We start from the raw sequence: 53,537 nt of genomic DNA, 5'->3' as shown, positions 1-53,537 counted from the left end.
AGACTGAACGGTTTGAGACCGAAATCCGGATCCTTGGTCCCGATGGAATAGTAACCTGGTTCCGCGAACGAGGAGTTGTCGAGCGAGACCAGTTCGGGCGTCCGCTTCGCATGATCGGGGTCGCCCACGATGTCACCGCGCAGCGCGCTAGGCCCTCATGGGAAGCGGCGTCCGCTTGCACGGCCGCGAACGCAACCCCGTCGCTCAGGGCTCTGGTGATTGATGATAATCGTGAGGCCGCTGACGCGCTTGCGCTGCTGCTTGGAACAGTCGGGGCCCGTGTCCGGCTTGCTTACAGCGGAGCGGGAGGCCTTGCCGCGCTGAATGAGTTTAAGCCGCCGCTGGTGTTTCTTGATATCGGCATGCCCTATTTGGATGTCGTTGAGCTGATCCGTCGCATTCATGTCCCTGAAGGCGACAGAATCTCTCTCGTCGCCCTCAGCGCTTCGCGCGCCGAGCGCACGGTTCGGCTTGTTAAGGATGTCGGCTTCGACGGTCTACTTATTAAGCCGGCCCGATTTGAAGCGCTTCTCGATCTGCTGGAGGAATTATCTTGCCATGTGTCGAAGCGAGGCTAAGGCGCGACGCCAAACATAGAAATCAGCGGCATTGCTGGCGTTCCTCCCCAAGCCTTGACCCAATCGGACGCCTTTAAAGCGATCGGTCCGCGCAGCTCGCGGCGCCGATCCATATCGGTCGAATTGGTTAACGGCGCGGATTTAGCTATATTGGTGGAAGCAGCCGAGGGGTGATCGCCTATGCCCTGCAAAATCCGTCATATTCTGATCATATTCGCCTCAGCGGCGGCGGGGGCGGGCCTTGCCGGATGCGCCAGCACGCAGACGCGCCCGACACTGAGCGCCTCCGCGGTTGCGCCGACGCCTCGCAGCGATCCAGCCGCGCCGGCGGGAGGCATCGACGCAGTCGCCGTCCAGGGGGGCAACCTCTACGGCGAGATGAAAGACGCCGGCTTCATCGTTCCGGCGGTCCGACCGGGCCAGGTCGATTCAGCATTCCATCGCAAGAACGTCGCCTACTCGACCAGAGAAGCTCCAGGGACGATCGTGGTCGATCCCGCCGGGCACTATCTCTATTACGTCGAGGCGGGCGGCCGGGCGACCCGCTATGGCATCGGCGTCGGACGCGACGGGTTCGCCTGGTCAGGGGAAGCGACGATCAAGAGTAAGCAGGAATGGCCTGACTGGTATCCGCCGAAAGAAATGATCGAACGCAAGCCAGACCTTAAGAAGCAGCTGGTTGAGCTCCAAAGCGGTCTTGGCATGCATGGCGGTCCCGGCAATCCGTTAGGGGCCCGCGCGATGTATCTGTGGCAAGGGGACCGAGATACGCTCTTTCGCATCCACGGCACGAATGAGCCATGGACAATCGGGAAGAGCCAATCGTCTGGCTGCATCCGGATGATCAATCAGGACGCGATGGATCTCTACCAAAAAACCGCGGCTGGAACCCGCGTCGTCGTTCTTCCCGCCAAAGTGGCGCGTCGGTGAGCCTCTCCGGCTAAGGCCACGCCAGCCAGCCGAATGCGGATGGCATTTCGCGGGGGCGCCAGGCGATCGCGCGCGCCCGCCATCCGTCAGGCTCACGCTCGCGAGAACCCGCTCATCCCGCCAAGGCCGGATAGTCCGTGTACCCCACCGGACCCTTCGTATAGAAGGTCGCCGGTTGGGGTTCATTCAACGCCGCATGCCTGCGAAGACGCTCGGGCAGGTCCGGGTTGGCGATGTAGAGCTTGCCAAACGCCGCCGCGTCGGCGTCGCCCGCGACGATCGCGGCTTCGGCGGCTTGAGCATCATAGCCCTCATTGACGATATAGGGGCCGCCGAATTCCTCCTTGAGAATGCGCCCCAGCGCGTCGGGCCCCGCATGTTCGCGGGCGCAGATGAAGGCGACGCCTCGCTTGCCGAGTTCGCGCGCGACATATCCGAAGGTCGCCGCGGGGTCGGAATCGCCCATTGAGTGGGAATCGCCGCGCGGCGCCAGATGCATGCCCACGCGGCCTGGCCCCCAGACGGCGATGGCGGCGTCGGTCGCTTCAAGCATGAGGCGCGCGCGGTTTTCGACCGGGCCGCCATAGCGGTCTGTTCGCGTGTTCGCGCTGTCCTGGAGAAACTGGTCAAGCAGATAGCCGTTGGCGCCGTGCAACTCCACGCCGTCGAAACCGGCCGTCTTGGCGTTTTCAGCGCCGCGCCGATAGGCCTCAACGATTTCCGCGATCTCGGAAAGCGGCAGGGCGCGAGGGATCGGGTAGGGCTGGTAGGGACGCAATAGGCTCACATGTCCGGCCGGCGCGATCGCGCTGGGCCCGACAGGAGAGGCGCCGTTGAGATAGATCGGATGCGACACGCGCCCGACATGCCAGAGCTGCAGCATGATTCGTCCGCCGGAATCGTGAACCGCCTCCGTGATCCGGCTCCATCCTTCGATCTGCGCGTCCGACCAAATCCCCGGCGTGTCGGGATAGCCGACGCCCATCGGGGTGATGGATGTCGCTTCGGTGAGGATGAGGCCGGCGGAAGCGCGCTGCACATAATAGTCCCTCATGAGCGCGTTGGGGACGCGCCCTTCGCTGGCGCGGCAGCGGGTGAGAGGCGCCATGATGATGCGGTTCGGCAATTCCATATCGCCGAGACGCACGGGCTGAAACAAGATCGACATTCGGATGTTTTGCCTACGGGAGGACGCAATTTGGTCGGAAAGGGTTCACTTGCCCGGCTCCGCGCGCCGATCTTTACAAATGTCAAACATCGTCCCAGCCTTATGTTTTGAACCGTTGAGACAAGCCCGAAAGTTTCTACGGGATTTTCCGATCCTGACAATGCCACGCGAGGTGTTTGATCTGGCGAACACCGAGAGACTGGAGTGAAAGATGAGCAAGACCCTTCTCAGCGACTGGACTCTCGCCGCATTCAAACAAAGGGAGGAAGAGCGTCGTAGAGAAGAAAATCTTCGTGGAAGAGAGCAGGTTGATGCGGTTCCGTTCGCGCCAGCCGAGGCGGCGCCGCGTGAGAACGAGACACTGCGCAGCGAGTGGACGATTGCTGCTTTGCAAAAGAGATTTGCCGCTTTGGAGCAAAGACTCGCCGCAATGGAGCAAAGAGAAGAAGAACGCCGGCGATCTGAACGCGTCGAGGCCGCGGCGCGCGCTCGGCGAGCGGAAGAGCAGGAACAGGTCGTTTTGGGCGCCTCGCCTGACGTCGCTCCGGATCACAGTCATGCGCATTGGAATGAGATCGAACAACCGCAATTGGTCCAGGCAGCGGTTGAACCGCAAGAGGCAGGAACGATCTTGCGCGCCCAGGAGCAAGTATTTGAGCAAAGTGCTCCCGAGGTTGTCAGAGATGCTCAAGGATACGAAAGTCGTTCCGACGTCCGTCCTGCTCGCCGTCGCGGGTCGATCGTGTACAGGTTTGTTTCTGTCGTCATCACGGCTTTGATCGCCGCAGCGATAGGTTTCGGGGTCGCCGTTTTCACCGTGCCGATCGAGAAAGCGACGCAATTCCATACCTATGTTAATCGCACGCTCGACGGCTTGCATTCATTACAGAAAAAGCACTGAGCCTGGGGTGGACGCCTCGTCGTCGCTCGGGCTCAAATGTTTCGACGATTGCGCATCGAACCCCGGCCGCCTGCGCCTGCGATCTCGCCAGAGCAGGGCTTTCGCTGCGGTAGTCCCGACTGGGATTGTCGGGCGCGGCTAGTTCGTGCAGCGTTCGGACAGAAACTTCGCGTCGATCGTGAAGCCTGAGCGACGGGAACTCGCCGTCGTTTTCGACTGCGCGCGATACCAGCTCCGGAAATCGCCGGTGAACAGTAGACTCGTGACGTCACGCGCATCCTTCTGGCCGCATTCGATCGTGACGATGATCTGATCATTCGCGTGCGTAACAGATGGCTTTGCGCAACTTTCGTCCTGGGCGCCGATGATGCTGTCGCTCTCTTCGATGCAGACGTCATTGGTCCGCAGCCCGATCTCGGGCGAGATTGTCGAAATGCGCCACAGGCCCGGCCGGCGCTTCGGCAGTTCAGCGTCGCTCGCGAATGCCTGCGATTGCGCGCCTATAAACAGCAAGAGCGCGACGACGAGTTTTGAGGAAAAAAGTTGCGCGTGTTGCATCTCCATTCCTTATCGCGAAAGCGCATGGCGATCTACGTCCTACCGGCGCCGTGGCCGATGGCCGCCGCTGTTTCCCTGCATGTCCAGGAGATTGTCCTGTTGCGTCTCTTAGACTGACGAACATAGGCTTTCAAAGCCTATATGCGACGGAGTTCGGCTGATGAGATTACCCAATCGAAGACGGATCGGTCGCTGCGTTGCGCGTGTCGCCGGAGTAATGCTTTTCGTTTTTTCGCCTGAGGCCCCAGTCTTCGCAGCCGAATTGTCGCGCGCGCAGGTCGAGCAACGGCTCGCCGAAGCGCATGGTCAGCCAATCGATCTTTCAAATCTCGATCTCTCAGGCGTCGATCTGTCCGGCCTTAACATGCATGGCGCGGACTTCTTCTCCACCAAGCTCGCGAGCGCAAAGCTTGCAAAGGCCGATCTGTCAGCGGCGAATTTCACGCGCGCCGATTTGCAGAACGCCAACTTCTCGGGCGCTCAGATGAAAGCCGCGACACTTTACGCCGCGCTTCTCGACGGCGCGAATTTTGAAGATGCCGATCTCTCGAATGCGCGCATCATTGGCGGCGGTAAGGGCGTGAACTTCCACAATGCGAAGCTGATCGGCGCGGATCTCGGCGCCGATCCCGCCAATCAGGGCATGGTTCCGGTGCGCGCCGAACTCCCCGACGCCAATTTCGACGGAGCGGACCTTACGCGCGCCAATCTCACGCATGCGGTTCTTACTGGCGCCAATTTCACCGCGGCGATCGTCACTGGCGCACGTTTCGACTACGCCGTCCTCGATGGCTCGAATCTTTCCCTCGGGCGCTGACGCCTGCGGCGTTGTTACCGAAAATTCCTGTTACGTCCGGGAATATTTCCGTGAGACGCAAAGAGGAGGTTGCGTTAAATGCGCCGTATCCGACAACAGCGCGTCTGCATCATGAGCCCCAAAGGTCCGCTATCGTATCTGGCTATGCCAGTCGCTCTGCTCGCATTCTGCCTGATCGGTCCTGCAGCCGATGCGGGCGATATCGAACGCGGCCGCTACCTCGTCGAAGCGCTGGCCGCCTGCGATAACTGCCATACGCCGCGCGGCGCAGCGGGCTACGATCTCTCCAATCGCTTTAGCGGCGGCGCGCAGACATTTGCCGACAAATCCTATGTCGTGCGCGGTTCCAACATCTCTGCAGATGGAGAGACCGGCGTCGGTGCATGGTCGAACGAAGAATTGCGCGCCGCGATCGTCGACGGCATTGGCCGGAACGGTCGCCTTGCGCCCGTTATGCCGTCGGACTCCTATAAGCCGCTAACGCCGAGCGATCTTGACGCAATCATCGCTTTTCTGCGCTCGGCGACGCCGATCCGCGCGCCGCTTCAGTCGCCACAGCAGCGAAGCGGCGAATGGGCGCCTCGTCTGATGCCCGGAGCGGCGGCGACCTTCGATGAGGCGTCTCTTGCCGACAAAAACACGCGGGGCCTCTATGTCGCGTCGCTCGCCCGCTGCATGTCTTGCCACAGCGAGGAAATCGACGGCGCGCCTGATTACCAAAATCGTCTCGGCGCGGGCGGAAAGACCTTCCGCAACGCCGCCGGCGTCGTCGTCGCCTCCAACATCACGTCGCATCCGGTGAAGGGCGTCGGCGCCTGGTCGGACGATGACTTGAAGCGCGCGATCACACACGGCGTGGCGCGTGATGGCGTTTCGCTGAGGCCGCCGATGTCGACGCTCTCCAAGGCGCATTTTTCGAAAATGTCGCCCGATGATCTCGACGCGCTCGTCGCCTGGATACGGACGATTCCGCCAAGAGAATGAGCTAGCGCGGCTTTGACGCCGCGTCACGGATCGCCTCGGCGAGTTCGCCCTCGAAAAGTATCGCCGATCCGTAATGCGTCTCGATATCGAATGGCCGTTTCTGATTCATATCGAGCGAAGCGCTATGCATGGCGATCAGACGACCGTCTTCGGTGAAGAGGCCGGAACCCGAGCCGCCATAGCCGTCATTGCAGTCATGACGCACGCGACGAGCGTGACCTTCGGTGGGTTCGTCGACGCGATAAACCTCGCATGATTCAGTGGTGGCTACGAGGCTTGTATTGGAATGTCCGGCCGGCGAGACCATCACGACCTTGAAGCGCGCGCCCGTGGCGATATCGCTCGCGTCCGGCGCGGGCTGCGGTTTTATGGTTTCAGGCGTTGGCTGAAGCAGGCGCAGCAAGGCCCAGTCGTCTGTGATGTGCAGGGCTTTCGACTCGACGGATGCGCCGATGCGCAGGCTGTCCTCATTGAAATAGTAATCGCCGCCCGCGATCCTAAAAAAGCAGTTCGTCACCGGGTGCGTTGGGGCGAGTCGCCGGTCGACGAAATTATGCGCGTTCATCACGACGAGGTCATGCGAACCGATGAGCCAGGCAGCCGCCGCGCGCTCGAGCGTTCCGAAATCGGAGTAGCACATGAGCACGCCGGCGCCGGCGAAGCGACCGGCGTCAGCCTCGGTCATCGCTTGCCGCCTGTCGGCGGCGTAAAGCGCGGCGTGGGCTGCTTGCGCGCCGACGCGCGCAAGCGTCGCGCCGACCAGCATGAGCATGATCAGGGCCGCCGGAAGAGCGGACGAACGCAGATTCGCCGGCGTGAACAGCCGATGGCGGCGCGCAGGCGAATTCATTGGCGCGAGAGGTTTTGGCATTCGATGCTTCTGAAGAGGAGGGGAGGATCGTCCCCCAACAAAAGCTGTGCGCGATTTTGCGTCAAGCGCCACGACGTCGGGAAGCATGGGGAGCAAACATGCCAATCTTTCCCGAGACACATTACCGATAAATCGTGAAGACTCGGCCTTGCGCTTAAACTTATATGCCGGCGGATCGTCTCTCGAATTTGCGCGCGAACGCGCAGCGAGAATAAGCGACCGTCAATGAACCCTGGCGGCTTGCATTTGCCGTCTATTTGCGGGGCGACGTCGCCATCGAAGACGCCGTGAAGGCGTCCGGGCGAGGTTGCAGGAGGACTCGTCGATGAGGAAATTGCTAAATTCCGTGTCCCTGTTGTCCGTGCTGATCGCGGCGCCGATCGTGACGATGTCCGCTGCGACTGCCGAGGATAAGCTCGAGGCTCTGACGAAGAGCGAAGAAAACTGGGCCATGCAGGGCAAGAACTACAGCTCCAACCACTACAGCACGTTGACCCAGGTCAACGCCGATAACGTCAAGAACCTAAAGGTCGCCTGGTCGTTCTCGACCGGTCTGCTCAGCGGTCACGAAGGTTCGCCGATCGTCGTCGACGGCAAAATGTATGTTCACACGTCTTTTCCCAATAATACCTTCGCGCTCAACCTCGACGATCCGACCCGCATTCTTTGGCAGCATAAGCCCAAGCAGAACGCCGCGGCGCGCGCCGTCGCCTGTTGCGACATCGTCAATCGTGGTCTCGCCTACTGGCCCGGCGACGGCAAGGCGCCCGCGCTGATCGTGAAGACGCTGCTCGACGGCCATGTCGTCGCGCTGAACGCCAGCACCGGCGAGGAATACTGGAAAATCGAAAACTCCGATTTCAAGGTCGGCTCTACGCTGACTGTCGCGCCGCACATCTATAAGGACATTGTGCTCATCGGCAGCTCGGGCGCGGAACTGGGCGTGCGCGGCTACATGACCGCCTATGACGTGCGCACCGGCGAGCAGAAGTGGCGCGCCTACGCGACCGGTCCGGATTCGGATGTGCTGATCGGCGACGACTTCAACAAGGCCAATCCGCACTACGGCCAGAAGGGCCTCGGCACGGCAACCTGGGAAGGCGACGCCTGGAAGATCGGCGGCGGCACCAATTGGGGCTGGTTCGCTTACGATTCGGGCACCAACCTCGTCTACTACGGCAGCGGCAATCCGGCGCCGTGGAACGAGACGATGCGTCCTGGCGACAACAAGTGGACGATGACCATTTGGGGCCGCGATCTCAACACGGGCGAGGCGAAGTTCGGCTATCAGAAGACGCCGCACGATGAATGGGACTACGCCGGCATCAACTTCATGATGCTCAGCGAGCAGAAGGACAAGGACGGCAAGCTGCGCAAGCTGCTGACCCATCCCGACCGCAACGGCATCGTCTATACGCTGGACCGTACCGACGGCACGCTGGTCTCCGCCGACAAGATCGATGACACGGTCAATGTGTTCAAGAAGGTCGATCTGAAGAGCGGCCTGCCGGTGCGCGATCCGGAATATGGCACGCGGATGGACCATCTCGCCAAGGACATCTGTCCCTCGGCGATGGGCTATCACAACCAGGGCCTCGACTCCTATGATCCCAACAAGGAGCTGTTCTTCCTCGGCGTGAACCACATCTGCATGGACTGGGAGCCCTTCATGCTTCCCTATCGCGCGGGTCAGTTCTTCGTCGGCGCGACGCTCAATATGTTTCCCGGCCCGAAGGGCGATCGTCAGAAGGCTGAAGGCCTCGGCCAGATCAAGGCCTATAACGCTATCACCGGCAAGTTCAAATGGGAGAAGATGGAGCGCTTCGCTGTTTGGGGCGGCACCGCCGCCACCGCCGGCAATGTCGTCTTCTACGGAACGCTCGACGGCTTCATCAAGGCCCGTCACAGCGACACCGGCGAACTGCTGTGGAAGTTCAAGCTTCCGTCCGGCGTCATCGGACATCCGATCGTCTATCAGCACAAGGGCGTCGAATATCTCGCCATCCTGTATGGCGTCGGCGGTTGGCCGGGAGTTGGCCTCGTGTTCGATCTCCAGGATCCGACGGCCGGTCTCGGCGCGGTCGGCGCCTTCAAGCAGCTCGCTAATTACACGCAGATGGGCGGCGGCGTGATGGTGTTCTCGCTCGACGGCAAAGGCCCCTACGACGATCTGAGCTTGGGCGAATACAAGGCGAACTAATCGCCGTTCGTTCCATCGATCTCATCCGCCTGAGGCGGTTACGAGACGCCTGTTCGGACGCGCCCCCATGTGTCCGAACAGGCGATCGAAATGATCACGGAAAGAAAGCCATGTCGCGATTCACTCGCTTGCCCGTCGGCGCATGCTGCGCGCTCTCCGTCGCTCTTGCGGCCATGAGCGCAGAAGGCGCTTCGCTCGGCGTTACTGGCGACGCCGTCTCGAACGCCGCGACCGCTTCGACGGCAGAGCCGTCCGATCCCAATACGCTTCGCATCTGCGCGGCGAAGAACCAGCCGCCGCTCTCGCTGGAAGACGGCTCGGGACTTGAGAACAAGATCGGCGTTGCGCTCGCCGACGCCATGAAACGTAAGCCGCAATTCGTCTGGTCGCAGCAGCCGGCGATCTATCTCGTGCGCGATTCTCTCGACAAGAAGCTCTGCGACGTCGTCATCGGCCTTGATACCGGTGATCCGCGCGTCGCGACGTCGAAGCCGTACTATCGCACCGGCTATGTCTTCGTCAGCCGCGCCGATCGCGACCTCGACATCAAATCCTGGTCCGACGCACGTCTGAAGAAGCTCGGCCACATCGCCGTCGCCTTCGGCTCTCCGGGCGAAACGCTGCTCAAGGATATGGGCAAGTACGAAGACAACATGGCCTATCTCTATTCGCTGGTGAATTTCAAATCGGCGCGCAATCAATACACGCAGATTGATCCCGCCCGCATGGTCGGGGAGGTGGTCAGCGGCGCCGCCGATGTGGCGGTCGCCTTTGCCCCGGACGTCGCGCGTTACGTCAAAGCGTCATCGGCGCCGCTGCGGATGTCGCTGATCGAAGACGATGCGGCGAAGAGCAATGGCGAAAAAGTGCCGCAGCGCTTCGATCAATCGGTCGCGGTGCGGCGCGACGACAAAGCCTTGCTGGCTGAAATCGATCAGGCGCTCGTCGCCGCTCGGCCAAAGATCGACGAAATCCTCAAAGCGGAAGGCGTTCCTCTTCTTCCCGTCACCCAATGATGCGCCGCGCGCAAACGAAAAGCAGGACGAAATACGTGTCGAATAGCAAAAGAAGCGTTTCCCTGTCCCTCATCGGCGCCGCAGCCTGTTTGGTTGCGCTCGGCGCCATCGCACAGACCGCAGGGATCACATTCCGCAACACGATCACGGGCGAGGTGCTGAACTTTGATGACGCGCTGCCTGAGGGAAAGGACACCGCGGGCGTCAAGGAATTCATGGCGTCGGGCAAGAATCCCTATAACGAGGATGCGAGCTGTCTGAAGCTGGGTGAACAGCTCTTTCTTTCCGCCTGCTCCGGCTGTCACGGCCACCTCGCCGAAGGAAAGATCGGCCCCGGCCTCAACGACGCCTATTGGACCTATCCGCAGAACGAGACCGACGAAGGCCTGTTCTCGACGATCTATGGCGGCGGGCAAGCGTCGATGGGGCCGCAGTACCAGAACCTCACGCTCGATGAGATGCTGAAGGTCATGGCCTGGATCCGACATCTCTTCAAGGAAGCGCCGGAGAAGGCGAGCTGGCTGACGGACGCTCAGCGCAAGTCTTTCAAACCCTACGCGGGTCACGAAACCCTGCCGGACAGCCCGCCTGGAAAGTGCCAGGAGAAGGCGAAGTAAGTTCTACGCCGCCGTCGCCGGAGGCGCAAACACCGAGGCGATAGCCTCGCAAAAAGGAGGAAACAGGGATGCGTAAGATGCATTTCGCCGCGGCGCTCACCGTCGGCATTTTATTTGGCGCCGGAAGCGCGCTCGCCTATGACGGCACCAAGTGCAAGGCGCCCGGAAATTGCTGGGAACCCAAGCCCGGCTTCCCGGACAAGGTCGAGGGGTCGAAATACGATCCCAAGCACGACCCCAAGGAAATCGCCAAACAGCAAGCGTCAGTTCAGGCTATGGAAGAACGCAACAAGAAGCGGGTCGAGAACTTCAAGAAGACCGGCAAGTGGGAATATGACGTGAGCAAGATTGCTCAATAAGTTTCATCGCGACAAAAGCGCGATGATCTAGCGGCCACGATCTGGAGCCGGCGTATTCGACAACAGCGCGTCGGTCCCATTCCCGAGATCGTGGCCGCCTCTTTTTGTTTGGCGCGCTAAGGTCAGGCCTTGAACGAAACTCTGCACGTCGTCCAGAAGCTCTCCGATTGGCGCGTGCGCGCCCTTGAGTTTGAACAGGAAATTCAAAAGGCGGTCATCGGGCAAGCGCGCGTCGTCAGGCTCGTGACGATCTGCATTTTTGCGCGCGGCCATGTGCTGATCGAGGGCGATGTCGGGGTCGGCAAGACGACGCTGCTGCGTTCGGTGTCGCGCGCGCTTGGCGGTGACTTCGCGCGCGTCGAGGGCACCGTCGACATGATGCCGAGCGACATTCTCTATCATACCTATCTGGGCGAAGACGGTCGCCCGCGCGTCGATCCATCCGAGCTTCTCCGCCATGCGGAGACGCTGCCGGTCTTCTTCTTCAATGAGATCAACCGCGCGCGCCCGCAGGTTCATTCGCTGTTGCTGCGGCTGATGGCCGAGCGCAGCGTGTCGGCGTTCAACCGCGTGCATCACTTCCCCTATCTCAATGTGTTCGCTGATCGGAACATGGTGGAGCGGGAAGAAACCTTCGAACTGCCGGCGGCTGCTCGAGACAGATTTCTCATGGAAATTCTTATGGCAGCGCCGGACGATGAGGACGCGCGCCGCAGGCTGGTTTTCGATCCAGCGTTCCATGATACGGAAACGCTGCTCGAGAGGGTGAACCCCGGAACGCTGGACTATCGCGAGACGCCTGCCATCGCGCGCGCGATCCAGACACATGTGAGATCGAGCGACGCGCTTGAACGCTACGTGCTGAACCTCTGGCAGGCGCTTGTCGAGCCAAGTTCGGCCGGCGTGTCGCTGCCGGACGTCGACCTCGACAGTCTCGTCAAGGGCGGCGCAAGTCCGCGCGGACTGGCGGCGCTTGTGCGCGCCGCGCGGGTGCGCGCCTGGCTCGAAGGGCGCGATTATCTTGTTCCGGAAGATGTGCGCGATGTCTTCATTGAAGTCATGGCGCACCGCATCTTTGTCGATCCGATCCACGCTCTGCGCGGAGACGATATCGTCAAGCGGCTGTGCCGCGCGGTTTTCGACGCGACGCCCGTTCCATGACTACGATCGTCGATATCCTATATCGACCGCGCGGCCGCTTTGCCGCCAACCACGTCGGCGCCCACACGTCAAGCGAGGTCGGCGGCTTTGGAGTCTTCCGCGATCAGGCGGATTTTATGCGCTATCCGGACGCCCGCCGCATCGACCTTCGCGCGACGCTGCGCGATCCTTTCGGCATAACCGTCGTGCGCCGCTTCGAGCAAAGGGCGGCGATCGACGTTTACGCGCTCGTGGACCTTTCCGCCTCGATGGGGTTCGCCGGAGCCGTCAATAGATTTCAGGTCGCCGTCGATCTTTGCGGCGCGCTGGCGTATTCGGCGACGCGCAACGGCGATCGCTTTGGCGCATTCGCTTTCAACGAAGCGCTGATCGGTCGCGCGACGCTGCCGGCGACCCGTTCGAGACGGGCGGCGCTCGCCGCCGTCGAAAGCATCGGCGTCGAAACGCCCAGCGGATCGAGCGCCAAAGGCGTGCTCGACGCCGCGGCGGCTCTCGGCGCCACGCGCAAGCTCGTGTTTCTCATTTCCGATTTTCGCTGGCCCGCGCAATTGATCGAGCAGGCGTTCGAGGCGCTTTCACTACATGATGTCGCGCCGCTCGTTCTGATCGACTCTGTCGAAGCCGCGCCGCCGAAATGGGGCGTGCTGGAGCTTTGCGACAGCGAGAGCGGCCGCCGGCAGCTTCTCTTGATGAGGCCAGCGCTCCAGCGGCGCTGGGTTGAAGCCGAGCAGCGCCATCGGCGAAGTCTCGCCTGCGCGTCTTCAAGACGCAGCCGCGCGCCAATTTTTATAGAAGACAGTTTCGACGCCAACGATCTCAGCATGCGGTTGACGGCGGCGTGAGGCCTGCGATGCGCATTGCATGTCTCGCCCTCGTGCTCGCTGCGACCCTTCCAGCATGTGCGCAGGAAACGACGGTGCGCATCCGCTCGGCGCGCCCGTTCGGCTATTTCGTGGGCGATCTCATCCATGCGCGCGTCGACGTCTCCGCGCCCGCGGACGCCGTGCTATCGCGCGCCTCCTTGCCTAATCCCGGTCCGCTCACCGGTTCGCTCGATCTAAGGGACGTCAAACTTAGCGAGACGTCGGAAAATGGCGCGCACCTTTGGCGTCTCGATCTCACATATCAGAATTTCTATGTCGCACTCGATGCGCGTGACATTGAGATTCCTGGGTTCGAACTTTCCATTTCGACGGCGACAGGCGCGCGGACCATCGCCGTTCCCGCATGGAGGATTGGCGTTTCTCCTTTGCGGGAGGTCGCGCCGCGGAAGCAAGAGCAGGCGTCGGATTATCTGCGTCCAGACGGTTCGTCCGCATTCGTTAACGAAGCCACACCGCTCAATCTGGCGTTCGCCTCTGGCGCCGCCGCTCTGCTTGCGCTCCTTCTTGTCGCGCGTGATCGCGCCTGGCCGCCCTTCCAGCAACGGAAGGCGCGAATCTTCTCAGCGCTCGCGCGTGAAATCTCGACGCGGCGCAGCGCAGACGACGCCACTCTAGCCGCGACGATTCAATCGGTGCATCGCGGGCTCGATCGGGCCAATGGCCCAATTCTGCTGTCAGGCGACCTTCCGGAGTTTCTTCGCAGACATCCGGAATTCAAGCCGCTGCGGTCCGACTTCGAGCAATTCTTCGAAACGTCGAAGCGGCTTTTTTTCGGGGGCGAAAGCTCTATGGACGACGACTGTGCCGCCGAGCAGCTCGCGCAATTCGTCAGCAAGCTCGCCAGGCAGGAGCGCTCAGGATGAGCGCCGTCGGCTTTGATCATCTCGAGGCGCTGTTCCTGGCGCCTCTGGCGTTGCTTCCACTGCTGCGATCCGTGCTGCGTGGCGCGACGATCCCCTCGCTCCTCGCGGCGCCCGCCGACAGTCTTTCGGCCGTCGCCGGCGGTGTCATGAAGCTTGGCGGCGTCGTCGCGATTGGCGCGAGCCTACTTGGCGCGGCCGGCCCTTATGTCGCAGGCGCCGAAATCGAGCGCTTTTCCGAGGGCGCGCAGATCGTCATGCTGATCGACCGCAGCGGTAGCATGAACGAGACCTTCGCGGGGCGAACGCCGTCCGGGGGGGAAGAGTCGAAGGCCGCGGCGGCGAGGCGCATTCTCAAGCGCTTTGTCGAAGCGCGTCGTCACGATCTCGTGGGCGTCGCGGCGTTTTCGACGGCGCCGATGCTGGTGACGCCGATTTCGGACCATATCGGCGCCACCGAAGCCGCAATCGACGCGATCGACCGCCCGGGCCTCGACTATACGAATATCGCGCGTGGGCTCGCCATGGCGCTCTCGATGTTCAAGACCAGCGAGGCTGATCTGTCGCGCGCGGTCCTGCTGATCTCCGACGGCGCCGGCGTCATCGATCCAAAGCTGCGCGACGATTTGAAGGCGGAATTCCGCAAGACGAACGTCAGCCTTTACTGGCTGTTCTTGCGCACCCAAGGCAGCCGAGGCATTTCCGATCAGCCGGCGGGCGACGAAGAGTCGCCACAGGCCGCGCCAGAACGCCATCTCGATCTCTTCTTCAAATCGCTCGGCGTTCCTTACCGCGCCTTCGAGGCTGAAGGCGTCGAGGCGACGGAGGAGGCCTTAAAACAGATCGACAGGCTCGAACGGCATCCCGTTCGATATGTCGAAAAATTGCCGCGCACGGATCTGAGCGTATGGTCGTTCGCGTTCGCGCTCGCCGCGACGCTGCTTCTCCTCGCCGCGAAGCTCGCGGAGGTCAGGCTGAGCGTCGGGGACAACGCGCGATGACGGCCTTCGCGACGAGGATCGCGATCCTGCGCAACAAGACGCGCGCGCTTTGGCGTGAAACGAAATCGTCGTTTCTGATCGCGATCTTTCTCGCGCTTATCCTCACCACGGCTGCATTGCTCGCCGAATGGCGCGGCGCCGTCGACGCCAACGACGCGATCGAGGCGCTGCGCGAGGGCCGCGACGTCGCCGTCGAGGCGAATGGCTGGCCGGAAACAATTCTCGCGCGCGTCGCCTTTCTTGCGGCGCGAAGCGAAATCGATCGCGCGCGAGCCTTGGTGGAGGCGCTCGACCGTAGTGCGAGCATCGAGGCGCGCGCGCGGGGACATTATCTCTTGGCGAACGCGCTGCTGCGCAAGGCGTTCGATCATATCGAACGCTCGGAACTCGAAGCGGCCAACCCGTTCGTCAATCTCGCCAAGCGCGAATATCGACGTGCGCTGCAGCTCGCGCCCGACTATTGGGACGCCAAGTTCAATCTCGACGTCGCGGCGCGGATTGTTCGGGATTTTCCGGATTTCGAGAGAAACAGCGGCGACGAACTGAGCGCCGATCCCAAGAAGCTCTGGACAGATATTCCCGGCAAGCCGAAAGGACTGCCGTGATGCGCCCGGATGTGCGCGATCCTCGCGCCGCTCTTCTCGCGCTCGCGACGCTGTCGCTCGCAGCCACGTTTTTCGCGCCAAAGATTATGATCCGGCGGCCGTCATTCGACTTTCTCGCCATCGTCGACATCACCGGCAGCATGAATGTTCGCGATTACGCCGCGCTCGGCCGGCCGGTCAGCCGTCTCGACGCCGTGAAAGCCGCGCTTCGCGCCATGCTCGCTGAATTGCCCTGTCCATCGCATGTCGCTCTCGGCGTTTTTACCGAACGCAAGCCATTCCTGCTGTTCGAACCGATCGACGTCTGCGCAGATTTCACGCCTCTGCAAGCTTCGATTGAGGCGCTCGACTGGCGGATGGCCTGGGAGGGCGACAGCCGAATTTCGGCAGGCTTTTTTCGCGCGATCGCGATGGCGAAGGAATTGAATAGCGACCTGCTGTTTTTTAGCGATGGCCAGGAGGCCCCGCCGCTCCCGGCGCGCGGCGCGCCGACGTTCGAAGGGCGTGCGGGCGAGGTGCGCGGTCTTGTCGTCGGCGTTGGCGGCTATGAGCTTTCGCCCATCCCGAAATTTGACGACAGGGGCCGAGAGGTCGGATTCCTCGGGGTCGACGACGTTCCGCATGAGAGCCGCTTCGGCCTGCCGCCTGAAGGCGCGGAGCGACGCGAGGGCTACAACGCCCGCAACGCGCCCTTCGGCGCGGCGGCGGCGGTCGGCGTCGAGCATCTGTCTTCCTTAAAGGAGGACTATCTTCGCTCGCTCGCCGAAAAGACCGGGCTTTCCTACGCCCATCTCGAAGACGGCACGCGGCTGTGGAAGGACTATGCCGCGGTCGCGTCCGTCCGACCGCGTCAAGCAGCGCTCGACCTGCGCCCGTTCTTTGGCGCGGCAGCTGCGGTTCTCACGTCCTTGGCCGCCGCCGCAACTTTTGTCGCGCAGGCTTTCGTTCAGATGCGCCGCGCCGCGCCGTTCTACCGCTTTCCACAACCAAGGAGATCCAAATGAGGAAGCTGCTGGGGCTCTTCGCCCTTCTGATTTGCGCGCCTGCGCTCGCGCATGGACCGACGCCGATTAAGGTCGACGAGTCGATCGTCATCGCCGCCGATCCTAAGGCGGTATGGGCCGTGGCCGGTAAGTTCGACGGGCTCGCGAACTGGCATCCTGACGTTCAGAGCGTAGCCGCCAAGGGCGGAGACGCCGCCGGCGCGGAGCGTGACATAACCCTCAAGAAGGGCGGCGTTCTGAAGGAAGGACTCGACGAATATGACGCCTCGGCGTTCAAACTGTCCTGGCGCATGTCTGATCCAAATCTCGATGCGCTGCCCGTAAGTTCCTACACCGTCACCTTCACGATCGAACCTGCGTCGGCGAGAGGGAGTTTGGTGAAATGGTATGGCCGTCTCTATCGCGGCGACACGAGCAATGAGCCGCCGGAAAACCTCAACGATGACGCCGCGCGCACGGCGATGGCGAGTTACTTGCGCAACGGTCTTCAGGGCCTGAAGAAGAAAGTGGAAGGGAAATAGGTCCGCGATGCGCTTTTGCGAAGCGGTCATTCTTGCAGGCGTCTGCGCGCTCTTCGCCTCATGCGGCGAAGAGAGGCGCGCCGCCAAGCAGGATGATCTGATCGAGTCCGAGGCCGGCAACGGCGCTGACGTCTGGTTGCGCGCTGCCGATCACACGGAACCGGCGCTCTGGCTGGCCCAACGCGAAGCCGGCGGCGCTGTCGGCGTGCGCGAACCAGCGATAGAGCGCATACGCGCGGCTCTGCTCTCGGCGCGGGCGCATTTCCTAGAGTCCGATCGGATGCTCGCCAACCGCACCGCTCAGGTCGGGCAGATGCTTGCTGCGGACGGTCATGCGGAGGATTTCGCGCAATTGATCAGCTCGCTTGTCGCGATCGCCGCGACCGCCGGCCAAAAGCAGACCTATGGCGAGGTCTGCCAGCACTATTACAATCTGCGCCACAGCGGGGTTGAACGGGAGGACGCGCTGCGGATGCTCGCCGCCCGTTATCGAACGCAGAAGCAATTCAGATAGCGGCGCCTAGAGCGCTTCCCGATCACATGAAATCATGTGATCGATAAGGAAGGCGCTCATAATCGAAATGTCGGAGCAGGTTCTCATCGAAAAAGTCTGTCAACTTTTTCGGAACCTGCTCTAAACAAGTTTCATCGCAACCTTGTTTTCAACCGCGATACGCAGAAGATCCGCTTTCGAACGCGCGCCGAGCTTGCGTTTCAGCAGAATGCAATTGTTCGCGACGGTCTTGTAGGAGACCTTAAGAATATGCGCGATTTCGGTCATATCCTTGCCGTCGGCGAGATTGCGCAGGATCTCGATTTCCCGGCCGTTGAGCGCGTCGAGCGGGTTGCTTGCGCGGCTCTGGTCGGCGAAGGCGAGCTTGAGCGCGAGAGTGTTTGACAGATAGCGCTCGCCCGCCGCGACGGCGCGGATCGCCTTGATAAAGACGCGTGGGTCCTCATTCTTCGCGACATAGCCGCGCGCACCGCCCTCGATCGCCCGCGCGGCAAATACCGGATCGTCGTTCATGGTGAAAATGATGATTTGAGCGTTCGCGTCCCGCTTCAAGATGCGGCGCAGCAGTTCGAAGCCGGACACGCCGGGTAGATTAATGTCGAGCACCACGACGTCGGGCGCTGCGGACGCGTAGGAGTCAAGCGCCTCGTCAGCGTCATGCGCCTCGAGCACTTCGATGTCTTTTTGTCCCGAGAGCATGCCGCGGCAGCCCTCGATCACCATAGGGTGGTCGTCGACGATGAGAATGCGCATCCTTTTTCGCTTGTTTGAGAGCCCGAACCTATGTTGTGAAAACCGCTAGTCTTGTCAATCGACAGTAAATGGACGTCAACGGTTAAGCATGGAGACGAGGGCGTTCAGCATGCGCGGGGTTTCGCTTAAAGCCAGACTGGGCGGATTGATCGGCGTCGTGCTCATCGCGACGTTGCTGATCAATCTTGCAATCCAGCTTCTTCACGCCGGGCCGCGCGTGCGCGCGGAAGCGGGAAGCAATCTCAGATTGATGCGGGAAGTTGTCCTCGCAACGATTGCAAATCTTCCCGAAAACGAAGATCCGCTGCCCGCATTGCGGCGTCTCTACGGATCGCTCGGGAACCTTCGCCATGCGGATGTTGCGATCCTCGCCCCCAATGAGACGGCGCCCAGCGATTGGTTGGAGAAGATCCGCCACTCCGGTCAGGACGTGCCGGAATGGTTTGTGAAGCTGGTTGGCGCCTCGCCGCGCGTCCTGACAATTCCCGTGACGATCGGGGGGCGCGCCTACAGCAATATTGTGGTGATTTCGAACCCCTTCGACGAACTCGAAGAGATCTGGTCCGACATGCTATGGCTTGCGGCGATCAGCCTCGCGGTAACGATCATCTTCCTGACGCTCGTGCTGCTGTTCCTGCGCTACTCGCTTGCGCCTTTCGATGCGCTGAAGTTCGGCCTGGCGCAATTGGAGACAGGCAAGAGCGGGGTGCGCCTATCGGTCAGCGGCGCGACGGAATTCCGATCGATCGCCGCCGCCTTGAATTCGCTCGGCGCGACGCTTGATCGCGTCAAGCAGGAGAATCGCGGACTCGTCGATAGGCTTATTCAGGTGCAGGAAGGCGAGCGCAAGGATATCGCGCGCGATCTGCATGATGAAGCCGGTCCTTGTCTGTTTTCGATACGCGCAACGTCTGCCGCGCTACAGGAGCTTCTCTCGCATCCCGTTCCCGATTTGGGCCGACTGAGACAGATGAGCGTAACGATCGACAAGGCGAGCGAGTCGCTTCAATCGCTGTTCAGAGGCCTGCTTGGACGGCTGCGGCCAAAAGGCCTCGCGGAACTTGGTCTGGAACCGGCGCTGAAGGCGCTCTTCGCCTCATGGGCGCTTACCCATCCCGAGGTCGATTTACGGCTCGTCGCGCGCCACGATCTCTCGTCGCTCGACGAGGAGACGGCGCTGGCGGCCTACCGTGTGGTGCAGGAGGGCGTAACCAATATCTTCCGCCACGCGGGCGCGGATAAGGGCGAGGTCACTCTGGAATTCGGCTTTGACGCGTCAGCGGACTCCTCTGAGCTCAACCCGGAAGCGCCGCCCCAACTGAAAATCACGATTGAGGACAATGGCGTCGGCATTTCGGAGCGCTTTGCTCCAGGCATGGGTCTGCTTGGCATGAACGAGCGCGTGCGCGCGCTTGGCGGCGCACAGCTGATCGAAAGGCGGGAGTCCGGCGGCACGCGGATTGCGGTGTCGCTTCCGTTGCGGGACGACGGCGAGTGATGTGAGGCAAGGAGCATATGCGCCCGACGCCCGTCCGGAGCGGGAAATTTTGGAAGCGTGGATGACGAAATTTTGAAGGTGTAACGATACGCGCCGTTCATTATTCTTTACCGGAGCCGTCGTGTCGGGCGGACTAAGTAACTTGGAGGAACAACGCCATGGCCTGGTCGCAACCGATCATTATCGAAATCTGCGTCGGTATGGAAATCACCAGCTACGAATCGGCTGAGATCTGATCAGCCTATCGCGCCGGTTCGTCTCGGGCTCGCCTACCTGAAGCATCACGGGCCGCACTCGGTCGCCCCGATAAACATGAGCTGGCGCCGTCCGCTTTGCGACGGCGCCGCTGTTTTCCATCTGCATTCCGAACGCCGGGTTTCTCTCAGCTACGCCGATATTGAGCCTGCATTTTTGGCACTCACGCACGGCTGCTGATAGCATATTGTTTTTTCAGGCCTTTGCCTTTCCAGGCGCTTGCTCTCCGAGGATTTGCTCCTAATCTGAAAGGAATCAGATCGTCAAGGAGCAGGCCATGGCGTCCAGCGGCTTCCATTTGCAGCTTCAAGGCTACGGCCTGACGACGGCGAATATTCTCTATCATCTGCCGGACTATCCGAAGATCATCCAATCCTACATCTGGCAGGAATATGATCTTCATCCCGAGTTTCCAGAGCTGCGCAAATTTCTCGATTTCTGGATGCGCAGCCTCGATGGCCCGCTGCATTCCGTCACCGTCGCGCATTCGAACCTCATCAAACCGGCTGAGTTGAAGCTCCTCGACAAGGAATTCAAGGTGCACTGAAAAACTAATATGGCCGCCGTCTTGCGCAACGAGCTGGGTCGAGACAAAATCGACGCGGGTTGGAGCGAGGGCGCCGTGAGGGACGACAGCGATACGAAATCATGGATGGGAGTCTGGGAAGCGGCCGCGCTGATCGTTATCGTGGCGACGGCCTTCCTTCTCGCGAGACAATATCGGGAAAGCCTTAATGTCGATGAGCCGCTGGAGCCTCTTTCGCTGGCTTTGGAGCGCGAAGCCGCAGAGGTGAACGCGACGCTTCCAGAAATGGTCAGCGAGGGCGTTCGTCTCGATAAGGCGACTGCGGGTCCGGGCAACGCCTTCAATTACAACTATACGATCGTTGACGATGAAGCGGCGAAAACTCTGATCGGCAATGCCAAGAAGCTCGCCGAATTGAAGACCCAGCTGCAGGAGCGCGTGTGTCTGACGATGCCGAATCACCGCTCAAGCGGCGCCATCATCAGATATTCGCTGAAGGACAATAAGGGCGAGATGATCGCCGACGTTTCAATTGATGCGGGCGACTGCTGAAAGGGCGAGGCGCGCCGGCTTTGGCGTGCGACCGCGCCGGTCTTGCCTGAAGCGAATTTGAGCGCCAGTCGCCGCGCAATGCGCCACGATTGTCGCCTTCCAAGCAAATCGCCGAGGTCCTGCCGGCTCCGAGGCGCTCAGAACTTCTTTACTTCGACGCCATGTTTTTGCAGCGCGTAGCCGATCTGACGAGGGGTTAGTCCAAGCAGCCGCGCCGCCTTCGCCTTGACCCATCCCGCGCGCTCCATGGCGTCGATCAGACGTTCGCGATCGGAAGGCCCGTCACGCTCCACGGCGGTGCAATTTTCCGCGCCGGGACAGGTCTCGGGCGAAGAGTCGGCGTGGGCGGGCTCACTCGGCGTCGGCGGCGGCGGCGCAGGCTGACGGTCGCGCGGCGGCACGAGGGTCGGCAAGATTGCGACGGGGGCATGAGGCGCCGAACGCTCCAGCGAGCCGCTCCAAAGCACCGAAGAGAGACAGCCGTCGTTGCGACAGGAGAAGTCCTTGTCGGTGATGACATTCCCTTGCGCCAAAGTCGCCGTCCGAAACACGCAGTTTTCCAGCTCTCGGATGTTGCCCGGAAAGGCGCAGGCGGTGAGCACATGCAGGGCCGACTCCGAAAAGCTCAGCCGTCCGCCTTGCTCCGCATTGAAGCGACGCAGAAATTCGTTGGCGAGAGGTTCGAGATCGCCCTTGCGGTCGCGCAGCGGCGGCACGAAGATGGGCACGACGCTGATGCGATAGTACAAATCGGCGCGAAATTCATTGCGCTTGACCGCTTCTTCGAGATTTTTGTTCGTCGCGCACACGAGTCGAACGTCGACCTTCTGCGTGCGCGTGCCGCCCACCCGTTCGAATTCGCCTTCCTGTAAAACGCGCAGCAGCTTGGCCTGAAACGCCGGCGTGATTTCGCCGATCTCGTCCAGAAACAATGTGCCGCCGTCAGCCAGTTCGAAACGGCCTTTGCGCATGTTCACTGCGCCGGTGAAAGCGCCGCGTTCATGGCCGAAGAGCTCCGACTCCAGCACGCTCTCGGGGAGCGCCGCGCAATTCAGCTTGATGAAGGGTTTTGAGCGGCGCGGCGAGAGATTGTGTATCGCCGCGGCAAACAGCTCCTTGCCGGTGCCCGATTCGCCGCGCAGAAGGACGGTGGATTTGGCCTTGGCGACGACGCGAATCTTATCGATCACCGCGCGCAGCGCCGGGCTGTTGCCGACAACGCCATTGATGCCGCTGACCTTGGCTTCAATCTGCGGAAGGCGGTCGCCTTTTTCGAGCCAGGCCTTTTCCTGCATCAAACGTTCGCGGTCGCGCGCAATGAGCTTGTGCAGTCGAAGGGTCTGGCCGACGAGATTGGCGATCATCGTCAGGAAGCGCACGTCATGGTCGAACAGCGTCACCGAACGATCGTCGTAGACGCGATCCACCGTCAGCGTGCCGACAACGGCGTCGCCCTCCTTGATAGGGACGCCGATCAGTGAGAAAGGCCGGCCGTCGGTCGGTCCCCATTCGGAAAAGTCGGAGCCTTGGAAGAGCGGTGAGGCTGCGACGTTCTCGACGACGAGCGGCATTTTCGTCGCGACGATCTGCCCCACGGCGCGTTCGGGCAGCCGGTCGAAGAAACGCTTGGCGGAATCTTCGCTCCAGCCCGACCCAACCACAACCTCGGGCCCGCCCGCCGCGTCGAGCAGCGCGACCAAGCCATGGCGCATATCAAGAAAGCTCGAAAGCAGCGCGAGCACGCCCGCAAGCGTGGTTTCCAGACGGTTTGGCGACGCCAGGAGCTTCGATATTTCGTAGATGCCGACGAGAGCGGTGTCTCTCACATCGAATTCGCGCGCCTTCGGCGCGCACGCGCCGCCTGCCAGCTGCAAACCCATACTTTTTAGCCTCACGACATGCGTGGGTGTTTTCGACAGTTTTGACGCAAACATCGTGCCATGCCGCCCTTATGCCCTTAGCATCATGAAAACAACGGCCTGCAATTGTCTCGACATCAGCGTTGGCGCGCACGCTTGATCAACTCTTGCGCCTTCTGCCGTCTCCTCCGGCGCCGCAGCCCGATTGATCGGCGACCGGCTCCATCCAAACCGCGCTCTCGCCGCAACCGACATTGATGTCGCCTTGCCGAGGCGGCGCGATGAGTTGCGATGCGCTTAGCATCACGCGCATCGTAACAAACCGGTAGCGGAATTGCAGGCGTTTCCGCGCCTTATGCGGCATTTCGCCGCCATGACGCGTTTGTCGCGCGCAGTGCTTTCTGCACTCCCGATGCGCGCGCAGCAATCTTTCGATGATTTGGCCAGGGAACGTCGGAAAGCCCATCCATATGTACGAGCTGTTTCTCAAAAGCTCAGCGGCGGGCGGCGACCCGCTTTGGTTGAATGTAGTCGAAGCTGACGCGCGGCTCCGTCGTGAAGGACATGATCGCGCTGCTGCCTAGATTTGTAACATATTGGATAGTTATTGATCGGTAATGCAGAAGGCGTGTGATATGCGCCGCGCCGCGCCGATGATATAGACGCGATCGTGCAGTCCCATTTCATCGAAGGAAACCCGGCTCAAGCGGCTGATTATTATGCCGCAGCCGTAGCGACGTCGGGCGCCGTCGAGGGAGGCCATAGCGATAACCACTTATCTTAGGAGCCGACGGCATGAAGATTTCCGCGCGTAACTGCCTTCCCGGGACGGTCAAGCACATCCAGAAGGGCGCAACCACGGCGCATGTGACGATCGACGTCAACGGATTGACGGTCACAGCTTCAATCACCAACGAATCCGTCGAGGAACTTGGACTCCGCGAAGGGTCCAAGGTCAAAGCGGTCATCAAATCGTCGGATGTGATGATCGCGGTCGACTAACGGTCGTGGGCGGCCGATGGACGCTATTGCGCCGGAACGCGCGACGGCTTTCCATCGGCGTCGACGAAGGGAAACAGCCCAGACTGGAAACATTGCGTCATGTGGGCGGCTTTGGCGATCGCCTGCTCGGCCTGCGTCTTCGGCAGCGCTTCCTTGGCGCTTTCGCTAAAGAGTTCGAGCCAGCGCGTAAAATGCTGAGGCTCGATCGGCAAATTAATATGCGCGGCGAAAGGCTGGCCCTGATAGCGCTCCGTGCCGAGCAAGGTCCTGGACCAGAAATTCGCGACGATCCCCATATGTTGGTCAAGACCGTCGATCGTCGCAAAGATCGGAGCCAACAGCGGATCTTCGGCGCCCTTCGCGTAGAACCGACGCACGCAATCGTCGATCGCGATCTCTAACTTGTCGCGTTCGGCGCCGTCCTCTATCGGCGGAATGGCGGGCTCCATGGCGACCTCCCTGCAATAAACCTCGAGTGGCGGTTGTTCCGGCGCTAATGCATGTTCAGAACAGTCCGCGGGATTGTGACGGCCTTTTTCCTGGCGCTCAGCAGCGCGTCGACCTTATCGCGCAGCAGTTCGATCCGCAGCGGCTTCGCCAGAAAGTCGTGTGCGCCCGCGGCGACGCACTCCTGGCCAAATCCGCTCGAAATCTGATCGACGATGACGATGATTTTGGTTTCGGGAACGCGCGCCAGAAACTCCTGAATGAGATCCAGGCCGTTGACGCGAATGACGCCTTCGGCAAGCATCAGCAAGTCCGGCCTTATTTGTTCCGATTTTGCGAGCGTTTCGGTCGCGCTCGCGAGTTCATGCGCCTCATATTCGTCGTGGAGCATGAACTCGATCGTCGCGCGAAAGCTTTCATTGTCATCCACGACAAAAACGCGCTTGCGTTCGATGACTTTCGCCACCTTTACGCCGATCTGCATGGCAGCCTCGCGCGGTGATTGACTCACGATGGTGAAGCAAGTCGCGTGCCGCACGCGACGCCAAGCGCTGCGACCGGTGCGATCTCCAAGGCTTCGAAACGCGATTTGCGGACCATCGCAGGCTGTCAGCGGCGATAGCGCTGACGACATTGGCGCGCAGCAAACAGGCGAATCCTTCCGCCGCAGTTCTAAAGCGCGCGGATCTGCGCCGTTTGCCGCGCATTGAATAATATATTTCGTCGAAGTAGAGCGCGTAGTTTGGAATTAAAACGCTTCCAAACTACGACCGTGTGGCAGAAAGGTAACATTTGCAAAAAATAATATGTCGTATCTGTCTGAAACTATACAGATTACAAGACTTCCATTCGGGCCTTTCATCAGTTGACCGCGATGACCGCCAAATCTAGCTTCGATCAACTTCTTCGCACGACGCGAAACTAGACAACGCATAACTCCTCCTTGTGGTTCCCGATGAGCGACGTCAAATCTCCAATCTCTCTACGAATGATGATGCAGTCGCTTCCGCGGACTCGTGCTGGAGATCTGACATCGGTGAAGGCGCTGAGCGTTGCTGCGGCGCTTGCGTCGAGCGTCAGCGCATCGGCTCTAGCGCAGTCCGCTTCGACGACGCTGCCGCCCGTTAAAGTCGATGCGCCGCAGGAGAAGCCGCGCGCGGCGGCGCCGGCGAAACCCAAGCCCATCGCCGCCGCTCAGCCGCAACTGGCGCGTCATGCGGCCGCCAATCAGGCCTCGGGGCAGCGTCGCGGCGCGCCGGGCGCTTCTAGCGCCGGCGGCCAAGGCGCGGGGAATGGAGGCCTGCCGATCTTCGCGACCGCGCCAAACGCCAATCCTTACGCTGATCCGGTTGCGCCCTATAAAGTCGACCGCCTGTCTTCGCCTAAATTCACTGAGCCGGTGCTCAACACGCCGCGAACGATCACGGTGCTGACCAAGGAAGTGCTCGATGACAAGAACGCTTTCACGCTGCGTGAAATCGGCCGCAGCACGGCGGGCGTGACGCTGGGCACGGGCGAAGGCGGCAACGCCTTCGGCGATCGCTTCTTCATTCGCGGCTTCGACGTTCGCAACGACATTTTCGTCGACGGCGTGCGCGATCCTGGCGTCAGCATTCGTGAGAACTTCTATACCGAGCAGGTCGAAATTCTGCGCGGGCCGGGGTCGACGTTTGCCGGCCGTGGCACTGCCGGTGGCGCGATCAACATCGTAACGAAACAAGCGACCGATCGCGATTTCGTCGAACTCAAAGCGATTGGCGGCTTTTCCGACCACATGAAGCGGGTGACAGCCGACGTCAACAAAGTGATCAGCCCGATCCTCGCGGTGCGCGTCAACGCTCTTTATCACGACTCGAATGTCGCCGGCCGCAGCTTTGTCACCGACTATCGCGACGGCGTCGCCGGCTCAGTGGTGTTCAAGCCGCTCGATGACCTGACGCTGACCGCTCAATACACGCATGTCTATCAGAACGGCTTGCCGGACTTCGGCGTGCCGTATAACCGGATCTGGAATAGGCCGTTCCCCGAAGGCGTTACGCCGCGCTCCAACTGGTATGGCTTCCTCGATCGCGATTTCCAAGTTGCGATGCAGAACTTCGGCACATTCACCGCGCATTATCGCTACAACGACAACCTCGTATTCGACAATCGTTTCAGGCAGAGTCGTTCTGTTCTAGATTATATCGGCTCGTTGACGCAAAGCGCCGACCTCTTTCGGGGCACGGTTAGAATCGGCGCGCAAAGCCGCTACCAGGTGGTGAACACACTCGACAACCAGACAGAGGCGACGCTTAAAGTCGAAACCGGCCCTGTCAAGCATGCGCTCGTTGCCGGTGTGGAATTCGCCCGCGAAGGCGTAACGCGCACCAATTATCAGGGCCTCGCCTCCGAGTTGAACGGGATTCCCACCGGCAATACGGTGACCTGTAACCTCTATCTCCCATGCACCTATCTGCCGTTCCTCAGCACGCCCTACCGCAATACCAATCCGACGCGGATCGCGGTCGACACCAAATCGGGCTATCTGATCGAAACCGCGAACTATCAGGATGTCGTAATCGTGAACGGCGGCGCGCGCTTTGACGATTACAACATCACGAACCGCACGGAGACGCTTTCGACTTTCGCCAAGAGCCATTCAGGTCTGTTCAATTGGAACGCCGGCGTCGTCTTCAAGCCGTTGCCGAACGTCAGCGCCTACGCGGCCTACGCCACCTCGGCGACGCCCGTCGGAGCGGAGCTTGACGGCGGCGCGGCGAATTACGGCGGCCTGACGACGGCGTCGCAGATCTTTGCTCCCCAACTCAACAAGGCGGCGGAGGTCGGTCTGAAATGGGAGCTGTTCGACAGGCATCTCCTCGCGACAGCAGCCTTCTTCAAGACGGATGTGAGCGGCGCTCGAGAAGTGAACTCCGGCGTCACCACCGGCGACGCGTCCTATTACGTCCAGGGCGTCGACTTAGAGGTTGCGGGCAATATCACGGATAAGTGGATGGTCCTTGGCGGCATCGTGGTGATGGACTCGCGGGTGACCAACTCCTACGCGCGAACAAATATCGGTCTTCAACTCGCCAATATCGCGCATGAGTCCTTCAGCCTGCTGTCGAAGTACAAATTCGGCGACCTGATCGGCCTCGCGCCAAACGCGCTCGAATTCGGCGGCCAGGCCATCTATCGTTCCAGGATCTATGGCGGCAACAATATTGTCGCCAATGGCGGCACAGCGTTCAACGCTTTTGGCTTGCCGGCGCCGACGGCCGCCAATCCCTTCCTGAACGTGCCCACCGTCCTGCCTTCGTACTGGCGCTTCGATGTTTTTGCGGAGGCGAAGATCGGCCCTAACATCACGATGAAGTTCTCGGTCAACAATCTCTTTGACCGCACGATCTATGACGCCTTCTATCAGACGGCGACGCCCTTCGCGCAGATGTCGCCCGGGCGCTCCGTCTATCTCGAAACGAGCATCTTGTTTTAAGGGAGCGCTTCGAATGCTTGCTCACATACAGGGCGCGCTTGATAGGAAGGAGGTCAATGCCCTTCGCGAGGCGATGGCGCAGGCGACGTGGGAGGATGGCGCCTCCACCGCCGGGGCGAACGTCGGCGAGGCGAAGCGCAACGAGCAACTTCCGCCCGACTCTGAAATCTCGCGCGCGCTCGGCAAGCGGCTGCTCTCGTCGCTCCTCGCCAATCCCGCTTTTGTTTCAACGGCTGTGCCGCTGCGCATCTATCCGCCATTGTTCAACCGCTACGGCGTCGGCGACCACTTCGATCCGCATGTTGACAACGCGATACGCGGCGACGCCATGACCGGCGCGCGTATCCGCGTTGACCTCGCCGCGACTGTGCTTCTTTCCGATCCCGAAGAATATGAAGGCGGCGAACTGATCGTTGAAGACATCTATGGCTCAAGGCGCTTCAAGCCGCCGGCGGGCGATCTCATTCTATATTCGGCCGGCAGTCTGCATATGGTGACGCCTGTCACTGGCGGCCTACGTCTCGCCTCATTTTTGTGGCTGCAAAGCATGATCCGCGCCGACGAGGCGCGCAGCCTCGTTTGCGATCTCGACGAATCGATACAGGAGCTCGCGCCGCGCGTGGGCGCGGACGATCCGGATCTGCGTAAGCTGGCGACCGTCTACCACAATCTCATCCGCTACTGGGGAGAAGCATAGCGCTGATGCTTATTTGCATACCCGAAGTTCTTTCCAAGCAGCAGGTGGCCTTTTTTCGCGCGGCGATGGACAGGGCGGCGTGGGAGGATGGCCGCGCGACCGCCGGTTCGCAGTCCTCTCTGGTGAAGAATAATCTTCAACTGCCGCAAGCCGGCGACGTCGCGCGCGAACTTGGCGAATATGTGCTCGAGGCGCTTGCGCAGTCGTCGATGTTCGTCTCAGCGGCGCTGCCGCACAAGATTTTTCCGCCGCTCTTCAATCGCTATGGCGTTGGGCACAATTTTGGATTGCACGTCGACAATGCGATCCGCGGCATTCCCGGGACGCCGATACGCATTCGCACGGATCTTTCTTGCACGCTGTTCCTCTCGGAGGCGGACGAGTATGACGGCGGCGAGCTTGTGATCGAGGATCGTGTCGGGCGGCAGGAAGTGAAACTTCCGGCAGGCGATCTCGTGCTTTATCCTTCGACGAGTCTTCATCTTGTCAAAGGAGTCACACGCGGCGAGCGCATCGCCTCGTTTTTTTGGATGCAGAGCATGATTCGAGACAATGTGGCGCGCGCTTTGCTCTTCGATCTTGACCAGGCCATCCAATCCCTGACGACTCGGCTCGGCGCCGGCGATCCTGCCTGCGTCAAATTGTCGGGCGTTTATCACAATCTGATTCGAACATGGGCTGAAGCATGAAACGTCCCTTGCAGTATCTCGTGATCTCAATCATCGCGCTTCTGGCTGCGCAGAGCGTCGCAGCCGCACCTGGGTCGCAAGCGCTCGACGCTGCGATTGCGGCCACCAAGCCTCATGATCTTTCGGTGTGGACGATGTTCGTCAACGCCGACATCGTCGTGAAGTTCGTAATGGTCGGCTTGCTGCTGGCGTCCGTCGCGACATGGACGATTCTCATCGCCAAAACGATCGAACTGAAACGGTCGCGCGAGCGCGTGATGACAGCGATCAGCCGCCTCTCCGAAGCGCGCGGCCTCTCCGAGGCGCGGCTGGCGCTTGGCGGCGGCGACCGTTTGACGCAGGCGCTGCTTGGCGAGGCGACGCGGGAAATGAAGCTTTCGTCCGATATTCTTGCGGCGCCGGGCGTGAAGGAGCGCATTGCAGCGTCCTTCGCGGAAATCGAGCGCGCTGAAGCGCTTTCGATCAAGCGGGGCACCGGACTGCTCGCCTCCGTTGGATCGACGGGGCCCTTCATCGGACTGTTCGGCACCGTCTGGGGCATCATGAACAGCTTCATCGGCATTTCCAAAGCACAGACCACCAATCTGGCTGTCGTCGCGCCCGGCATCGCCGAAGCGCTGCTCGCGACGGCGATCGGCCTCTTCGCCGCCATCCCGGCGGTGCTCATCTACAATCACCTTGCGCGCCAGGCGTCGGCCTATCTCGAACTGGTTTCCAATCTCTCCGGCGAATTGCTTCGCATCGTCTCGCGCGATCTCGACCGCACCGGACATGCCGCCGCCAACAAAATTCATGCGGCGGAGTAGATCATGGCCGTTCATCTCAAAAGCGATCTTGAGGAAACGCACGAAATTAACGTCACGCCGTTTATCGACGTGATGCTCGTGCTGCTCATCATCTTCATGGTGGCGGCTCCCCTCGCCACCGTCGATCTTCCGGTCGATCTCCCGGCATCCAACGCCGCGCCGCATGAAAAACCCGACAAGCCCATTTACGTGACGATCCAGGGCGACATGGCGCTCGCCCTGGGCGAGACGCCCGTCAAACGCAACGAACTCGTTTCGGCGCTCGACGCGCTCCTGGGCGACAAGTCGAAACGCATCTATTTGCGGGCCGACTCCAGCGTGCCCTATGGCGAGATGATGGCGATCTTGGAGCGTCTGCGCGCCGGCGGCTATTTGCGCGTCGCGCTCGTCGCGCTCGACGCCGGCGGCAAGGAGCAGGCAACGCCATGAGCGCCGCCGCCGCTCTCCAGAAGCCGCAATCGAACGGCAAGCTTTGGGGCGCCGCAGTCGCTCTCGCCCTGTTTCTGCATGTCGGCGGCGCCGTCGCCGCGCTGGTGACCTTGCGAGGCGATCTCGACGAGAACGCGTCCGGCGCGCCGGCGATCGAATTGTCTCTCGAGCCCGCCGCGCCGCGCGACGCCGAGGCGGCGGATCTGCCGCCCGGACCCCTCTCAGACGAAGCGGCCGCCGCTGCGCCTTCCGTCGCCGCATCAGAGGCGAAGGAGACGAATGAAGAGCGGATCACCCACACCGAATCCGAAGACGCCGAACTCACGCACAACGTCCAGCCGGAGAAGCCGATCGAGCAGGAGAAGGCACATCAGGCGCAGCCGGTCGTCTCGGCTGAGTCTGCCGCTTCTGAGGCGACTGCGCCGCCCAAGTCCGACGCCGACCGACAGTCCGACAGGCCAGTAGCGCCTGTTCAAGGGGCCGACGCCGTGGCCAACGCCGTGAAGCTCACATGGCAAAAGGCCTTGCTCTCGCATCTCAACCGACACAAGCGTTATCCGGGCGCCGCCGGTCGCCGATCCGCCGAAGCGAGCGTTTCCTTCACGCTCGACAGGCGCGGCCATGTCGTCAGCTACAGCATCAAACGTTCTGCTGGACATCCACTCTTCGACGACGCTGCGCTGGCGATGATGAAGCGGGCCGATCCGGTCCCGCCGCCGCCGCCGGTGATCGCGGACGAGGGTCTGACCTTCGAAGTGCCCGTGCAATTTCGCATCGGCAAGAAATAGCTGCGGCTCAATCGAACGGCGGCGATCAGACGATCGCCGTACGCTTTCCGAGCCGCCGGCACGACAAACTCAGCTGCGACTAAAGCTTGTGGAGATTAGTTTGGAGTTCTCCACAACGCTTATTCGCGGCTAAGCTTTTCTATTCCTTAAAAAATTTGGAGCATTGTCGGAACAGATTTTCGAATCGGCGCTTCATTCCCCGTGTGGAGAGCTGCTCATGCGGCCACATGAAAACCAAGCGAGACTGACAGAGACGACAATGAGAGGAAACCGATACACACCCGATGCGGTTGACTTGGAGCCGAGCGTGAGGCGGCTCGGTGAGCAGCTTAGACGCCAATTTTCCGATATTGCTTTGGAGCCGCTGCCGGACGACATGCTCACTCTGCTGGAAGAGCTTAGCGAGGTAAGCGCCGCCGAGTGAAGTGTGGCGAAGTTTCTCGAAGCTCAGTGCATCTTGTTCGGACGATCAGTGAAGTCCAGTTTGATCAGAAGACCTTTGAGGTCATCGGGTACCGGCTTTATGATCAAGTCGAGATATAAAAGCGAGAAGCGCTTTCCAAGCGCCTCGCTCATCGAGCGCCGGAGCAGCGCTCTCTTGCCTTGTCTACGGTCGAGTTTCGGAGAAGCTGCAGTCATGGCGAACGCGCCTCCTGCTTGAACAGCGACCGCCACGCGGAGAGTTCACCGCGCATGTCTTTGCCCGCGGTCATCTGTTCGGCTTCTCGAACCGTAAGGCGTAAAGCAACGCCGCCTCGCACCGTGCGCGACCTGCCGCGTTTCGATCGATATTCGACGGTGAACGGGCGAACGGTTTTCTTCATCGATAGACCTTCGTCTTGAGGACGCGTCTATAAAACCTCGGCGCCAAGCCAGATGTTCCGACGCGCCGAATGCTGGACGCGAATTGCTGGACACATTGCTCGCGTCGCTTTTGAAATGAAAACGCCGGCGAGGGCATCTCGCCGGCGTTTTGCAATGATGCGCTGGAGCTAGTGGCGAGACATCCAGTTGTCGACCTGCTCCTTCGCCTTGTCCTTGGCGACGCCGTAGCGCTCCTGGATCATGCCTTCGAGCTGCTCGCGGTTCCCGTTGATGCGCGCGATGTCATCATCGGTGAGCTTGCCCCATTGCTCTTTCACCGTTCCGGTGAATTTCTTCCAGTTGCCTTCGACAGTGTCCCAGTTCATGAATTCCTCCTGGTCAGGAGGCGGCCGCAATCGCGGCGGACGCCTTGGAAAGCCGAGCCCGGGCCTGGCTTCCACCACCATTAAAACCTTTCACCGGCTCAGATGTTCCTTGAGGACTGTGCTCTAGCCAAAAATTAGCAGTCTAGTCCATGTCTGGAGGGATCATTCCTCGCGCGCCAGGCTTAAGAATCCTTGCCCGTGCTACACGCGTCCCAATCTCAGATTCGCGGCCGGTTCTTTGCCAAAGTCGGTCGCTGATTACGGCAACCCGTTACGCGATGTTCTTGAGCAGCGCGTCGCGCGCCTCGACGATACGACGGTACTGTTCATCGCTGCCGCCGGCGTCGGGATGGGCGCTCTTGGCCAATTGCCGGAAGGCGGCGTTGATCTCCGCAAGATTGAGCAGGCCATCGAATGGCAGCCCTAAAATTTCGCGATGTTCATGGTCATCGTCGATATCCGCCCGAAACAATAGCGTCCGGCGCTTTTCTCGCGCCTCGAGACGCAGAGCGAGCTGATCTTCCTGCCATCGCTGGCGCGACATAACGAGACATTCGCCAAAGGCAATCCGCCCCAGCGTTTCAAGTTCGTCAAGGCTGAACGGCCCCACGACGCCATAGGGCGCCGCCAGAGACGCCTTCCTGCCGCTCTCGTCCTGCTGGATATCGCCGATGGTCGCCATATCCAGTATTCCCAACGAGCCATTCCAGACGACCCATTGCTCTTTGTCCGTCATACGGAGCGCTCATGCCTGAACCGGCCCCGCGCGTCGCTTTTTTTGTACAAAAGCGTTCACGAGAGTTGAGCGATCAGCCATGCATGTTCGAAGCCAAAGGCGCAGGCTATGCGTGAAGACCAGCGGCGGGACCCCGCTGAGAATGAGACGATCGCTTGATGTCGAATTCCGCGCCACGGCGTCTTGGCTTGAGCCTTGCTTGTTAAGCGGTAACGGGAGCAGGACTCGGTGCTTGACGCGACACAGACACGCAGCCTCACGACGGAGAAGGACCTCGAACATCCGATCGAGGCCGTTTGGCGCGCGATGACAGATTCCGAATGGCTCGCCGTTTGGTTCTTTCCAAATGACGTTGAGCCGGTTGACGGCCACAAGTTCACGATCTGGAGCCGCCCGATCGAGCGTTGGGACGGCGAGTTCAAGTGCCAGGTTCTCGCTGTGGAGCCCGGCCGTATGTTGCGTTTCAGCTGGTCGGGCGGCGACGATGAGCTGAAGGGTTTTGGCCGATACATCGACACGACAGTCACGTGGACGATCTCGCAGCTGCCGAATGGCGGCACGCATTTTGTTTTTACCCAGGACGGAATCGACGCTGCCCCCACGGCGGACGCGGTCTACGACGTCATGCTCAAAGGCTCGCAGAGCGTGTTGAACTCTCTTGCCAAAAGACTCCCCGACCTCATCGAACACGGCGCCTGAAACGCCACGCTTGCCCGAACTCATCGGAGCGGCGACCAATGGCGAGCTCAGAGCAACATGTCAGCCACATTCTCAGATTCGACGAGCGAGCCTGACGAGCCCATCAAACGCACCGTCACGGGTGACGCATGCGTGGTGGGTGGGCCACTCGACTTTTCCGGCGCATCGCTCTTCTTTTCAGAGAATTCCATGGGATCGGCGCTCTGCACGAACGCGCCAATAGGCTCGTCGCAATCAGAGCCGGACGCAGCGGCGCTTTCCGATGCTTTATGCGGGAAGATTTCGCCCGTTTCTTTTGGCGACCGCGTGCTTTTGCTTCCCTCCGAGGGCGACGCCTGGCGTTCCGCCGTCGAAATGGCTCGCCGTTACCATCGCGTCGTCGGTCGCCCCAAGCGCCGCCGGTTCATTGTCTGCGTCGGGGATGCTGATGGAACGGAGAGCCCTCCGCCTGGCCTTGAAGACGATGATGAGATCGTCATTCTCCGAACCGACGATCACGCCGCAGTGCAGGCGGAAGTCGGCGTGACGACTGCGGGCATTCTGATCGCTCCGGTCAGGACCCGAGCCGGGTTTGAGGTCGTCCCGGGAAGCGTGCTCGCCAGACTGCGCGAGACCGCAGACGAATATGGGCTCATACTCGGTTTCGACGAAACCTTCTGTGGCCTCGGCCGTTCAGGCATGCTTTGGGCGCATGAATGGACCGGCATCACCCCGGACCTGATGATCGCTCATCACGCGCCTGCAGACGCCCCGCCGCTGGCTGCGCTCGTCGTCACGCAAAGACTGGCGCGAGGGGCGCTCGGCGGCTCAACGCTTGCTGACGGGGCCGCGCTTCTGGCCGGGCACGCGCTTATGGACGCTCTGTCGACGCCTGGCTTTCAGGAACGCGTGCAGAGCCGAAGCTGGTATCTCGAAGACCAGCTGTCGGCGTTGTTTTACCGGCGTCGCGCAGCCTTTACGGCGCTGGGGGGCCTTGGACTGATGCAGGCGCTAACGCTCGCGGCAGACGCGGAGCCCATGCGCTTGAAGCTGGCCGAGCACGGGCTCCTCACCCGCGCGATGGGGTCGGTCCTTGGTTTATTTCCTCCGCTCACAGTCGAGGAAAGCGACATCGATGCGGCGGTATCCTGCATCGATATGGTTTGCGCGCAGGAGGAACGATGAGCGCGCGAGTCGTTTGCCGCTGCCTCACTGAGGCGGACGTTCCGCCAAATCCGGCGGGAACAGAGTCGGCGCCTCTCGGCGCGGCCTCAGCGACGCGCTTTGCTCGAGCGCGCGCATTCCCTCAAATCCTGGCGGACCGTTCAACATCATGATCGAGATAAATGCGCCTGATCCAAATTTACGAGTCATCGGGCGAGACCCTGTTCCCCCCGCGCTGCGGCGATTCATCTGGGACATTCAGTCCATGGTCGAACTCGCCGAAAGCGAGCGGGAGATTTTGCTGATCGGCCGCGATCTCATGGCCCGGCTCTTCACGACGGACGATTGGCTGCCAACGGTCTTCGCCGTCCCAAATCCCGCCGGAGGCCAGCAATTCCAGATTTATTACGACGTGCTGGATCGCTTTTCCGTCGTGAGCACAATTTTGTCGGGCGGCGCCTGCGTGACAATCTCTCAGCCTTCCGTTTGGGAGATTGCGGGCGTATTGCGCGGCGCCGTCAACCGCCAGCAACTTGATGCTTCTTCGACGAACAGCGCGCAGGCCGGCGCGTCCCGTCTATTGCAAGCGCGCGCTGTGGAGGCCCGCTCGTCCGGGAGCGGGGAGGTCTTGGAGCTTTGCAACGCGCTGGATGATCGGACATCCATCATCATCCATGTCTATGGGGGCGACATCGGCCAGATCAGTCGCCGTTCCGGCTCATCACAGGGGAGCATGAACGCGCAGCCATTAGGCTACGCCAATACGGAAAGCGATCCTCCCTACGACATCTTTTCAATTCAAAGCGAGATCCGGGATTGAGGAGCCTGACTCCATAGGAAGAATGTATGTCTATGAGGGATCGAAATATTCGATCTTTTGGCCTGGATCTCTGTTCGGGCAGGGGATTTCCTTGAACAGAACTTCGGCGAAGGCCTTCAGGCCCGTATTCGTGCGCAGAGACAGGCGATTGGGGTCGGACGTCCAGCTTTGATAAGTGACGATCCCACGGGTGATGCTGATCACCGTGTATTTTTCCGAGTTGGCTTCGCCGCCCTTGGTCCGATAGCACTTCCCGGGCAGAACGCTTTCTTCCTTCATTGGCATGGATGCTCACCCTGCATCTTGGCGCTGCGTGCATGGCCAGCGAGCAAGTTCCAGACCATATAAAGGTGTGCCGGGCGCGTTCGCTGCAACGCCATCGATGTTCGAAACCGTGCGGGGCGAATTAAAAACCGGTCGCATCCTCCGGGGCGATGCGGATGGACATCCCATCCAACGTGTCATCGAACTTGATTTGACAGGCGAGACGCGAATTGAGTTTGCGATGGCTGGCTGTCGCAAGCATCCGGTTTTCTCCGGGTCCGGAGTCGGCCATTTCAATCCCCTCAGGCAGGGTGAGATAGACATGGCAGGTCGCGCAGGCGCAGCTGCCGCCGCATTGCGCGACCAGCTCTTGGACGCCGGCGCGCCGGATCAATTTCATCAGCGAGACGCCATTCTTGCCGGTGATTTCCTGTCTGGCGCCGTCTCTGGTTTCAAGAGTGAACTTGGCCATCTTTGTCCATCCGCCCGAAGTCGTCGGCAATGTTTCGCTGGCGGGGCAACGCGGAGCGCGTCACGATCCCAAATTCAGTGACGCGAAATCAGGGCAAACCGCATGGCGACTGTCTGCAAGGCCCTCTCGCGCGATGAGCGTCGTCGCAAGGCCCGCCGACTGTGCGGCGTCCAATTCCTCCCCATCGCCCGACAGCGCTAGCACCGATTCGGAAGGCAAATCGAGACGCTCACAGATCGCACGGTAGGAGGCCGGTTCAATTTTCTGACCGATGGATGTGTCGAAGAACTCCTCGAACAGGCTTGTGAGGTCGCCCGAGGCGCTGTGGCTCAGCAGGAGTTGCTGCGCCAATCTCGAATTGGACGAGTAAACAAACAGGCGACGGCCCGATGCCGCCCATGATCTCAGCGATGCTGCGACGTCGGGATAAAGCTCGCCTTTGATCGCGCCCGCCTCAAAACTCTCGCGCCAGATCAGGCCCTGGATCGTCTTCAGCGGGGTCGCCTTGCGGTTCTGCTTCATCCAGCGCAGCAACAGCGCTTCGGCTTCCTCGAGCTTCAAGTCGAATCCGCCAAGAAGACGTCCCGTTTCCTCCAGGGCGTCTTCCACATCCGGGTCCGAGGCATGTTCCGCGATGAAGGCGCCAAGCCGCGCCTGCGCGAGCGGCGTGAGCGTCCCGGTCGCGAAACCCATCGGAACGGCGGCGCCTTCGAGTTCGATCAGGACGGCGCGTACCTGTTCATTCATCGCGGGCCCGTATGGTGTAGAATTGTCGCAGTCGCGCCACGGACCGCCGATGCTTCAGCCGTTCCCAAAGTTGGCTCTGGCAAGCATCATATGTGCCGTGTCCTCCGCGCGAGGCTCCAAGGCGATTGTGTCGCTCCCTGCGCCACATCGACGAGGTGCGAACCCAGCGGGGCGGCGCGACGTGTTCGCGGCGTCGGCGATGGCGAGACAATTGTTCGGAGGCCCCACAATGGCTCCAAGCTCGGAAGAATTGAAAGCGGTCACGGGCGGCACGCTGCAACATTACAATCAGCGCGCCGAGGCGTTCTGGGAGGGAACGCGCAGCCACGACGTCACACAAAATATCGCGGCGATGCTCAGCCACATTCGCGGTGAGCCTCCTTTCACCTTGCTCGATTTCGGTTGCGGGCCAGGACGCGATTTGAAGGCGCTCGCCGAGCTTGGCCATGTCGGGATCGGGCTTGATGGAGCGCTGCGCTTCGTCGAAATGGCGCGCATTCACAGCGGTTGCGAGGTGTGGCTGCAGGATTTTCTCGCGCTCGATTTACCTGAGCGCCACTTTGACGGAGTCTTCGCTAATGCGTCGCTGTTTCATGTGCCGCGCAGCGAATTGCCACGCGTCCTGCGCGCGCTCCACGCCACTCTGAAGCCGGGGGGCATCCTGTTCAGCTCCATTCCGCATGGGGCGGATCAGGAAGGATGGAGCAATGGACGCTATGGCGTGTTTCACGCTCCCGAAAGCTGGCGCGCGTTCGGGACGGCGGCGGGCTTCGTCGAACTCGAGCGCTATTACAGGCCCAGCGGCGCGCCGCCGGGCGAACAGCCCTGGCTGGCGAGCGTATGGCGGCGCGAATAGGTGCTGGGATGCGAGAACTGCGTCACATCTCGCGCAGAGCCGCCGCGAGCGCATCGGGTTCGACGATCGGCAGCGAGCAGACCATTCCCCTGCAGACATAAGCCGTGGCGCGCTCGCCGAGCAAGGTTTTGCCGAAAGCCGGATGCGCGCGCGGCAGTTCGGCCCCGGGCGCGATGACGTTCAAAACCCGACCGGGCCGACTGACGCCGTAGATCACTCGCTTCAGCGCCGCCGTATCCGCGGCGTCTGTTTCGCCAATCACGACGATCTGCAACGCCTCTCGCAGCATTTCGATGCCGTTCAGCAAAGACGAAAAACCAAGAACGCGTTGGCGAATCGTCCCGGCAAAGTCCTTCGCGATCGACTCGGCGCGTTGCCGGTAGACGCTCTCGCCCGTCAAATAATAGAGCTGCGCCAGCACTTGCAGCATCATGCCATTGCCCGAGGGAAGGGCGGAGTCCTCGGCGATTTTCACGCGCGCGATCAGCGTGTCAGCATCGTCGGCGGCATAGAAATAGCCGCCATGTCGATCGCGATAATGATGCTCCACATGCTCGACCCAGCGCCGGCCGTATTCAAGATAGGACGGCGCGCCGGTGGCTTCGTAGAGCGCCAGCGCCGCGCGGCACATTGCGCCGTAGTCGTCGAGGACGGCCATATGACGTGCGCGTCCGCATCGCCAGGAATGGAGCAGACGACCATCGTCCGTCGTCATCGCGCCCTTGACGAAATCGAAGGCCTCGATGGCGACATCGAGCCAGTCCCCGCGTTCAAACACGCATGCCGCCTTCGCGATGGCGGCGATCGTCAATCCATTCCAGTCCGCCAGGACCTTATCGTCGCATCCTGGCCTCACGCGGCGCTCGCGCACTAAGAACAAGGCGGCGCGGTCTCGCGCCAGCGCCGACTCGGCCTCCTCGTCCAGCAGCTCGATTGATCCGAGGCGGTTGAGAACGGATTTGCCGTGTTCCCAATTGCCTTCGCGGCTGACGCCATAGGCGCGTTCGAAGACCGGCGCGCGCGCGCCCAGCGCGTCTCGTATTTCGGTTTGGCTCCAACTGTAGAACTTGCCTTCTTCGCCGTCGCTATCGGCGTCGAGACTGCTGGCGAACCCGCCGCCTGGCGCGCGCATCTCGCGCGTCATCCACTCGATCGTCTCTGTCACGCGCAGGCGATACAGTTCGAGACGTTCGTCTTGCCAGACCTCCGTCAGCAGTTCGATCAGCTGCGCGTTGTCGTAGAGCATTTTTTCGAAATGCGGCACGAGCCATCGATTGTCGGTTGAGTAGCGCGCGAAGCCGCCGCCCAAATGGTCGTAGACGCCGCCCTGCGAAATATGATCGAGCGTCAAAACCACGGCTTGTCGCAACGAGTCGCGACCCGTCCGCTTCCAGGCCCTCCAGAGAAAATCGAGGCTGGTCGCCTGCGGGAATTTTGGCGCCGCCCCGAAGCCGCCGTCGACGTGGTCGAGCCGTTGCTCCAACTGCGCGCAAATGCTCTCGACGAGATCGGGCGAGACCGGCTCTCCGGGAGTCGTTTCGGACAGGCTGGCCAGTCCTGCGCTGAGCTCGGCGACATTATGTTCGATCGCATTCGCGCGGGTGCGCCACAGCTCCGCGATGGTTTTTAAAACCTCGGCGAAGCCGGGTCTCCCGCCCTGCGCAAAGGGCGGAAAATATGTTCCGCCCCAGAAGGGCTGGCCCTCCGGCGTCAGAAACATCGTCAAAGGCCAACCACCGCGCTGACCCATCATCATCAGGGCTTGTTGGTACAGATAGTCGACGTCCGGCCGCTCTTCGCGATCCACCTTCACATTGATGAAAGATTCGTTCATCAACGCCGCGATTTCGGCGTCCTCGAATGATTCATGCGCCATCACATGGCACCAATGGCAGGCGGCGTAGCCAGACGAGAGCAATATCGGTTTGCCCGCCTGCTTGGCGAGCGCGAGCGTGTCCGCGCTCCAAGCGTGCCAGTGCACCGGGTTGTGCTGGTGCTGCAACAAATAGGGGCTGGTCTCTTGACCGAGCCGATTGCCCTCGACGCTCATGGAGCCGTCCTCCGTGCGCCGATGACATACGGCTGCCGGACGCCGAGCGCCATTCGTCGCTGGCGGAACTCGCCGCTACGCCGCAGGCGAGGAATTTCGTCGGGCGCAGAGCGCAGAGCGGCGGCTGGGAAGAGGCGCTTCCGGAGAGGGAGTGTCGCGCGCGGCGCTTGGTTCCGCCTTAATCGGCTCACGGGCGCCGCGCGTTCGTCAATGCGGGGCGACTTCGTTGCTCGGGAGCACGTCGCGGATGCGTTTGCCTTCCACCCAGACGAAAGCCCCGTCGGCGTCAGCGCAGGCGATGTCCTGTTCGGCGATCAGCTTGTCGCAGAGCATGATGCAAATGGCGTCGATCGGCGCGTCTCTGTCGTTTTCCTCGGTCATGCGGTCGATGGAGATTTCACCCATCTCCTCGTCGTCGACCAAATGGATGATAAACACTTCTTCATGGCCCGGAGAGCCGTGCGCGTTCACCCGGAAGGTTTCCCCCTTGTAGCGGAATTCGCGTATCATTCCTGGCCCTTTTTTCATTTGCTTGGTTGTGTCCGCGATTGCGCGCCTTGGCGTTCAGCGGCTCTCGCGTGCCCGGCGCGCACGCAAACTGCGTGCCATTTGTGCGTCCTCGACCTTCGTTTTGTACGAAGAGGGGCCGAAATTGCTTTTCAAGCAGGCACGAAGCGCTTGGGAGATCAATAAAGCGCCATACCAATTCCGACGGTCTTCTCGCTAATGATCTTACCGCCGTTGGCGTCGTCGCCGGCGCGAAAATCGGCGATGCGTTTTGCGAACGACGTCTACGATGTCTCTCGCTATGTGGCTCAGCGATTGCTTTGAGCCGGCCATGAACACTCCGCGCGCCGACGCTGACGTCGTGAACTTCGGCGAACTCGACCCAAAGACCAACGAACTCCTGCAACAGGGCGTCGTCGCCTATCGGACCGACCGTGAGAAGGCCGACAACCTGTTCAAGCAGGCGTTGGCGCTGACGCCGCAGGAGCTGGCGCCCTATTACTGCCTCTACAAAATCCACACCTACATGGGCAGTCTCGACTACGCCGCTGACGTCGCCGCGCAAGGCATGAAGGAGGCCACGCGTCAGGCGGGTTGGCCGAGCGATCCTACGGCTTGGCCGGCGACGGCCGAGGCGCATGACGGGCCGGCGCGCTTCGCCCTCTATACGCTGAAGGCGCTGAGCTTCATCGAATTGAAGCGCGGTCGCAGCGACACCGCAAAGGAATATCTCGATATCCTCTCCCGGGCCGATCCGCAGGGCAGCGTCGGCTGGAAAGTGATCGAGGAATTGGCGCAGGGCAGCGTGTAATCGATGCGCATGACACGGCCATGTCGCAACCTCAACAAATCGTCGCGCGAATGTCACGCTTCGGCCGTTGCCGCGCCGCCCTTGTCGCAAACCCGACATTGCGCGCTGCGCTGGGGCGACGGGGCGCTGCTTTGCGTGGTTCTTGCATAAAACAAACTATGAACCGCGTGAGACGATCGGAATCGATCCTCGCATGTGCGAACGGAAACCCTCGCTTCGGGCTGGCGGTGGCTGTTCGAGGAAGGCGGCCATGGACGACGTAGCCACTTCACGCTCTCTGCTCACGGAAGGCGTGGCGGCAAAGCCGCCGCGGGCGAGACCCCCGTCCGCCGATACGGCGCTGCTCGGCATTTATGAAATCTCAAAAATTCTGACCGCGCCGGCCCGCCTCGAGCAGACGCTGGGCAATGTCGTCGCCGTGCTCAGCTCCTTCCTCGACATGAAATTGGGGATGATCACGATCCTTGATCAGCATGGCAATCCGGAGATCGTCGCGACCTCGGGTTGGACCAGCCGCGACGGCAGCAAGCCGCTTGACACGCTGCCGGCCAAGGTGATCGATCGGCTTGTCGCGACCGCCATGCCTGTCATTGTCGAGGACGTGTCCCGCGACCCCTTGTTCGCGACGGCTGCGGAGACGATCACCCGGGCGGTCGGCGCGAAAGTCTCCTTCCTCGCCGTTGCGATCAAGAGCGATAGCCGCGTCGTCGGGACGTTGTCGATCAATCGCACGTCAGAAGATTGGATCTCCTACGCTTTCGACGCCGATCTGCGTTTATTGACGATGATCGCCAATCTGATCGGCCAAACGGTGAAGCTGCACCGCATGTTTTCGGCCGACCGGCAGCGGCTGCTGAACGAATGCAGCACGCTGGAGAAGGCGCTGGTCTCGTGCCTGCCGAAAGAGATTCGAGGAGAGCGGCCCGACGTCGCCGGCATCATCGGCGAGAGCCCGGCGATCATGGAAGTGCTCGACACCATCGCCATCGTCGCGAAGTCCAATTCGACCGTGCTGCTGCGCGGCGAGAGCGGCACAGGCAAGGAGCTTTTTGCACGCGCGGTGCATGACCTGTCGCGCCGCAGCGCCAAGCCCTTCGTCAAGCTGAACTGCGCCGCGCTGCCGGAAAGCGTTCTCGAATCGGAGCTGTTCGGTCATGAACGCGGCGCTTTCACGGGCGCCGTCGCGCAGCGTGCGGGTCGTTTCGAACTGGCCAACGGCGGCACGCTGCTGCTCGACGAAATCGGCGAAATATCTCCCGCCTTCCAGGCGAAGCTGCTGCGCGTGCTGCAGGAAGGCGAATTCGAGCGGGTTGGCGGGTCCAAGACCTTGAAAGTCAACGTCCGCTTCGTTTTCGCGACCAACAAAAATCTCGAAGAGGCCGTCGAGAAGGGCGAGTTCCGCGCCGACCTCTATTACCGCATCAGCGTCGTGCCGGTGTTCCTGCCGCCGCTGCGCGAACGGCCCGGCGACGTTTCGCTGCTGGCGCGCAATTTCATCGAGACGTTCAACAGCGAAAACGATCAAAAGCACGAGCTCTCGGCGAGCGCCATTGAGACGCTGCAACGCTGTTACTTCCCGGGCAACGTGCGCGAACTGGAAAATTGCGTGCGCCGCACGGCGACTTTGGCGCGCGACGAAACCATCGTCGATCACGATTTCGCCTGCGCCTCCGGCAAATGCCTCTCGGCCCTGCTATGGACCAGCAGCGCCAGCGGCGCCTATCCGCATGCGCATCCCGAACCGACCGGCATGCGCGCCCCCGCTCCGCCTGAGGAGATCGCGACGGGGAGCCACGGCGCAGCAGCGCCGGTTTCGACCTTCGTCAAGGAGACCTCGTCGCGGCTGGGCCCCGCCGGGGAGGAGGAGGGCGACGGCTTTGCGTCCTCCCGCAAGATGATCGACCGCGAGCGCCTCATCGAAGGCATGGAGAAGGCCGCCTGGGTCCAGGCTAAAGCTGCGCGTCTGCTCGGGCTGTCGCTGCGCCAGGTCAATTATGCGCTGAAGAAATACAACATCGAAATAAAGCGCATCTGACCGCACCCGGCGATTGTCGCATTTAGAACATTTGTTCAGTTCATGCGGCCGAGCGACCCCTGGAGGCGGACAAAGCAGACCGGCCTTGGCGCGTGAGCTTGCAGGCGCGCATGCGATTATCTGCTTTCATTCCACGGCTTGCCGCTGGCGGCGAATGGGCGTGGTTCGCGACTGGCATGCGATTTGATGGGAGCGGAGAAGCTTGCAGTGAATCCATGAGGAATCGCGACATGGCGTACAAAATTATCGCCTCACAATGCACGGTCTGCGGGGCTTGCGAATTCGAATGTCCGAATGCGGCGATCCGCCTCAAGAACGACATGTACATCATCGACCCGAAGAAATGCACTGAGTGCGAGGGGCATTTTGACAAGCCGCAATGTGCGGTCGTCTGCCCTGTCGAAAACACATGCGTGCCGGCATAGCGCTATAAGTGCGGCCGAGCGGGGCGATGCATCGCATGGACGCAGTCGACTGGCTTGGAAACTTCCTGTCCTGCCGCGATTGTCCGCATGTGGAGATTCGCGAGAAAGGCCTTTGCGATCTCGGCCAGATTTGCGTGCGCGACCGAAGGGCCCGCCGCATAGACAGGTTCTTCGCCGCGAGTCCGCAGGAATCTGCGAAATATCTCGATCATCCCTATTTTGAACTGCGCGTCGGCGCGGTGAAATATGCGAGCGTCTTTCAGTTGCGCGCGCTGATCGATGACGAGGAGCCGGACGTTAGAGCGATGGTGGCGCAACGTTTGCCGTTGCGTCTCGCTGAAAAATTGATCGGCGATCCGGACCGTAAGGTGCGCATGGCCATGGCTCAGCGCGTCGAGGGCGCTGGCCTCGTGAGGCTGCTTTTCGATGAGGACAGCGGCGTGCGTCTGATCGCCGCCCGTCGCGCGCCTCCGGAAATCCTCGCCGGCGCGACGAATGATGACGACCCGCAGGTGCGATGCGAAGCGGCGCGCCGGATTGCGCTCGACAAGCTCCCGGCCATGGCGCGCGATCCCGAACCGCGCGTGCGCATGATTATTGCAGAGCGTCTGGCGCCGGCGCAGCTGGGGCTGCTCGTCGCCGACGATGATTTACGAGTCCGCTTCCTGGTGGCGGAGCGATGTGGGACGGAATTGCTGGCGCGTCTGCGCGACGATCCTGATCCGGAAGTGAGGCGCCTCGTCCAGGCGCGCCTGGACGAAGCGCAACAGTGAACGGAGAGCGAAATGGCGGCGGTGGAAGAGACAGTTGAACAGGTTCGCCGTGTCGGCGCTGATCAATACAAATACGGCTTCATCACCGACATCGAATCCGACCTTGCCCCGAAGGGTCTTTCCGAAGAGGTGATCCGCTTCATTTCAGCGAAGAAGGACGAGCCGGAATGGATGCTCGAATGGCGGCTCGAAGCCTATCGTCGCTGGCTGACGATGACCGAGCCGAAATGGGCGCGCGTTGACTACCCGGCGATCGACTATCAGGATCTCTATTATTACGCGGCGCCGAAATCGACGGCTGGTCCGAAATCGCTCGACGAAGTGGACCCGGAGCTGCTGCGCACATACGAAAAGCTCGGCATTCCGCTGCATGAGCGCGAAATTCTCGCCGGGGTCGAACGACCGGAGGGCGAAGAGCGCCCGCGCGTCGCGGTCGATGCGGTGTTCGACTCGGTCTCCGTCGCGACGACGTTCAAAGAGGAGTTGAAGAAGTCGGGCGTGATCTTCTGCCCGATCTCGGAGGCGCTGCGCGAGCATCCCGAGCTGGTGCGCAAATATCTCGGCACCGTGGTGCCGACCTCTGATAATTATTTTGCGACGCTCAACAGCGCGGTGTTTTCGGACGGTTCCTTCGTCTACATCCCGCCCGGCGTGCGCTGCCCGATGGAATTGTCGACCTATTTCCGCATCAACGAAAAGAACACCGGACAGTTCGAGCGGACGCTCATCATCGCCGACCGCGGGTCCTACGTCAGCTATCTCGAAGGCTGCACAGCGCCCAAGCGCGACGAAAACCAGTTGCACGCCGCGGTGGTCGAGCTCGTGGCGCTCGACGACGCCGAGATCAAATATTCAACCGTGCAGAATTGGTATCCGGGCGACGAGAACGGCAAGGGCGGAATCTATAATTTCGTGACAAAGCGCGGCGATTGCCGCGGCGCCAATTCGAAGATCAGCTGGACGCAGGTCGAGACCGGTTCGGCGATCACCTGGAAATATCCGAGCTGCGTGTTGCGCGGCGATAATTCGCGCGGCGAATTCTATTCCATCGCGATCTCCAACGGTCGCCAGCAGGTCGACTCCGGCACCAAGATGATCCATCTCGGCAAGGGCACGACGAGCCGCATCATCTCGAAGGGCATTTCCGCCGGCCGCTCGTCGAACGCCTATCGAGGCCTCGTCTCGGCGCATCGCAAGGCGGAGGGCGCCCGCAATTTCACCAATTGCGACTCGCTGCTCATCGGCGACGCCTGCAGCGCGCACACGATTCCCTACATCGAAGCGAAGAACCCCTCCTGCGTGTTCGAACACGAGGCGACGACTTCGAAAATCTCGGAGGACGTTTTGTTCTACTGCATGCAGCGTGGCTTATCGCAGGAAGATGCGACTGCGCTGGTGGTCAATGGCTTCGTGCGTGACGTGTTGCAGCAACTGCCGATGGAATTCGCGGTCGAAGCGCAAAAGCTGATCTCGGTCAGTCTCGAAGGCAGCGTCGGCTGACGCCTCTATAGATTTGGGAGTGGTGGAATGACGGCGCTACTGGAAATTCGCGACCTCAAGGCCGAGATAGCCGGCAAGCAGATCCTGAACGGTTATGACCTCACCGTGAAGGCGGGCGAGGTGCATGCGATCATGGGGCCGAACGGCTCGGGCAAATCGACGCTGTCCTACGTGCTCTCCGGCCGGCCCGGCTATAAAATCACCGAGGGACAGGCGCTGCTCGCGGGCGCCGATCTGTCGCAGATGAGCGTCGATGAGCGCGCCGCGGCCGGGCTGTTCCTCGCCTTTCAATATCCGCTGGAGGTGCCGGGCGTCGCGACGATGACCTTTTTGCGCGCCGCACTCAACGCGCAGCGCAAAAAGCGCGGCGAGGAGGAAATGTCTTCGCCCGACATGATCAAGCGCGTCAAGGAACTCGCCAAGATTCTCGACATGGACATGGAGATGCTGCGGCGTCCGGTCAACGTCGGCTTTTCCGGCGGTGAGAAGAAGCGCGCCGAAACGCTGCAGATGATGCTGCTCGAACCCAAGCTGTGCATCCTGGACGAGACCGACTCGGGGCTCGACATCGACGCGCTGAAAGTCGTCTCCAACGGCGTCAATCAATTGCGCTCGAAGGACCGCGGCATCGTTGTGATCACCCATTACCAGCGGCTGCTCGATTACATCACGCCGGACGTCGTTCATGTGCAATCGGCCGGCCGCATCGTGCGGACCGGCGGGAAGGAGCTTGCCCTGGAGCTCGAGGAAACGGGCTACGCGCGCTACCAAAGCGAGGCGGCTTAAGTCATGGGCAACGCACCGACCACTCCCGCGCGCAAACTCACCGACGCCGAGGCGCGGCTGGCGGAAATCTTCGCCATGCAGCAAAGCGCCGGCGCGCCGCAACTTGCCAAGCTGCGCACCGCCGCCTTCGACGCCTTTTCCAAGACGGGCCTGCCCAACCGACGGGACGAGGCGTGGAAATACACGGACTTGCGCGCGCTGTTGCGCGACGTGAAGCCCCTGGCCGCGCCGCCGGAAGAAAGCGCGAAGCAACACGCCCGGAATGCGGCGACGCTTACGGGCGTCGCGTCGCGGCGCGTCGTCTTCGTCGGCGGCTATTTCGCTCCAGCGCTTTCCGATCTCGCCGATCTGGAAGCAGGGCTGAGCGTGATGTCGTTGTCGGAGGCCTTGGCCAAGGGCGACGCCGCGGCGATGACGCAGATTGGGAATGTGGGCGAGGTCGACGATCCGGCCTTCGCCCTCAACACCGCCTTCATGGGCGAAGGCGTCGTCATTCGCGTTGGCGCCGGCGTATGCGTGGACAGACCGATACAATTGGTTTTCGTGGCGGGCGCGCAGCCGGCGACCTATTTCCTGCGTTCGCTGGTCATCGTTGAAAAAGGCGCGCGGGCGACTCTGATCGAGAGCTTCGAGGGCGAAACGGCGCAGGAATACCATGTGAACGCCGCGACCGAGGTTGTGCTGGAAGAGGGCGCGTCGCTGGAGCGGCTCAAGATCAGCCACGAAGGCGCCGCAGCGATGCATGTCTCGACCTTTGTCGCCTCGCTCGCCGCCGGCGCCCTGCTGAGTGATTTCGGACTCAATCTCGGCGGCGCCGTGTTGCGCAACCAGTCCTTCATCAACATCAACGGTCCAGGAGCCCACGCCGCCATGCGTGGGGCGAATATATTGAAGGGCAAGGAGCACGCCGACGCGACCTTGTTCCTCGATCATGCGGCGGAACGTTCGGAAAGCAAGGCGTTGTTCAAATCCGTGCTGGACGACTCGTCGCAGGCGGTGTTTCAGGGGAAGATCCTGGTTCGGCCCGGCGCGCAAAAGACTGACGCGCGCATGATGGCCCGTACCCTGTTGTTGTCCGAAGGGGCGCAGGCCAACTGCAAGCCGGAGCTGGAAATTTTCGCCGACGACGTGCAATGCGCGCATGGCTCGACCGTCGGCGCGCTGGACGAGAACTTGATTTTCTATCTGATGGCGCGCGGGATTCCCCAAGCGGAAGCCCAATCGCTGCTGACGGAAGCCTTCGTCGGGGAAGTGATCGACGCCGTGGAGAATCGCAGCGTTCGAGACGCTCTATCGGCGCTCGTTTCCGAGCGGCTGAGAACGCAATGATCCCACAAGCTGTGAGCGACGCCTCCATGACGTCGCTCGGTCGCGTCGTGACGTTCCGATTTGGATGTAAAGATCCACGGTAGCCGCTCGTCTATCTGGACAATGCGGCGTCGGCGCAAAAGCCTCCACACGGATAACGCGGCAGATGCGCGTCTGAGCGCATGAGCCGCCAAGCGCATCCGAACCTGTCCACGATGTTGAATCTGTAACAAGTGTCGCCACACAGAATGTCGGGACGTGTTTGAATATTTACATTGTTGGTTCACGTTACACAACTGATTTATAAAGTGAATCGGCTGTCTAGGCGCTGGCATGGTTGTTGCGATCCCTTCGACAAACTGATGCATCGGTCCGTCTCAGCCGAGAGTCGGCGGGCGACTTTGCAGCGACAGAAGGAAGCAAAGCCATGACGTCTCTGGATGTGGGAACGGCGGAGGCAGCTGAAGGGGTGAACGCGGCGGTCGCCATGGGCGACGTGATGCAGAAGATCGCCGAGCACAAGGGTTGCGGCACGTCGGGCGGCAGCGGCAAGGCGAGCTGCGGTTCGGGCGCCGGCGAGGGCGACCTGCCGACGGAGATTTGGGAGAAGGTCAAGAACCATCCCTGCTACAGCGAAGAGGCGCACCACCATTATGCGCGCATGCACGTCGCCGTCGCGCCCGCTTGCAACATCCAGTGCAACTATTGCAACCGCAAATATGATTGCGCCAATGAATCGCGTCCCGGCGTCGTCAGCGAGAAGCTGACCCCCGAGCAGGCCGCGAAGAAAGTTTTGGCCGTCGCCTCGACCATTCCGCAAATGACGGTTCTGGGCATCGCCGGCCCGGGCGATCCGCTCGCCAATCCGGAAAAAACCTTCAAGACATTCGATCTGATCTCGCGCACCGCGCCGGATATCAAGCTCTGCCTGTCGACAAATGGCCTGGCCTTGCCGGATCACGTCGACACGATCGCCGGCTACAACGTCGATCACGTCACGATCACCATCAACATGGTTGATCCAGAAGTCGGCGCGAAGATCTATCCCTGGGTGTTCTGGAAGCATAAGCGCTACACCGGCGTCGAAGCGGCGAAGCTTCTCACCGACCGGCAGCTGCAGGGCCTGGAAATGCTCACCGAGCGCGGCATTCTGTGCAAGGTGAATTCGGTGATGATCCCCGGCATCAACGACAAGCACCTCGTCGAAGTGAACAAGGCCGTCAAATCTCGCGGCGCGTTCCTGCACAATATCATGCCGCTGATCTCGGCTCCGGAGCACGGCACGGTGTTCGGCCTCAACGGCCAGCGCGGTCCGTCGGCGCAAGAGCTGAAGGCGCTGCAGGACAGCTGCGAAGGCGAGATGAATATGATGCGTCACTGCCGCCAGTGCCGCGCCGACGCGGTCGGCCTGCTCGGCGAAGATCGCAGCGCCGAATTCACCACCGAAAAGATCATGGCGATGGAGGTCGATTACGATCTCGAGTCGCGCAAGGCCTATCAGGAGAAGGTCGAAGAAGAGCGCGTCGCCAAGGTCGCCGCGAAACAGGAAGAGTTGGCGACGCTGGCCGGCGCGGCGAGCGACATCAAACTGCTGATCGCAGTGGCGACGAAGGGTTCGGGCCTCATCAACGAACATTTCGGTCACGCTAAAGAGTTCCAGGTCTACGAGCTCTCAACCTCGGGCGCGAAATTCGTCGGACATCGCCGCGTCGATCTCTACTGCCAGGGCGGATATGGCGACGAGGACAGTCTGGAGACGGTTATCCGCGCCATCAACGACTGCCATGCGGTGTTCGTCGCGAAGATCGGCGGCTGCCCGAAGAACGACCTGATCAAGGCCGGGATCGAGCCCGTCGATCAATTTGCCCATGAATTCATCGAGAAGTCGGCGATCGCCTGGTTCAAGGCCTATCTCGACAAGGTGAACAGCGGCGAAATCGAACATCAGGAGCGCGGCGACGCTGAAATCCGTCAGGGCGCGCTCATCAACGCGGCCTGAGACATGCGTCAAGGAACCAAGCTTAGGAGCAAGACATGACGCTTAAGATCATCGCGTCGCAGTGCACGAGTTGTTCGGCCTGCGAGCCGGAATGCCCGAATGTGGCGATCACCGAAAAAAACGGCACATTCGTCATCGACCCGAAGAAATGCACGGAGTGCATCGGCCATTTCGACGCGCCGCAATGCGCCGCCGTTTGTCCGGTCGACAACACTTGCGTGATCGACAATGCCTATCCGCGTTACCAAGCGCCGGCTTGAGGAGGCCTGCAATGAAATTTACGCTTACGCCGGCCGCACAAAAGTTCATCCGGCGAATGATCCAGTTCAGCGTCAATCCAGGCGGCGGCTTTCGTTTGATGGTGTCGCCCGGCGGGTGCTCGGGGCTCAGCGCGCTCTTCGACGTCGAAGCCGCGCCGCGCGCCGGCGACCAGGAATTCGTCGTCGACGGCGTGAAGTTCTTCCTGCCCGCCGAAAGCCGCCTGCTGCTTGATGGCGTCACGATTGATTTCGCCGATTCCTCTTCAAGCGGCGGGCTCGTCTTTCACGATCCCAAGAACACGGGATCATGCAAGAGCGCCGGCGGACCTGTGGCGGAGCATGTGCATTAAAGGCGCGCGTCATGGTGAATGGCGAGCATGCCGCTCTGAACCCCGACGAGAAGGAACTTCTCGCCGGGGCGCTGCTTGGCGAGGGCCTGCCGCCGGAAGCCGAAGAATTTCTCCATCTCGCCAGCGAAACCTACGCCGACTCTGAAACGGCGGAGCGCTATCTGCGCCAGGCCCAACAATGGGCCCCGGATCATGCCGCGGTGTTGATCGGCTTCTATCGCTTTTACTTTTACAAAGGCAGATTGAAAGAAGCATTGGAGATCGCCAATCGCTGTCTGGAAAAGGCGGCGCGCGAAAACAATATGCCGCGAGATTGGCGACGCGCCTCGGCGCAGGACGCGGTTTTCGATCGCTACGACGAAATGCTGCCGCGCTTCTTTCTCTTTACCTTGAAGGGCTACGCCTATCTGCAGATGCGCTTGGGGGAGCTCGAGGAAAGCCGGGTCGCAATCGCCAAGCTTCTCGAACTCGATCCAACGGACAAGATTGGCGCCAAGGTTCTTCTCGGCATTCTCGACAGAATCGGCCTCGAAGATGACGCGTGAGATCGACGAAGCGCGCGACTGGCGCGGTATGGATATCGATTGTGCGAACTGCGCGCATCGAGACCTGCTGGCCGCAGGAAGGTGCGAATTGCGTAAAGCCTGCGTACACGACCGATATGCGCGGCGCATCGATCGCTTCTTCAATTGGAATCCCGAGCTCGCCGACGGCTATCTTTCGCATCCACATTTCGAAGTGCGCGCCATAGCGGCGAAATTCGCCAATCCGTTTCTCTTGCCGCGCCTATTGTCGGATCCCGATGAAACCGTGCGCTGGGAAGCCGTGCGGCGATTACCTGCGCGCTATCAATGCGAATTGCGCAATGATCCGCATCGCGAAGTGCGCATTCGCGTCGCCACTCTGCTCGACGATCCAGATCTTCTGCCGATGATGCAGGACGAGGATTATTACGTGCGAATCGTGATCGCGCGGAAGGTTGCGCCGGCGCTGCTGGTGATGATGTTCGATGACCCGGAAGTGGAAGTCCGGCGTATTGTCGCGCAACGTATCGACGCCCAGTGGCTCGGGCGAATGTGTCGAGATTCGAACGCCGAAGTGCGCCTTGAAGCGGCGCAAAGGATGACGCCCGAACAATTGTCGGATTTGAGGGATGACGTCGATTGGCGTGTGCGCCATTACGTCGCGACTAGATTGAATGTGGAAGAAATCGAACATTTGATCAACGACAGCGATCCGCTCGTCGCGGAAGCGGCCCGCGAGCGTCTCGCGGGCGAAGCATCGAAAGGATGACAGCCTGCCGACGACGTCGCGCCATTGGCGCCGCCGCGTGGCCGCATCAGTTTTAAGTCGGCTTCAACTCGCTGCTCGCCCCACGGCGAACTCCAAGGACGCGCCGCCCGCCGTCGGGACCGTTCCGGCCGCCATAGCGTCGGCGAGCCTGTCCAGTCGGATCAACGCTAGGCCCCGATCGCCACTGTGCGACCCCGCCACGCCGATTTCGATCTCGCCCGTCATGACTTTTGTTCCCGGCGCTGGGGCCACGCCATTCACATGGTAAGGCGTCACGCGTTTGCGCGCGAGGCTGCGATGATTGGTGCGCGACACCCCTTCCCGGCCGATCTAGTTGGTGACGAGATTATGCAAGAATTTGGTCGCGTCGGCCCCGGCAATTTCGACAATGCCGCGATCCTGCAGGCTGATGACTGCTGACATTGTGTCTTATGCTCCAACCGCGTCGGTAAGCCGCCGCGGTTTGTCATACGCGCACGACTCGCCGGAGAGACTCTGGAAGCAGCAATGTTGCCATTTGGAGCTCTTCGACGATGCCGAACCTTTTTCGGGCGGCCGGTCCGGGAGCGGGAAAGGCGGACGTGCGGCTATACCGCCGAGCGGGACGCACATCATTTGCTCCACGACGCAAAGCTCGTCGTCGCGCCGCCTCTCTCAAGCAAGCCACTGAGAACGACGCTATGACGACGAAAAAGATCACAAAAAATGTCGACCGCCGTCGGCAATAGCTTTGTCGTCCACATCACATCGTTGTTCGCTTTTTGACATCGAACACCCCGTCGACGGCATTCGACAACTAATTGTTTTTAAAATGTATTCTTTTGGAGGCCGCACCCCGCAAGTCATGGCATGGACATTGCGAAAGAGGGACCGGCTCGAAAATCGAGGGCCGTCGCAGAGAACCTCTTACTGGGAGTCCTTCTCTAACTCGGCAGCGAAGCAAGGCGCCGCGACAGAGCTGCGGCAAAGAGTAGGGGCCCAAGAGGAGACAGACATGTCGTCACTACGGCAAATCGCATTTTATGGCAAAGGGGGCATCGGCAAGTCGACGACGTCCCAGAACACGCTAGCCGCTCTGGCGGAGATGGGTCATCGCATTCTGATCGTCGGTTGCGATCCGAAGGCTGACTCGACGCGCCTCATTCTGCACGCCAAGGCGCAGGACACCATCCTGAGCCTCGCCGCCAA

64 protein-coding genes (1 of these 64 running past the window's edge) are annotated in these 53,537 nt (G+C 61.1%); 46 read left to right on the top strand and 18 right to left on the bottom strand.

Going from position 1 to position 53,537, the window contains the following annotated elements:
- On the top strand, positions 1–578 hold the 3' portion of the coding sequence (locus tag NEI07_RS19650) for a response regulator (RefSeq protein ID WP_256036776.1). The gene continues 457 nt to the left of window position 1, outside the view; only the last 578 of its 1,035 coding nucleotides appear in the window; the start codon falls outside the window, past its left edge; the stop codon is at positions 576–578.
- A gap of 180 nt (positions 579–758) precedes the next feature.
- Entirely contained in the window at positions 759–1,508 is a 750-nt protein-coding gene (locus NEI07_RS18820; protein WP_256036773.1) for a L,D-transpeptidase, read from the top strand.
- A gap of 112 nt (positions 1,509–1,620) precedes the next feature.
- Here the strand turns inward: NEI07_RS18820 and NEI07_RS18815 are convergent, their stop codons facing one another.
- Complete coding sequence (locus NEI07_RS18815) at positions 1,621–2,676, bottom strand: alkene reductase (protein ID WP_256036771.1); 1,056 nt, start codon at positions 2,674–2,676, stop codon at positions 1,621–1,623.
- A 211-nt stretch (positions 2,677–2,887) separates the two neighbouring features.
- Here NEI07_RS18815 and NEI07_RS18810 point away from each other — a divergent pair, with 211 nt between their 5' ends.
- Positions 2,888–3,577, top strand: coding sequence for a hypothetical protein (locus NEI07_RS18810; protein ID WP_256036770.1), 690 nt, complete (start codon positions 2,888–2,890; stop codon positions 3,575–3,577).
- A 138-nt stretch (positions 3,578–3,715) separates the two neighbouring features.
- Here NEI07_RS18810 and NEI07_RS18805 read toward each other — a convergent pair whose 3' ends face one another.
- Complete coding sequence (locus NEI07_RS18805; RefSeq protein WP_256036769.1) at positions 3,716–4,135, bottom strand: DUF3617 domain-containing protein; 420 nt, start codon at positions 4,133–4,135, stop codon at positions 3,716–3,718.
- A 217-nt stretch (positions 4,136–4,352) separates the two neighbouring features.
- On the opposite strand from NEI07_RS18805, the gene NEI07_RS18800 reads away from it, so the two are divergent.
- Both NEI07_RS18800 and NEI07_RS18795 read left to right on the top strand, forming a co-directional pair.
- Entirely contained in the window at positions 4,353–4,952 is a 600-nt protein-coding gene (locus NEI07_RS18800; protein ID WP_256036768.1) for a pentapeptide repeat-containing protein, read from the top strand.
- A gap of 78 nt (positions 4,953–5,030) precedes the next feature.
- Positions 5,031–5,936, top strand: coding sequence for a c-type cytochrome (locus tag NEI07_RS18795; RefSeq protein ID WP_256036767.1), 906 nt, complete (start codon positions 5,031–5,033; stop codon positions 5,934–5,936).
- Between the two features lies 1 nt (position 5,937).
- Here NEI07_RS18795 and NEI07_RS18790 read toward each other — a convergent pair whose 3' ends face one another.
- A complete protein-coding gene (locus tag NEI07_RS18790; protein WP_256036766.1) occupies positions 5,938–6,807 on the bottom strand; it encodes a trypsin-like serine peptidase in 870 nt (289 codons plus the stop codon).
- Between the two features lie 325 nt (positions 6,808–7,132).
- Here NEI07_RS18790 and NEI07_RS18785 point away from each other — a divergent pair, with 325 nt between their 5' ends.
- The 12 genes from NEI07_RS18785 (at position 7,133) to NEI07_RS18730 (ending at position 17,549) form a co-directional block, all read left to right on the top strand.
- Positions 7,133–9,007, top strand: a complete 1,875-nt coding sequence (locus tag NEI07_RS18785) for a methanol/ethanol family PQQ-dependent dehydrogenase (RefSeq protein WP_256036765.1) — start codon at positions 7,133–7,135, stop codon at positions 9,005–9,007.
- A gap of 110 nt (positions 9,008–9,117) precedes the next feature.
- Complete coding sequence (gene moxJ / locus NEI07_RS18780; protein WP_256036764.1) at positions 9,118–10,023, top strand: methanol oxidation system protein MoxJ; 906 nt, start codon at positions 9,118–9,120, stop codon at positions 10,021–10,023.
- Between the two features lie 35 nt (positions 10,024–10,058).
- A complete protein-coding gene (gene moxG / locus NEI07_RS18775) occupies positions 10,059–10,640 on the top strand; it encodes a cytochrome c(L), periplasmic (RefSeq protein ID WP_256036762.1) in 582 nt (193 codons plus the stop codon).
- A gap of 68 nt (positions 10,641–10,708) precedes the next feature.
- Positions 10,709–10,999: a methanol dehydrogenase [cytochrome c] subunit gene (locus NEI07_RS18770; protein WP_123174864.1), complete on the top strand. Its 291-nt coding sequence runs from the start codon at positions 10,709–10,711 to the stop codon at positions 10,997–10,999.
- A gap of 129 nt (positions 11,000–11,128) precedes the next feature.
- The gene (locus NEI07_RS18765; protein ID WP_256036758.1) at positions 11,129–12,160 is read left to right on the top strand and encodes an AAA family ATPase; all 1,032 of its coding nucleotides are present in this window, start codon (positions 11,129–11,131) and stop codon (positions 12,158–12,160) included.
- Positions 12,157–13,002, top strand: coding sequence for a DUF58 domain-containing protein (locus NEI07_RS18760; protein WP_256036757.1), 846 nt, complete (start codon positions 12,157–12,159; stop codon positions 13,000–13,002). The genes NEI07_RS18765 and NEI07_RS18760 overlap by 4 nt, the downstream gene beginning before the upstream one ends.
- A gap of 8 nt (positions 13,003–13,010) precedes the next feature.
- Complete coding sequence (locus NEI07_RS18755) at positions 13,011–13,907, top strand: nonribosomal peptide synthetase MxaA (RefSeq protein WP_256036755.1); 897 nt, start codon at positions 13,011–13,013, stop codon at positions 13,905–13,907.
- A complete protein-coding gene (locus NEI07_RS18750) occupies positions 13,904–14,905 on the top strand; it encodes a vWA domain-containing protein (protein ID WP_256036753.1) in 1,002 nt (333 codons plus the stop codon). Before NEI07_RS18755 ends, NEI07_RS18750 begins: the two co-directional genes overlap by 4 nt.
- A complete protein-coding gene (locus tag NEI07_RS18745; RefSeq protein ID WP_256036752.1) occupies positions 14,902–15,510 on the top strand; it encodes an MxaK protein in 609 nt (202 codons plus the stop codon). The genes NEI07_RS18750 and NEI07_RS18745 overlap by 4 nt, the downstream gene beginning before the upstream one ends.
- Positions 15,510–16,514, top strand: a complete 1,005-nt coding sequence (locus tag NEI07_RS18740; RefSeq protein ID WP_256036750.1) for a vWA domain-containing protein — start codon at positions 15,510–15,512, stop codon at positions 16,512–16,514. Before NEI07_RS18745 ends, NEI07_RS18740 begins: the two co-directional genes overlap by 1 nt.
- Positions 16,511–17,035 (top strand): SRPBCC family protein, encoded by a 525-nt coding sequence (locus NEI07_RS18735; protein WP_256036748.1) that lies wholly within the window; start codon positions 16,511–16,513, stop codon positions 17,033–17,035. Before NEI07_RS18740 ends, NEI07_RS18735 begins: the two co-directional genes overlap by 4 nt.
- Positions 17,036–17,042: 7 nt before the next feature.
- Positions 17,043–17,549 carry a hypothetical protein gene (locus tag NEI07_RS18730; protein ID WP_256036747.1) on the top strand — a complete coding sequence of 169 codons (507 nt, stop codon included), beginning with the start codon at positions 17,043–17,045 and terminating at the stop codon, positions 17,547–17,549.
- A gap of 120 nt (positions 17,550–17,669) precedes the next feature.
- Here NEI07_RS18730 and NEI07_RS18725 read toward each other — a convergent pair whose 3' ends face one another.
- Complete coding sequence (locus NEI07_RS18725) at positions 17,670–18,302, bottom strand: response regulator transcription factor (protein WP_256036746.1); 633 nt, start codon at positions 18,300–18,302, stop codon at positions 17,670–17,672.
- Positions 18,303–18,411: 109 nt separating this feature from the next.
- Between NEI07_RS18725 and NEI07_RS18720 the strand changes: the two genes are divergently transcribed.
- The 4 genes from NEI07_RS18720 (at position 18,412) to NEI07_RS18710 (ending at position 21,133) form a co-directional block, all read left to right on the top strand.
- Positions 18,412–19,800, top strand: a complete 1,389-nt coding sequence (locus tag NEI07_RS18720; protein ID WP_256036745.1) for an ATP-binding protein — start codon at positions 18,412–18,414, stop codon at positions 19,798–19,800.
- Between the two features lie 158 nt (positions 19,801–19,958).
- Positions 19,959–20,036 carry a pyrroloquinoline quinone precursor peptide PqqA gene (gene pqqA, locus NEI07_RS19820; protein WP_407659946.1) on the top strand — a complete coding sequence of 26 codons (78 nt, stop codon included), beginning with the start codon at positions 19,959–19,961 and terminating at the stop codon, positions 20,034–20,036.
- A 296-nt stretch (positions 20,037–20,332) separates the two neighbouring features.
- A complete protein-coding gene (locus NEI07_RS18715) occupies positions 20,333–20,602 on the top strand; it encodes an usg protein (protein WP_256036743.1) in 270 nt (89 codons plus the stop codon).
- Between the two features lie 9 nt (positions 20,603–20,611).
- Positions 20,612–21,133, top strand: coding sequence for a hypothetical protein (locus NEI07_RS18710; protein WP_256036742.1), 522 nt, complete (start codon positions 20,612–20,614; stop codon positions 21,131–21,133).
- 137 nt (positions 21,134–21,270) lie between these two features.
- On the opposite strand, the gene nifA (NEI07_RS18705) is transcribed toward NEI07_RS18710, so the two are convergent.
- A complete protein-coding gene (gene nifA / locus NEI07_RS18705) occupies positions 21,271–23,013 on the bottom strand; it encodes a nif-specific transcriptional activator NifA (RefSeq protein WP_256036741.1) in 1,743 nt (580 codons plus the stop codon).
- A 139-nt stretch (positions 23,014–23,152) separates the two neighbouring features.
- Positions 23,153–23,356 carry a hypothetical protein gene (locus tag NEI07_RS18700; RefSeq protein ID WP_256036740.1) on the bottom strand — a complete coding sequence of 68 codons (204 nt, stop codon included), beginning with the start codon at positions 23,354–23,356 and terminating at the stop codon, positions 23,153–23,155.
- Between the two features lie 431 nt (positions 23,357–23,787).
- Between NEI07_RS18700 and NEI07_RS18695 the strand changes: the two genes are divergently transcribed.
- Positions 23,788–23,994, top strand: coding sequence for a TOBE domain-containing protein (locus NEI07_RS18695; RefSeq protein ID WP_014892067.1), 207 nt, complete (start codon positions 23,788–23,790; stop codon positions 23,992–23,994).
- Between the two features lie 23 nt (positions 23,995–24,017).
- On the opposite strand, the gene NEI07_RS18690 is transcribed toward NEI07_RS18695, so the two are convergent.
- The gene (locus NEI07_RS18690; protein ID WP_256036738.1) at positions 24,018–24,443 is read right to left on the bottom strand and encodes a group III truncated hemoglobin; all 426 of its coding nucleotides are present in this window, start codon (positions 24,441–24,443) and stop codon (positions 24,018–24,020) included.
- Between the two features lie 44 nt (positions 24,444–24,487).
- The gene (locus tag NEI07_RS18685) at positions 24,488–24,925 is read right to left on the bottom strand and encodes a response regulator (RefSeq protein ID WP_256036735.1); all 438 of its coding nucleotides are present in this window, start codon (positions 24,923–24,925) and stop codon (positions 24,488–24,490) included.
- 471 nt (positions 24,926–25,396) lie between these two features.
- Here NEI07_RS18685 and NEI07_RS18680 point away from each other — a divergent pair, with 471 nt between their 5' ends.
- The 7 genes from NEI07_RS18680 (at position 25,397) to NEI07_RS19815 (ending at position 31,749) form a co-directional block, all read left to right on the top strand.
- The gene (locus tag NEI07_RS18680) at positions 25,397–27,916 is read left to right on the top strand and encodes a TonB-dependent receptor domain-containing protein (protein ID WP_456152486.1); all 2,520 of its coding nucleotides are present in this window, start codon (positions 25,397–25,399) and stop codon (positions 27,914–27,916) included.
- A 13-nt stretch (positions 27,917–27,929) separates the two neighbouring features.
- Complete coding sequence (locus tag NEI07_RS18675; RefSeq protein ID WP_256036734.1) at positions 27,930–28,613, top strand: Fe2+-dependent dioxygenase; 684 nt, start codon at positions 27,930–27,932, stop codon at positions 28,611–28,613.
- 5 nt (positions 28,614–28,618) lie between these two features.
- Positions 28,619–29,302: a Fe2+-dependent dioxygenase gene (locus NEI07_RS18670; protein WP_256036733.1), complete on the top strand. Its 684-nt coding sequence runs from the start codon at positions 28,619–28,621 to the stop codon at positions 29,300–29,302.
- Positions 29,299–30,108, top strand: coding sequence for a tonB-system energizer ExbB (gene exbB / locus NEI07_RS18665; protein ID WP_256036732.1), 810 nt, complete (start codon positions 29,299–29,301; stop codon positions 30,106–30,108). The genes NEI07_RS18670 and exbB overlap by 4 nt, the downstream gene beginning before the upstream one ends.
- Positions 30,109–30,111: 3 nt before the next feature.
- A complete protein-coding gene (gene exbD / locus NEI07_RS18660) occupies positions 30,112–30,537 on the top strand; it encodes a TonB system transport protein ExbD (RefSeq protein ID WP_256036731.1) in 426 nt (141 codons plus the stop codon).
- Entirely contained in the window at positions 30,534–31,325 is a 792-nt protein-coding gene (locus NEI07_RS18655; RefSeq protein ID WP_256036730.1) for a TonB family protein, read from the top strand. The genes exbD and NEI07_RS18655 overlap by 4 nt, the downstream gene beginning before the upstream one ends.
- A gap of 217 nt (positions 31,326–31,542) precedes the next feature.
- A complete protein-coding gene (locus tag NEI07_RS19815; protein ID WP_407659945.1) occupies positions 31,543–31,749 on the top strand; it encodes a NepR family anti-sigma factor in 207 nt (68 codons plus the stop codon).
- A gap of 23 nt (positions 31,750–31,772) precedes the next feature.
- Here the strand turns inward: NEI07_RS19815 and NEI07_RS18650 are convergent, their stop codons facing one another.
- From NEI07_RS18650 to NEI07_RS18635, 4 genes are all read right to left on the bottom strand, one after another.
- The gene (locus NEI07_RS18650) at positions 31,773–31,964 is read right to left on the bottom strand and encodes a hypothetical protein (RefSeq protein WP_256036729.1); all 192 of its coding nucleotides are present in this window, start codon (positions 31,962–31,964) and stop codon (positions 31,773–31,775) included.
- Positions 31,961–32,149, bottom strand: a complete 189-nt coding sequence (locus NEI07_RS18645; protein ID WP_256036728.1) for a hypothetical protein — start codon at positions 32,147–32,149, stop codon at positions 31,961–31,963. Before NEI07_RS18645 ends, NEI07_RS18650 begins: the two co-directional genes overlap by 4 nt.
- Before the next feature lie 168 nt (positions 32,150–32,317).
- The gene (locus NEI07_RS18640; protein ID WP_256036727.1) at positions 32,318–32,515 is read right to left on the bottom strand and encodes a CsbD family protein; all 198 of its coding nucleotides are present in this window, start codon (positions 32,513–32,515) and stop codon (positions 32,318–32,320) included.
- Between the two features lie 271 nt (positions 32,516–32,786).
- Positions 32,787–33,251 (bottom strand): J domain-containing protein, encoded by a 465-nt coding sequence (locus NEI07_RS18635; protein ID WP_256036726.1) that lies wholly within the window; start codon positions 33,249–33,251, stop codon positions 32,787–32,789.
- Between the two features lie 228 nt (positions 33,252–33,479).
- Between NEI07_RS18635 and NEI07_RS18630 the strand changes: the two genes are divergently transcribed.
- The 3 genes from NEI07_RS18630 (at position 33,480) to NEI07_RS18620 (ending at position 35,913) form a co-directional block, all read left to right on the top strand.
- Complete coding sequence (locus NEI07_RS18630; RefSeq protein ID WP_256036725.1) at positions 33,480–33,950, top strand: SRPBCC family protein; 471 nt, start codon at positions 33,480–33,482, stop codon at positions 33,948–33,950.
- A 306-nt stretch (positions 33,951–34,256) separates the two neighbouring features.
- Positions 34,257–35,114 carry an aminotransferase class III-fold pyridoxal phosphate-dependent enzyme gene (locus tag NEI07_RS18625; protein ID WP_256036724.1) on the top strand — a complete coding sequence of 286 codons (858 nt, stop codon included), beginning with the start codon at positions 34,257–34,259 and terminating at the stop codon, positions 35,112–35,114.
- Between the two features lie 148 nt (positions 35,115–35,262).
- Positions 35,263–35,913 carry a cysteine dioxygenase family protein gene (locus NEI07_RS18620; protein ID WP_256036723.1) on the top strand — a complete coding sequence of 217 codons (651 nt, stop codon included), beginning with the start codon at positions 35,263–35,265 and terminating at the stop codon, positions 35,911–35,913.
- A 30-nt stretch (positions 35,914–35,943) separates the two neighbouring features.
- Here the strand turns inward: NEI07_RS18620 and NEI07_RS18615 are convergent, their stop codons facing one another.
- The 3 genes from NEI07_RS18615 to mtnC all read right to left on the bottom strand — a co-directional run bounded on the left by NEI07_RS18615 (position 35,944) and on the right by mtnC (position 37,396).
- Entirely contained in the window at positions 35,944–36,192 is a 249-nt protein-coding gene (locus NEI07_RS18615; protein ID WP_256036721.1) for a hypothetical protein, read from the bottom strand.
- Between the two features lie 127 nt (positions 36,193–36,319).
- Complete coding sequence (locus tag NEI07_RS18610; RefSeq protein ID WP_256036719.1) at positions 36,320–36,649, bottom strand: 2Fe-2S iron-sulfur cluster-binding protein; 330 nt, start codon at positions 36,647–36,649, stop codon at positions 36,320–36,322.
- A 60-nt stretch (positions 36,650–36,709) separates the two neighbouring features.
- A complete protein-coding gene (gene mtnC, locus NEI07_RS18605) occupies positions 36,710–37,396 on the bottom strand; it encodes an acireductone synthase (RefSeq protein ID WP_256036717.1) in 687 nt (228 codons plus the stop codon).
- Positions 37,397–37,625: 229 nt separating this feature from the next.
- On the opposite strand from mtnC, the gene NEI07_RS18600 reads away from it, so the two are divergent.
- A complete protein-coding gene (locus NEI07_RS18600) occupies positions 37,626–38,252 on the top strand; it encodes a class I SAM-dependent methyltransferase (protein ID WP_256036715.1) in 627 nt (208 codons plus the stop codon).
- Between the two features lie 22 nt (positions 38,253–38,274).
- On the opposite strand, the gene NEI07_RS18595 is transcribed toward NEI07_RS18600, so the two are convergent.
- Complete coding sequence (locus tag NEI07_RS18595; protein ID WP_256036713.1) at positions 38,275–40,302, bottom strand: thioredoxin domain-containing protein; 2,028 nt, start codon at positions 40,300–40,302, stop codon at positions 38,275–38,277.
- 207 nt (positions 40,303–40,509) lie between these two features.
- Complete coding sequence (locus NEI07_RS18590; RefSeq protein ID WP_014892088.1) at positions 40,510–40,812, bottom strand: hypothetical protein; 303 nt, start codon at positions 40,810–40,812, stop codon at positions 40,510–40,512.
- A gap of 328 nt (positions 40,813–41,140) precedes the next feature.
- Here NEI07_RS18590 and NEI07_RS18585 point away from each other — a divergent pair, with 328 nt between their 5' ends.
- The 12 genes from NEI07_RS18585 (at position 41,141) to NEI07_RS18530 (ending at position 52,349) form a co-directional block, all read left to right on the top strand.
- Positions 41,141–41,620: a tetratricopeptide repeat protein gene (locus tag NEI07_RS18585; RefSeq protein ID WP_256036711.1), complete on the top strand. Its 480-nt coding sequence runs from the start codon at positions 41,141–41,143 to the stop codon at positions 41,618–41,620.
- Between the two features lie 250 nt (positions 41,621–41,870).
- Complete coding sequence (gene nifA / locus NEI07_RS18580; protein ID WP_256036710.1) at positions 41,871–43,655, top strand: nif-specific transcriptional activator NifA; 1,785 nt, start codon at positions 41,871–41,873, stop codon at positions 43,653–43,655.
- Between the two features lie 230 nt (positions 43,656–43,885).
- Complete coding sequence (locus NEI07_RS18575) at positions 43,886–44,080, top strand: 4Fe-4S binding protein (protein ID WP_018406744.1); 195 nt, start codon at positions 43,886–43,888, stop codon at positions 44,078–44,080.
- 35 nt (positions 44,081–44,115) lie between these two features.
- Positions 44,116–44,853 carry a 4Fe4S-binding leucine-rich repeat protein gene (locus NEI07_RS18570; protein WP_256036707.1) on the top strand — a complete coding sequence of 246 codons (738 nt, stop codon included), beginning with the start codon at positions 44,116–44,118 and terminating at the stop codon, positions 44,851–44,853.
- Between the two features lie 12 nt (positions 44,854–44,865).
- A complete protein-coding gene (gene sufB / locus NEI07_RS18565; protein ID WP_256036704.1) occupies positions 44,866–46,353 on the top strand; it encodes a Fe-S cluster assembly protein SufB in 1,488 nt (495 codons plus the stop codon).
- Between the two features lie 27 nt (positions 46,354–46,380).
- The gene (gene sufC / locus NEI07_RS18560; protein ID WP_256036703.1) at positions 46,381–47,139 is read left to right on the top strand and encodes a Fe-S cluster assembly ATPase SufC; all 759 of its coding nucleotides are present in this window, start codon (positions 46,381–46,383) and stop codon (positions 47,137–47,139) included.
- 3 nt (positions 47,140–47,142) lie between these two features.
- Positions 47,143–48,468 (top strand): Fe-S cluster assembly protein SufD, encoded by a 1,326-nt coding sequence (sufD, locus tag NEI07_RS18555; protein WP_256036701.1) that lies wholly within the window; start codon positions 47,143–47,145, stop codon positions 48,466–48,468.
- A 466-nt stretch (positions 48,469–48,934) separates the two neighbouring features.
- Complete coding sequence (gene nifB, locus NEI07_RS18550; protein ID WP_051013311.1) at positions 48,935–50,446, top strand: nitrogenase cofactor biosynthesis protein NifB; 1,512 nt, start codon at positions 48,935–48,937, stop codon at positions 50,444–50,446.
- A 35-nt stretch (positions 50,447–50,481) separates the two neighbouring features.
- Positions 50,482–50,706 (top strand): 4Fe-4S binding protein, encoded by a 225-nt coding sequence (locus NEI07_RS18545; protein WP_014892097.1) that lies wholly within the window; start codon positions 50,482–50,484, stop codon positions 50,704–50,706.
- 11 nt (positions 50,707–50,717) lie between these two features.
- Positions 50,718–51,056, top strand: a complete 339-nt coding sequence (locus NEI07_RS18540; protein ID WP_256036698.1) for a HesB/IscA family protein — start codon at positions 50,718–50,720, stop codon at positions 51,054–51,056.
- 11 nt (positions 51,057–51,067) lie between these two features.
- The gene (locus NEI07_RS18535) at positions 51,068–51,601 is read left to right on the top strand and encodes a tetratricopeptide repeat protein (RefSeq protein ID WP_256036696.1); all 534 of its coding nucleotides are present in this window, start codon (positions 51,068–51,070) and stop codon (positions 51,599–51,601) included.
- Positions 51,591–52,349 carry a 4Fe4S-binding leucine-rich repeat protein gene (locus tag NEI07_RS18530; RefSeq protein WP_256036695.1) on the top strand — a complete coding sequence of 253 codons (759 nt, stop codon included), beginning with the start codon at positions 51,591–51,593 and terminating at the stop codon, positions 52,347–52,349. Before NEI07_RS18535 ends, NEI07_RS18530 begins: the two co-directional genes overlap by 11 nt.
- A 63-nt stretch (positions 52,350–52,412) precedes the next feature.
- Here NEI07_RS18530 and NEI07_RS18525 read toward each other — a convergent pair whose 3' ends face one another.
- Positions 52,413–52,664, bottom strand: a complete 252-nt coding sequence (locus NEI07_RS18525; protein ID WP_256036693.1) for a hypothetical protein — start codon at positions 52,662–52,664, stop codon at positions 52,413–52,415.
- A gap of 679 nt (positions 52,665–53,343) precedes the next feature.
- Between NEI07_RS18525 and NEI07_RS18520 the strand changes: the two genes are divergently transcribed.
- On the top strand, positions 53,344–53,537 hold a 194-nt coding region (locus NEI07_RS18520), incomplete at its 3' end, for an AAA family ATPase (protein ID WP_256036690.1).

Source organism: Methylocystis suflitae (genome assembly GCF_024448135.1).
Taxonomy (GTDB): Bacteria; Pseudomonadota; Alphaproteobacteria; order Rhizobiales; family Beijerinckiaceae; genus Methylocystis; species Methylocystis suflitae.
The sequence above is the reverse complement of the archived record's forward strand: the minus strand, read 5'-3'. Positions and strand labels throughout refer to the sequence as shown.

What these genes read in the sequence shown, in the direction of transcription:
- NEI07_RS18820 (WP_256036773.1), top strand. Translation starts at nt 759, where the DNA reads ATGCCCTGCAAAATCCGTCATATTCTGATCATATTCGCCTCAGCGGCG.
- NEI07_RS18815 (WP_256036771.1), bottom strand. Translation starts at nt 2,676, where the DNA reads ATGTCGATCTTGTTTCAGCCCGTGCGTCTCGGCGATATGGAATTGCCG.
- NEI07_RS18810 (WP_256036770.1), top strand. Translation starts at nt 2,888, where the DNA reads ATGAGCAAGACCCTTCTCAGCGACTGGACTCTCGCCGCATTCAAACAA.
- NEI07_RS18805 (WP_256036769.1), bottom strand. Translation starts at nt 4,135, where the DNA reads ATGCAACACGCGCAACTTTTTTCCTCAAAACTCGTCGTCGCGCTCTTG.
- NEI07_RS18800 (WP_256036768.1), top strand. Translation starts at nt 4,353, where the DNA reads ATGCTTTTCGTTTTTTCGCCTGAGGCCCCAGTCTTCGCAGCCGAATTG.
- NEI07_RS18795 (WP_256036767.1), top strand. Translation starts at nt 5,031, where the DNA reads ATGCGCCGTATCCGACAACAGCGCGTCTGCATCATGAGCCCCAAAGGT.
- NEI07_RS18790 (WP_256036766.1), bottom strand. Translation starts at nt 6,807, where the DNA reads ATGCCAAAACCTCTCGCGCCAATGAATTCGCCTGCGCGCCGCCATCGG.
- NEI07_RS18785 (WP_256036765.1), top strand. Translation starts at nt 7,133, where the DNA reads ATGAGGAAATTGCTAAATTCCGTGTCCCTGTTGTCCGTGCTGATCGCG.
- moxJ (WP_256036764.1), top strand. Translation starts at nt 9,118, where the DNA reads ATGTCGCGATTCACTCGCTTGCCCGTCGGCGCATGCTGCGCGCTCTCC.
- NEI07_RS18770 (WP_123174864.1), top strand. Translation starts at nt 10,709, where the DNA reads ATGCGTAAGATGCATTTCGCCGCGGCGCTCACCGTCGGCATTTTATTT.
- NEI07_RS18760 (WP_256036757.1), top strand. Translation starts at nt 12,157, where the DNA reads ATGACTACGATCGTCGATATCCTATATCGACCGCGCGGCCGCTTTGCC.
- NEI07_RS18755 (WP_256036755.1), top strand. Translation starts at nt 13,011, where the DNA reads ATGCGCATTGCATGTCTCGCCCTCGTGCTCGCTGCGACCCTTCCAGCA.
- NEI07_RS18750 (WP_256036753.1), top strand. Translation starts at nt 13,904, where the DNA reads ATGAGCGCCGTCGGCTTTGATCATCTCGAGGCGCTGTTCCTGGCGCCT.
- NEI07_RS18745 (WP_256036752.1), top strand. Translation starts at nt 14,902, where the DNA reads ATGACGGCCTTCGCGACGAGGATCGCGATCCTGCGCAACAAGACGCGC.
- NEI07_RS18740 (WP_256036750.1), top strand. Translation starts at nt 15,510, where the DNA reads ATGCGCCCGGATGTGCGCGATCCTCGCGCCGCTCTTCTCGCGCTCGCG.
- NEI07_RS18735 (WP_256036748.1), top strand. Translation starts at nt 16,511, where the DNA reads ATGAGGAAGCTGCTGGGGCTCTTCGCCCTTCTGATTTGCGCGCCTGCG.
- NEI07_RS18730 (WP_256036747.1), top strand. Translation starts at nt 17,043, where the DNA reads ATGCGCTTTTGCGAAGCGGTCATTCTTGCAGGCGTCTGCGCGCTCTTC.
- NEI07_RS18725 (WP_256036746.1), bottom strand. Translation starts at nt 18,302, where the DNA reads ATGCGCATTCTCATCGTCGACGACCACCCTATGGTGATCGAGGGCTGC.
- NEI07_RS18720 (WP_256036745.1), top strand. Translation starts at nt 18,412, where the DNA reads ATGCGCGGGGTTTCGCTTAAAGCCAGACTGGGCGGATTGATCGGCGTC.
- pqqA (WP_407659946.1), top strand. Translation starts at nt 19,959, where the DNA reads ATGGCCTGGTCGCAACCGATCATTATCGAAATCTGCGTCGGTATGGAA.
- NEI07_RS18715 (WP_256036743.1), top strand. Translation starts at nt 20,333, where the DNA reads ATGGCGTCCAGCGGCTTCCATTTGCAGCTTCAAGGCTACGGCCTGACG.
- NEI07_RS18710 (WP_256036742.1), top strand. Translation starts at nt 20,612, where the DNA reads ATGGCCGCCGTCTTGCGCAACGAGCTGGGTCGAGACAAAATCGACGCG.
- nifA (WP_256036741.1), bottom strand. Translation starts at nt 23,013, where the DNA reads ATGGGTTTGCAGCTGGCAGGCGGCGCGTGCGCGCCGAAGGCGCGCGAA.
- NEI07_RS18700 (WP_256036740.1), bottom strand. Translation starts at nt 23,356, where the DNA reads ATGCCGCATAAGGCGCGGAAACGCCTGCAATTCCGCTACCGGTTTGTT.
- NEI07_RS18695 (WP_014892067.1), top strand. Translation starts at nt 23,788, where the DNA reads ATGAAGATTTCCGCGCGTAACTGCCTTCCCGGGACGGTCAAGCACATC.
- NEI07_RS18690 (WP_256036738.1), bottom strand. Translation starts at nt 24,443, where the DNA reads ATGGAGCCCGCCATTCCGCCGATAGAGGACGGCGCCGAACGCGACAAG.
- NEI07_RS18685 (WP_256036735.1), bottom strand. Translation starts at nt 24,925, where the DNA reads ATGCAGATCGGCGTAAAGGTGGCGAAAGTCATCGAACGCAAGCGCGTT.
- NEI07_RS18680 (WP_456152486.1), top strand. Translation starts at nt 25,397, where the DNA reads ATGAGCGACGTCAAATCTCCAATCTCTCTACGAATGATGATGCAGTCG.
- NEI07_RS18675 (WP_256036734.1), top strand. Translation starts at nt 27,930, where the DNA reads ATGCTTGCTCACATACAGGGCGCGCTTGATAGGAAGGAGGTCAATGCC.
- NEI07_RS18670 (WP_256036733.1), top strand. Translation starts at nt 28,619, where the DNA reads ATGCTTATTTGCATACCCGAAGTTCTTTCCAAGCAGCAGGTGGCCTTT.
- exbB (WP_256036732.1), top strand. Translation starts at nt 29,299, where the DNA reads ATGAAACGTCCCTTGCAGTATCTCGTGATCTCAATCATCGCGCTTCTG.
- exbD (WP_256036731.1), top strand. Translation starts at nt 30,112, where the DNA reads ATGGCCGTTCATCTCAAAAGCGATCTTGAGGAAACGCACGAAATTAAC.
- NEI07_RS18655 (WP_256036730.1), top strand. Translation starts at nt 30,534, where the DNA reads ATGAGCGCCGCCGCCGCTCTCCAGAAGCCGCAATCGAACGGCAAGCTT.
- NEI07_RS19815 (WP_407659945.1), top strand. Translation starts at nt 31,543, where the DNA reads ATGCGGCCACATGAAAACCAAGCGAGACTGACAGAGACGACAATGAGA.
- NEI07_RS18650 (WP_256036729.1), bottom strand. Translation starts at nt 31,964, where the DNA reads ATGACTGCAGCTTCTCCGAAACTCGACCGTAGACAAGGCAAGAGAGCG.
- NEI07_RS18645 (WP_256036728.1), bottom strand. Translation starts at nt 32,149, where the DNA reads ATGAAGAAAACCGTTCGCCCGTTCACCGTCGAATATCGATCGAAACGC.
- NEI07_RS18640 (WP_256036727.1), bottom strand. Translation starts at nt 32,515, where the DNA reads ATGAACTGGGACACTGTCGAAGGCAACTGGAAGAAATTCACCGGAACG.
- NEI07_RS18635 (WP_256036726.1), bottom strand. Translation starts at nt 33,251, where the DNA reads ATGACGGACAAAGAGCAATGGGTCGTCTGGAATGGCTCGTTGGGAATA.
- NEI07_RS18620 (WP_256036723.1), top strand. Translation starts at nt 35,263, where the DNA reads ATGATCGAGATAAATGCGCCTGATCCAAATTTACGAGTCATCGGGCGA.
- NEI07_RS18615 (WP_256036721.1), bottom strand. Translation starts at nt 36,192, where the DNA reads ATGAAGGAAGAAAGCGTTCTGCCCGGGAAGTGCTATCGGACCAAGGGC.
- NEI07_RS18610 (WP_256036719.1), bottom strand. Translation starts at nt 36,649, where the DNA reads ATGGCCAAGTTCACTCTTGAAACCAGAGACGGCGCCAGACAGGAAATC.
- mtnC (WP_256036717.1), bottom strand. Translation starts at nt 37,396, where the DNA reads ATGAATGAACAGGTACGCGCCGTCCTGATCGAACTCGAAGGCGCCGCC.
- NEI07_RS18600 (WP_256036715.1), top strand. Translation starts at nt 37,626, where the DNA reads ATGGCTCCAAGCTCGGAAGAATTGAAAGCGGTCACGGGCGGCACGCTG.
- NEI07_RS18595 (WP_256036713.1), bottom strand. Translation starts at nt 40,302, where the DNA reads ATGAGCGTCGAGGGCAATCGGCTCGGTCAAGAGACCAGCCCCTATTTG.
- NEI07_RS18590 (WP_014892088.1), bottom strand. Translation starts at nt 40,812, where the DNA reads ATGATACGCGAATTCCGCTACAAGGGGGAAACCTTCCGGGTGAACGCG.
- NEI07_RS18585 (WP_256036711.1), top strand. Translation starts at nt 41,141, where the DNA reads ATGAACACTCCGCGCGCCGACGCTGACGTCGTGAACTTCGGCGAACTC.
- nifA (WP_256036710.1), top strand. Translation starts at nt 41,871, where the DNA reads ATGGACGACGTAGCCACTTCACGCTCTCTGCTCACGGAAGGCGTGGCG.
- NEI07_RS18575 (WP_018406744.1), top strand. Translation starts at nt 43,886, where the DNA reads ATGGCGTACAAAATTATCGCCTCACAATGCACGGTCTGCGGGGCTTGC.
- NEI07_RS18570 (WP_256036707.1), top strand. Translation starts at nt 44,116, where the DNA reads ATGGACGCAGTCGACTGGCTTGGAAACTTCCTGTCCTGCCGCGATTGT.
- sufB (WP_256036704.1), top strand. Translation starts at nt 44,866, where the DNA reads ATGGCGGCGGTGGAAGAGACAGTTGAACAGGTTCGCCGTGTCGGCGCT.
- sufC (WP_256036703.1), top strand. Translation starts at nt 46,381, where the DNA reads ATGACGGCGCTACTGGAAATTCGCGACCTCAAGGCCGAGATAGCCGGC.
- sufD (WP_256036701.1), top strand. Translation starts at nt 47,143, where the DNA reads ATGGGCAACGCACCGACCACTCCCGCGCGCAAACTCACCGACGCCGAG.
- nifB (WP_051013311.1), top strand. Translation starts at nt 48,935, where the DNA reads ATGGGCGACGTGATGCAGAAGATCGCCGAGCACAAGGGTTGCGGCACG.
- NEI07_RS18545 (WP_014892097.1), top strand. Translation starts at nt 50,482, where the DNA reads ATGACGCTTAAGATCATCGCGTCGCAGTGCACGAGTTGTTCGGCCTGC.
- NEI07_RS18540 (WP_256036698.1), top strand. Translation starts at nt 50,718, where the DNA reads ATGAAATTTACGCTTACGCCGGCCGCACAAAAGTTCATCCGGCGAATG.
- NEI07_RS18535 (WP_256036696.1), top strand. Translation starts at nt 51,068, where the DNA reads ATGGTGAATGGCGAGCATGCCGCTCTGAACCCCGACGAGAAGGAACTT.
- NEI07_RS18530 (WP_256036695.1), top strand. Translation starts at nt 51,591, where the DNA reads ATGACGCGTGAGATCGACGAAGCGCGCGACTGGCGCGGTATGGATATC.